This window comes from Streptomyces misionensis (assembly GCF_007896895.1).
Classification (GTDB): domain Bacteria; phylum Actinomycetota; class Actinomycetes; order Streptomycetales; family Streptomycetaceae; genus Streptomyces; species Streptomyces misionensis_A.
This window is the reverse complement of sequence record NZ_VOGW01000049.1, coordinates 7,252-63,718: the sequence shown is the minus strand read 5'-3', so window position 1 is coordinate 63,718 and position 56,467 is coordinate 7,252. Positions and strand designations below refer to the sequence as shown.

General features: G+C 73.4%; 43 protein-coding genes and 6 pseudogenes. 18 read left to right on the top strand and 31 right to left on the bottom strand.

Annotation, left to right across the window (positions count from 1 at the left end; all coding sequences use genetic code 11):
• The 3 genes from FRZ03_RS38925 to rpmB all read right to left on the bottom strand — a co-directional run.
• The coding region (locus tag FRZ03_RS38925; RefSeq protein ID WP_222443349.1) for a DUF6313 family protein at positions 1–385 on the bottom strand (385 nt) is incomplete at its 3' end.
• A gap of 626 nt (positions 386–1,011) precedes the next feature.
• Positions 1,012–1,317, bottom strand: coding sequence for a 30S ribosomal protein S14 (gene rpsN, locus FRZ03_RS08765; RefSeq protein ID WP_146464596.1), 306 nt, complete (start codon positions 1,315–1,317; stop codon positions 1,012–1,014).
• Positions 1,317–1,553, bottom strand: coding sequence for a 50S ribosomal protein L28 (rpmB, locus tag FRZ03_RS08760; RefSeq protein ID WP_146464595.1), 237 nt, complete (start codon positions 1,551–1,553; stop codon positions 1,317–1,319). The genes rpsN and rpmB overlap by 1 nt, the downstream gene beginning before the upstream one ends.
• Before the next feature lie 81 nt (positions 1,554–1,634).
• Here rpmB and rpmG point away from each other — a divergent pair, with 81 nt between their 5' ends.
• The 4 genes from rpmG to rpsR are packed head-to-tail and all read left to right on the top strand — an operon-like array spanning position 1,635 to position 3,493.
• The gene (gene rpmG / locus FRZ03_RS08755; RefSeq protein WP_017949758.1) at positions 1,635–1,799 is read left to right on the top strand and encodes a 50S ribosomal protein L33; all 165 of its coding nucleotides are present in this window, start codon (positions 1,635–1,637) and stop codon (positions 1,797–1,799) included.
• A gap of 6 nt (positions 1,800–1,805) precedes the next feature.
• Positions 1,806–2,063: a type B 50S ribosomal protein L31 gene (locus FRZ03_RS08750; RefSeq protein ID WP_146464594.1), complete on the top strand. Its 258-nt coding sequence runs from the start codon at positions 1,806–1,808 to the stop codon at positions 2,061–2,063.
• Positions 2,060–3,229, top strand: coding sequence for a CobW family GTP-binding protein (locus FRZ03_RS08745; RefSeq protein ID WP_146464593.1), 1,170 nt, complete (start codon positions 2,060–2,062; stop codon positions 3,227–3,229). Before FRZ03_RS08750 ends, FRZ03_RS08745 begins: the two co-directional genes overlap by 4 nt.
• A 21-nt stretch (positions 3,230–3,250) precedes the next feature.
• On the top strand, positions 3,251–3,493 hold the full coding sequence (gene rpsR, locus FRZ03_RS08740; protein WP_146464592.1) for a 30S ribosomal protein S18: 243 nt from the start codon (positions 3,251–3,253) through the stop codon (positions 3,491–3,493).
• 85 nt (positions 3,494–3,578) lie between these two features.
• Here rpsR and infA read toward each other — a convergent pair whose 3' ends face one another.
• The 7 genes and pseudogenes from infA to FRZ03_RS08705 all read right to left on the bottom strand — a co-directional run bounded on the left by infA (position 3,579) and on the right by FRZ03_RS08705 (position 9,287).
• Positions 3,579–3,803 carry a translation initiation factor IF-1 gene (gene infA / locus FRZ03_RS08735; RefSeq protein WP_103817901.1) on the bottom strand — a complete coding sequence of 75 codons (225 nt, stop codon included), beginning with the start codon at positions 3,801–3,803 and terminating at the stop codon, positions 3,579–3,581.
• A 65-nt stretch (positions 3,804–3,868) separates the two neighbouring features.
• Positions 3,869–4,668: pseudogene (locus FRZ03_RS08730) on the bottom strand (GNAT family N-acetyltransferase).
• A gap of 252 nt (positions 4,669–4,920) precedes the next feature.
• A pseudogene (locus FRZ03_RS08725) lies at positions 4,921–5,795 on the bottom strand (GTP-binding protein).
• A 6-nt stretch (positions 5,796–5,801) separates the two neighbouring features.
• Positions 5,802–5,972 carry a 50S ribosomal protein L32 gene (gene rpmF, locus FRZ03_RS08720; protein WP_146464591.1) on the bottom strand — a complete coding sequence of 57 codons (171 nt, stop codon included), beginning with the start codon at positions 5,970–5,972 and terminating at the stop codon, positions 5,802–5,804.
• A 321-nt stretch (positions 5,973–6,293) separates the two neighbouring features.
• Positions 6,294–7,154, bottom strand: a complete 861-nt coding sequence (locus tag FRZ03_RS08715) for an oxidoreductase (RefSeq protein WP_146464590.1) — start codon at positions 7,152–7,154, stop codon at positions 6,294–6,296.
• On the bottom strand, positions 7,141–7,998 hold the full coding sequence (locus tag FRZ03_RS08710; RefSeq protein WP_146464589.1) for a helix-turn-helix domain-containing protein: 858 nt from the start codon (positions 7,996–7,998) through the stop codon (positions 7,141–7,143). The genes FRZ03_RS08715 and FRZ03_RS08710 overlap by 14 nt, the downstream gene beginning before the upstream one ends.
• Positions 7,999–8,168: 170 nt before the next feature.
• Complete coding sequence (locus FRZ03_RS08705; RefSeq protein WP_146464588.1) at positions 8,169–9,287, bottom strand: FAD-dependent oxidoreductase; 1,119 nt, start codon at positions 9,285–9,287, stop codon at positions 8,169–8,171.
• A 240-nt stretch (positions 9,288–9,527) separates the two neighbouring features.
• Between FRZ03_RS08705 and FRZ03_RS08700 the strand changes: the two are divergent.
• The 3 genes and pseudogenes from FRZ03_RS08700 to FRZ03_RS08690 form a co-directional block, all read left to right on the top strand.
• A pseudogene (locus FRZ03_RS08700) lies at positions 9,528–9,638 on the top strand (DJ-1/PfpI family protein); the annotation flags it as partial.
• A 68-nt stretch (positions 9,639–9,706) separates the two neighbouring features.
• Positions 9,707–10,003 carry a DUF3817 domain-containing protein gene (locus tag FRZ03_RS08695; protein WP_146464587.1) on the top strand — a complete coding sequence of 99 codons (297 nt, stop codon included), beginning with the start codon at positions 9,707–9,709 and terminating at the stop codon, positions 10,001–10,003.
• Positions 10,000–10,452, top strand: a complete 453-nt coding sequence (locus FRZ03_RS08690) for a DUF6010 family protein (protein WP_146464586.1) — start codon at positions 10,000–10,002, stop codon at positions 10,450–10,452. The genes FRZ03_RS08695 and FRZ03_RS08690 overlap by 4 nt, the downstream gene beginning before the upstream one ends.
• Here the strand turns inward: FRZ03_RS08690 and FRZ03_RS08685 are convergent.
• Complete coding sequence (locus FRZ03_RS08685; protein ID WP_146464585.1) at positions 10,413–11,474, bottom strand: DMT family transporter; 1,062 nt, start codon at positions 11,472–11,474, stop codon at positions 10,413–10,415. The genes FRZ03_RS08690 and FRZ03_RS08685 overlap by 40 nt on opposite strands.
• A gap of 86 nt (positions 11,475–11,560) precedes the next feature.
• Here FRZ03_RS08685 and FRZ03_RS08680 point away from each other — a divergent pair, with 86 nt between their 5' ends.
• Positions 11,561–12,181 carry a TetR/AcrR family transcriptional regulator gene (locus FRZ03_RS08680; protein ID WP_261398734.1) on the top strand — a complete coding sequence of 207 codons (621 nt, stop codon included), beginning with the start codon at positions 11,561–11,563 and terminating at the stop codon, positions 12,179–12,181.
• Between the two features lie 141 nt (positions 12,182–12,322).
• Here FRZ03_RS08680 and FRZ03_RS08675 read toward each other — a convergent pair whose 3' ends face one another.
• Positions 12,323–13,018 (bottom strand): rhodanese-like domain-containing protein, encoded by a 696-nt coding sequence (locus FRZ03_RS08675; RefSeq protein ID WP_146464584.1) that lies wholly within the window; start codon positions 13,016–13,018, stop codon positions 12,323–12,325.
• 138 nt (positions 13,019–13,156) lie between these two features.
• Here FRZ03_RS08675 and FRZ03_RS38920 point away from each other — a divergent pair, with 138 nt between their 5' ends.
• Together FRZ03_RS38920 and FRZ03_RS08670 are read left to right on the top strand one after the other, a co-directional pair.
• Entirely contained in the window at positions 13,157–13,300 is a 144-nt protein-coding gene (locus tag FRZ03_RS38920) for a hypothetical protein (protein ID WP_186785307.1), read from the top strand.
• A 217-nt stretch (positions 13,301–13,517) separates the two neighbouring features.
• Entirely contained in the window at positions 13,518–14,369 is an 852-nt protein-coding gene (locus FRZ03_RS08670; protein WP_146464583.1) for an NmrA/HSCARG family protein, read from the top strand.
• A gap of 132 nt (positions 14,370–14,501) precedes the next feature.
• On the opposite strand, the gene FRZ03_RS08665 is transcribed toward FRZ03_RS08670, so the two are convergent.
• Positions 14,502–15,392: a S41 family peptidase gene (locus tag FRZ03_RS08665; protein ID WP_146464582.1), complete on the bottom strand. Its 891-nt coding sequence runs from the start codon at positions 15,390–15,392 to the stop codon at positions 14,502–14,504.
• Between the two features lie 357 nt (positions 15,393–15,749).
• Here FRZ03_RS08665 and FRZ03_RS08660 point away from each other — a divergent pair, with 357 nt between their 5' ends.
• A complete protein-coding gene (locus tag FRZ03_RS08660; protein WP_146464617.1) occupies positions 15,750–17,012 on the top strand; it encodes an MATE family efflux transporter in 1,263 nt (420 codons plus the stop codon).
• Positions 17,013–17,095: 83 nt separating this feature from the next.
• Here the strand turns inward: FRZ03_RS08660 and FRZ03_RS08655 are convergent, their stop codons facing one another.
• From FRZ03_RS08655 to FRZ03_RS08645, 3 genes are all read right to left on the bottom strand, one after another.
• Positions 17,096–17,419 carry a putative quinol monooxygenase gene (locus FRZ03_RS08655; RefSeq protein WP_146464581.1) on the bottom strand — a complete coding sequence of 108 codons (324 nt, stop codon included), beginning with the start codon at positions 17,417–17,419 and terminating at the stop codon, positions 17,096–17,098.
• A gap of 14 nt (positions 17,420–17,433) precedes the next feature.
• Positions 17,434–18,951, bottom strand: coding sequence for a hypothetical protein (locus tag FRZ03_RS08650; protein WP_146464580.1), 1,518 nt, complete (start codon positions 18,949–18,951; stop codon positions 17,434–17,436).
• Positions 18,952–19,072: 121 nt separating this feature from the next.
• Complete coding sequence (locus FRZ03_RS08645; protein WP_146464616.1) at positions 19,073–20,038, bottom strand: NADP-dependent oxidoreductase; 966 nt, start codon at positions 20,036–20,038, stop codon at positions 19,073–19,075.
• Between the two features lie 136 nt (positions 20,039–20,174).
• On the opposite strand from FRZ03_RS08645, the gene FRZ03_RS08640 reads away from it, so the two are divergent.
• A complete protein-coding gene (locus FRZ03_RS08640; RefSeq protein ID WP_146464579.1) occupies positions 20,175–21,203 on the top strand; it encodes a GlxA family transcriptional regulator in 1,029 nt (342 codons plus the stop codon).
• Between the two features lie 222 nt (positions 21,204–21,425).
• On the opposite strand, the gene FRZ03_RS08635 is transcribed toward FRZ03_RS08640, so the two are convergent.
• Positions 21,426–22,535, bottom strand: coding sequence for an SGNH/GDSL hydrolase family protein (locus FRZ03_RS08635; protein ID WP_146464578.1), 1,110 nt, complete (start codon positions 22,533–22,535; stop codon positions 21,426–21,428).
• A gap of 379 nt (positions 22,536–22,914) precedes the next feature.
• Between FRZ03_RS08635 and FRZ03_RS08630 the strand changes: the two genes are divergently transcribed.
• Both FRZ03_RS08630 and FRZ03_RS08625 read left to right on the top strand, forming a co-directional pair.
• Positions 22,915–24,009: a YncE family protein gene (locus FRZ03_RS08630; RefSeq protein ID WP_146464577.1), complete on the top strand. Its 1,095-nt coding sequence runs from the start codon at positions 22,915–22,917 to the stop codon at positions 24,007–24,009.
• A gap of 12 nt (positions 24,010–24,021) precedes the next feature.
• Positions 24,022–24,318, top strand: a pseudogene (locus FRZ03_RS08625) (TlpA family protein disulfide reductase); the annotation flags it as partial.
• Positions 24,319–24,546: 228 nt separating this feature from the next.
• Here FRZ03_RS08625 and FRZ03_RS08620 read toward each other — a convergent pair.
• Positions 24,547–25,767 carry a metallophosphoesterase gene (locus FRZ03_RS08620; protein WP_146464575.1) on the bottom strand — a complete coding sequence of 407 codons (1,221 nt, stop codon included), beginning with the start codon at positions 25,765–25,767 and terminating at the stop codon, positions 24,547–24,549.
• Positions 25,768–25,939: 172 nt separating this feature from the next.
• Positions 25,940–26,410: a hypothetical protein gene (locus FRZ03_RS08615; RefSeq protein WP_146464574.1), complete on the bottom strand. Its 471-nt coding sequence runs from the start codon at positions 26,408–26,410 to the stop codon at positions 25,940–25,942.
• A 230-nt stretch (positions 26,411–26,640) separates the two neighbouring features.
• Here FRZ03_RS08615 and FRZ03_RS08610 point away from each other — a divergent pair, with 230 nt between their 5' ends.
• A complete protein-coding gene (locus FRZ03_RS08610) occupies positions 26,641–27,129 on the top strand; it encodes a GNAT family N-acetyltransferase (protein ID WP_146464573.1) in 489 nt (162 codons plus the stop codon).
• A gap of 99 nt (positions 27,130–27,228) precedes the next feature.
• Positions 27,229–28,117: pseudogene (locus tag FRZ03_RS08605) on the top strand (NADP-dependent oxidoreductase).
• A 5-nt stretch (positions 28,118–28,122) separates the two neighbouring features.
• Here the strand turns inward: FRZ03_RS08605 and FRZ03_RS08600 are convergent.
• The 10 genes from FRZ03_RS08600 to FRZ03_RS08555 form a co-directional block, all read right to left on the bottom strand.
• On the bottom strand, positions 28,123–29,199 hold the full coding sequence (locus tag FRZ03_RS08600; protein WP_146464572.1) for a serine hydrolase domain-containing protein: 1,077 nt from the start codon (positions 29,197–29,199) through the stop codon (positions 28,123–28,125).
• Positions 29,192–39,973 carry a non-ribosomal peptide synthetase gene (locus FRZ03_RS08595; RefSeq protein ID WP_146464571.1) on the bottom strand — a complete coding sequence of 3,594 codons (10,782 nt, stop codon included), beginning with the start codon at positions 39,971–39,973 and terminating at the stop codon, positions 29,192–29,194. The genes FRZ03_RS08600 and FRZ03_RS08595 overlap by 8 nt, the downstream gene beginning before the upstream one ends.
• Before the next feature lie 77 nt (positions 39,974–40,050).
• Positions 40,051–40,992: a TauD/TfdA family dioxygenase gene (locus FRZ03_RS08590; protein WP_146464570.1), complete on the bottom strand. Its 942-nt coding sequence runs from the start codon at positions 40,990–40,992 to the stop codon at positions 40,051–40,053.
• 5 nt (positions 40,993–40,997) lie between these two features.
• Complete coding sequence (locus tag FRZ03_RS08585) at positions 40,998–42,260, bottom strand: MFS transporter (RefSeq protein ID WP_146464569.1); 1,263 nt, start codon at positions 42,258–42,260, stop codon at positions 40,998–41,000.
• Entirely contained in the window at positions 42,257–47,251 is a 4,995-nt protein-coding gene (locus FRZ03_RS08580) for a non-ribosomal peptide synthetase (protein ID WP_146464568.1), read from the bottom strand. Before FRZ03_RS08580 ends, FRZ03_RS08585 begins: the two co-directional genes overlap by 4 nt.
• Positions 47,252–47,336: 85 nt before the next feature.
• Positions 47,337–48,128, bottom strand: coding sequence for an FkbM family methyltransferase (locus FRZ03_RS08575; protein WP_261398733.1), 792 nt, complete (start codon positions 48,126–48,128; stop codon positions 47,337–47,339).
• Positions 48,125–49,483, bottom strand: a complete 1,359-nt coding sequence (locus FRZ03_RS08570; RefSeq protein WP_146464567.1) for a condensation domain-containing protein — start codon at positions 49,481–49,483, stop codon at positions 48,125–48,127. The genes FRZ03_RS08575 and FRZ03_RS08570 overlap by 4 nt, the downstream gene beginning before the upstream one ends.
• Positions 49,480–49,746: an acyl carrier protein gene (locus tag FRZ03_RS08565; RefSeq protein WP_146464614.1), complete on the bottom strand. Its 267-nt coding sequence runs from the start codon at positions 49,744–49,746 to the stop codon at positions 49,480–49,482. Before FRZ03_RS08565 ends, FRZ03_RS08570 begins: the two co-directional genes overlap by 4 nt.
• An 80-nt stretch (positions 49,747–49,826) precedes the next feature.
• Positions 49,827–51,551 carry a fatty acyl-AMP ligase gene (locus tag FRZ03_RS08560; protein ID WP_146464566.1) on the bottom strand — a complete coding sequence of 575 codons (1,725 nt, stop codon included), beginning with the start codon at positions 51,549–51,551 and terminating at the stop codon, positions 49,827–49,829.
• A gap of 185 nt (positions 51,552–51,736) precedes the next feature.
• Positions 51,737–52,336, bottom strand: coding sequence for a TetR/AcrR family transcriptional regulator (locus FRZ03_RS08555; protein ID WP_146464565.1), 600 nt, complete (start codon positions 52,334–52,336; stop codon positions 51,737–51,739).
• A gap of 69 nt (positions 52,337–52,405) precedes the next feature.
• On the opposite strand from FRZ03_RS08555, the gene FRZ03_RS08550 reads away from it, so the two are divergent.
• On the top strand, positions 52,406–53,299 hold the full coding sequence (locus tag FRZ03_RS08550) for an NADP-dependent oxidoreductase (protein ID WP_146464564.1): 894 nt from the start codon (positions 52,406–52,408) through the stop codon (positions 53,297–53,299).
• 160 nt (positions 53,300–53,459) lie between these two features.
• Here the strand turns inward: FRZ03_RS08550 and FRZ03_RS08545 are convergent, their stop codons facing one another.
• A complete protein-coding gene (locus FRZ03_RS08545; protein WP_261398732.1) occupies positions 53,460–55,433 on the bottom strand; it encodes a lamin tail domain-containing protein in 1,974 nt (657 codons plus the stop codon).
• Between the two features lie 107 nt (positions 55,434–55,540).
• Positions 55,541–55,873, bottom strand: a complete 333-nt coding sequence (locus FRZ03_RS08540; RefSeq protein ID WP_146464563.1) for a CU044_2847 family protein — start codon at positions 55,871–55,873, stop codon at positions 55,541–55,543.
• Positions 55,874–56,229: 356 nt separating this feature from the next.
• On the opposite strand from FRZ03_RS08540, the pseudogene FRZ03_RS39705 reads away from it, so the two are divergent.
• A pseudogene (locus tag FRZ03_RS39705) lies at positions 56,230–56,467 on the top strand (hypothetical protein); the annotation flags it as partial.

Below are 56,467 nucleotides of genomic sequence, written 5' to 3'. Positions count from 1 at the left end.
GGCGGCGTAGTTCCGCGAGTACATCGTCCATCTCTCGCGCGTGGTGAGCGTGGATCTGCTCGGTGATGACGTAGCCGGCAGCGGATCCGATGACTGCTGGGATGGCAGCCCAGCCGATCAGGGACAGAGGCCAGGAGCACCACTGGTGGCGTACGGCCGCAGGTGAGGTGATGCCGATCATCACGTCATAGGCGTTTGCCCAGCCGATCAGGAACCCGTCGAGCACATACAGTGCCCCGCACGCCCCCAGCACGATGACGCCGCGGCTGAGCAACCAAAGTCCGAACCTGGGAAGGGCATGCCGGTCGGCCCAGCGCGCCCGCAGCCGTTGGCGACGGCCTGGCTGGGGCGGTCCGGCGGGTGTCGGCGCGGATACGGAAGACACCCTACTGAGGGTAGGGGTCGGGCCGTGATACCGGGAGGTCAAAGGCAGTCGCAGCAGGCCGAGTTGTCCGAGGGCCGTAGCTTTGACCGGATGAGTTGTCGTACCACTCGATGGTGGTCCCGATGAGACTCGCGGCGACGATCCTGCCGAGCCCGGCGGAGGGCGGGAGAGCGGCGTTTCCGGATGCCATGTGCGCCACGTCCTCGTGGGCGATGGGGACGGGTACGTGTCGGCGCACGGTAGAAACACGCAGGTCAGGCGCACACATGGTGGGGCAACATGGTGGCCACCATGCCGACTCACGGAAGCGCGGTCTCCCAGGCGATGCCTGCCCTCGCCGAGGGGCGACGGTTCCGGCCGGCTGCAAGGCCACGCTCACCTCGCAGACCGGCTTCGTCGTGGACGACACCGCCCTGACGACCGGCTGACCGGTAGGAATTGAGCGCTCGACCCCGCACGCGGAAGCCGTCCGCGTGCGGGGTTGGGCCGCACCCGCCTGGTCGTGGCAGATCGTCACGAGCAGGTGCCGCCGCCTGCCGTTCAAGGTGGCGGAAGGCGCGTTCGAAACCGGGCACGGATTCGGGCCGTGTCGCCGACGCGCCGTTGTGAGCCCCTGGTGTGCCGGGTTACCAGCTGCTGTTGGTCACACCAGGGAGCTCGCCCGCGTGGGCCATCTCGCGTACGCGGATGCGGGACAGGCCGAAGGCGCGCAGATAACCGCGGGGGCGGCCGTCCACGGAGTCGCGATTGCGCAGGCGGGTGGCGCTGGCGTCACGGGGATGCCGGCGTAGTTCCCGCTGGGCGGCGGCGCGGTCCTCGCCGGAGCTTCCGGGGAACGCGATGATCGCCTTCAACGCGGCGCGGCGCGCGGCGTATCGGGCCACGACGAGGCGCCGCTGCTCATTCTTGGCGATCTTGCTCTTCTTCGCCATCAGACCTTCCCTCCCCGGGCGCGGACACGGGCCACCGCGGCCTCGATACCGATCGTGTCGACCGTCTTGATGCCCTTGGCCGAGAGCGTGAGTCGGACGTGGCGGCCTTCGCTCGGCAGCCAGTAGCGCTTGCGCTGGATGTTGGGGTCGAAGCGGCGCTTGGTGCGCCGGTGCGAGTGGGAGATGTGGTGGCCGAAGCCGGGCTGTCGGCCGGTGAGTTGGCAGTGGGCGGACATGGCTGTTCCTCCTCGGGGTGGATGAAGCAGCACACTAGCGCCAGATGAAAATGAAAACCAATCTCATGTATGGTGCTGGTCATGGCCCGTAACGAACTGCGCCCGATCATCAAGCTGAGGTCCACCGCCGGCACCGGCTACACCTACGTGACCCGCAAGAACCGCCGTAACGACCCCGACCGGCTCACCCTGCGCAAGTACGACCCGGTCGCCGGCCGCCACGTCGACTTCCGTGAGGAGCGCTGAGAGCCCGTGAAGCCCGGAATCCACCCCGAGTACCGGCCCGTCGTCTTCCGTGACCGCGCCGCCGACTACGCCTTCCTCACCCGGTCCACGGCCACGAGCGCCAAGACCGTCGAATGGGAGGACGGCAACACCTACCCGGTCATCGACGTCGAGATCTCCTCCGCGAGCCACCCCTTCTACACCGGCACCCAGCGGGTCCTGGACACCGCGGGGCGGGTCGAGCGCTTCGAGCGCCGGTACGGACGCGGACGGAGCAAGCCGTGAACCGGGACGAGGCACGGCTGCGGGTCGCGATCGTCGCCGGGTTGCACGCCGACGCCCGCCGGGCCGCCGTGGAGCAGCTCCTGCGTACGGTCCCCGGCTCGGTCGCGCTGCACCACGACCTGACGTCCGCGGTCGACAGCACGGTGCACCGGACGGTGCGTGACGCCCGCGGCCTGCTGGGCAGTGGCGACGCGCCCCTGGTGAACGACTGCGCGTGCTGCGCGCTGCGCGAGGATCTCGTCCCCGAACTGCTACGTCTCGCGCAGGAGGGCAGGCACCGGCTGGCCGTCGTGGAACTGTGGGACTCCGTCGAACCCCAGGCCATGGCCGCGGTCGTCGCCGCCGCGGGCGCGCCGCTGGCCCTGACCGGGGTCGCCACCGCGGTCGACCCCGCACTCGTCCTGCCGTACCTGTCCAACGGCGACGACCTGGCCGACATCGGCCTCGCCGCCGCGCCGACCGACCAGCGCACGGTCGCCGGCACCTTCGCCCGGCAGCTGGAGTACCCCACGGTCATCGCCCTCGCTGACGACGATTCGTGCGACGAGGTCGCCGACGACACCGACCACGCGCTGCTCGCCCAGCTCACACCAGGCGCACGAAGCGTACGGGTGGAGAGCGGCGGTGCCCTGGGGGCAGCGCTGTCGGCGGGCTTCGACGTGGCAGCGGCCGCCGCTCGTGTGCATCCTGCGTGCGCGCTGCTGCCGCAGTCGTGCGACGAGCACGGTGTGGGCACCTTCGTCTGGCGGCGCGAACGGCCCTTCCATCCGCAGCGCCTGTACGCGGCGCTCGAGGACCTCACCTGCGCCGCCGCGCGCAGCCGTGGGCGGTTCTGGCTGGCGGACCGCCCCGACACCCTCTTGTCCTGGGACGCCGCAGGCGGCGCGCTGTGCGTGGAGCCGGCCGGCCCCTGGCTGGCGGCTCTGCCCGACGCCGCCTGGGACATGGTGCCCGCCGAGCGCCGTCTCGCCGCCTCCGTGGACTGGCACCCGGAACACGGTGACCGCTGCCAGCACCTCACCTTCACCTCGCCCGGCCTGGACCGCGACGGCCTGCAGGCCCTGCTCGACTCATGCCTGCTCACCGACGACGAGTACGCGGCGGGCAGGGACTGCTGGCGGCAACTCCCGCACGCCTTCGACGACTTGCTCGACCCCGTGACCTGAGAAGAGAGGACCGACCCCACCATGTCCCGACGCACCGGCATCCGGCGTCAGACCGCCAAGCCCCAGCGCATCAACCCGCTGGACGCCGCCGGCATCACCTACATCGACTACAAGGACACCGACTTGCTGCGGAAGTTCATCTCCGACCGCGGCAAGATCCGCAGTCGTCGGGTGACCCACGTGACGCGGCAGCAGCAGCGGCAGATAGCGCAGGCCATCAAGAACGCACGCGAGATGGCGCTCCTGCCCTACCGCTCCCGATAGGACGATGACCCCGTGCGGAGGCAGCGGAACCACCGCGCCTTCCGACTGCCCTACCGGGTGATCTCGGAGGCGCCGGCTCCTTCCGCTACGCCCGGTACCGGTAGCGGATCCGGCCGCGGGTGAGGTCGTAGGGGCTGAGTTCCACGAGCACCCGGTCGTACGGGAGGATCTTGATGCGGTTCTTCCGGATCTTCCCGCTGATGTGGGCCAGCACCGTGTGCCCGTTCTGGAGCTCCACCTTGAAGGTGGCGTTGCGCAGGCACTCGACGACGGTGCCCTCGGCTTCCACGCCCCCTGCTGTCTTCGTCATGGTCTCTCACTTCTTTCGTAGTGCGACGGTGTCTTGGGGTTCGCCCGGTGTGATGTGGCGGTGCGTCAGCAGTAGACCAGCTCCAGGGTGCTGGCCGTGCGCCGGGCACCGATGCTCTCGAACAGGGCGGTGGCCGCCGCGTTGGACTCGTCCACCTCGGCCCATGCCGAGGCGGTCCCGGAGTGGTGCAGCGAACCCAGGGCGTGGGCCAGCAGCGTCCGGGCGATGCCGCGGCGGTGTCTGTCGGCCCGGACGGCGATCAGCCCGATCCGTGGCTCGCGGGTCAGCGGTGTCACCCGGATGAGTCCCACGTACTGATCCATGTGCCGGGCCACCGCGTACTTCGACGGGTCGAGCAGGGTGGCGCCTGCCGGGCGGGGCAGCACCTCGGCCGGCATCGTCTGCCATCCGACGGTGGCCTCGACCTCGTCGCGGATGAGGCGGTCCAGGGCGCGCAGCGGGCCCTCCCCTCCGCCTCACCGGCGGGCACGATCGTCACGCCGGACGGGGGACGCACCGAGCCGAGACCGGTGATGTGCGGGTCGGTGGGCACGAGATGGCCCCACTCGCGACGTGCGGTGGCGAAGCCGGCCCGCTCCCAGGCGGACCTCGAGTCGTGGTCGGTCTCGTCGACGAGGGTGTACAGCGGAGTCGGCAGGTCCGTCAGCATGGCGTCGGCGATGCGGTCGAAGACCGCGCCGTGCCACGCGTCGATGCTGACGAAGAGCCGTCCGTCGGGTCGACGCGAAGCGACGCCGCGGCCGACCGTCAGGTCGTCCTCCACGGCGTGCCACTGCGTGTCCGAGACCCGCGTGACCACGACCGGATGGCTGTCCGTGCCCGGAGTGGATTGCACAGAGTTCACAGGTGTTGCCTTTCAGAAGTGCCTTGTCCGAGGCGCTCCCGGCGACACCTACGTCAATCGCCCACCGTGACGACATGGGGGAGCACCCACATGGATACAGCCTTCATGGGTCTCACCTCCTCGCGTTCTCCCACGGCTGCCCAGACGCTATCAGCGGGGGCCGGGCCAGCCCAACGCATTTGTCCGGAGCTCTTGGTGTCCATACCGGGCCGGGCGGCGCCGTGGCTGTGTTCGCCGCCCGGCCCGGGGTCCTCAGGGGCCCGCCACGAGTCCGGGATGCTCGTGGTCGCAGGTGTCGTCGATGCCGTAGGTGTCCCAGACGGGGAACGGGTCCGTGGGCGGCAGGCTCTCGCCGGCGGCCATGAGGCAGCCGGTCAGTGCCGCGTGCAGTGCGTCCGCGCGCAGGTGCGTGCCGATGAAGACCAGTTCCTGGCACTCGTGGCTGTCCGTGGTACGTGCGGCGGAGGGCTCGAAGCGCGCGACGGAACCGGCCTGTGACCACATGCCCGTCACGTGCGGGCGGCCGGCGAGGATGAAGAAGCCCTTGGAGCGCAGGATCTGTCCGTATGCGCCGCTGTCGAGTCCCTCGGTCACGAACGTCCACAACCGGCCCGGATGGAACGGCACTCCGGAGCGGAAGACGGTGGAGGAGATGCCGTACTCCTCCGTCTCGGGGACGTGGTCGCCGTTGAGCTCCCGCACCCAGCCGGGGGCCTGTTGGGCGCGTTCCAGGTCGAACAGCCGGGTGCCCAGCACGTCGCTCACCTGCACGCGGCCGTGCACGGCCGGGACGAGACGCGCGGCCGGGTTGAGGCGGGTGAGCGTCGCCCGCAGCCGGTCGGCGGACTCCTCGTCGACAAGGTCGAGCTTGTTCAGGACGATGACGTCGGCGAACTCGACCTGGTCGTGGTCATCTCGACCAGGCGTTCCTCGGTACGCGACAGGGCCGCCTTGCCGCCCCGCACCAGGGCGGCGTCGATGTTGACCTCGCTCATGTCATTGACGATCACCGCGACACGCAGTCCCTCGCGGTTGCCGAGAATGTGGTTGAGGAGGGTGGTCTTGCCCGCACCGAGGAATCCGGACAGGACGGTGACGGGCAGGCGGCCGGCGGGGGCGGACGGCATCAACGCTCAGCCCTCGGGGCGCAGCAGCCCGCGCTCGTACGCCTTCACCAGCCGCTGCGGCACCAGGTATGACACTCCGTCGACAGTGACCGGCACGAGCGCCGGCGTGGTCGCCTTCCACCGGGCGCGGCGGTGACGGGTGTTGCTGCGGGACATCTTCCGCTTGGGAACAGCCATGGGAGTCCTCCTCGTCGGGGTGGCGAGTAGAGGCTACATGAAAATGAACACCATTACGAAGTTACTGACCGCCGCCGCCCGGCAGTTCTCCGGCCGCGAGCACGCGGTGCACGAGGCCGGGGAGGAGACCGCGTTGCGGATTAACGAGCTGTCGTTTTCGCGCTCGCCGCCTACCTCACCGTCGACGCGGGCCCTGGCCCGGTCGGACGAGTCGTCGTACCGCTCGACGGTGGCCCCGATGAGACGCGCGGCGACGATCCTGCCGAGCCCGGCGCGCGTCCACCGCGCGAGGGCGTCGCACGAGAGGGTGGGCGAGGCTTCTCAGCGTGTCGTCCGCTCCGCGGGGAAGTCGGCGCCGAGCGTCACCTCCCGCCAGTCGTCGAAGGTGGCTTTAAGAGAGTCGAGTTTGGCGGTGGCGATGTCGTACGCGGCTTTGCCCAGGAGCAGGCGGAGCGGCGGCTCTTCGGCTGTGACGGCGTCGATGACGGCCCGGGCGGCGCGTGCGGGGTCTCCGGGCTGGTGGCCGTAGGTGGCCAGGGTGTGGGCGCGTCGTGCGCCCGCGGTGGGGGCGTAGTCGTCGATGGCCGTGGCGGACTGCCGCATGGAGGGGCCGGACCAGTTGGTGCGGAACGCGGCGGGTTCGACGATCGTCACGTTGATGCCCAGCGGGGCGACCTCGGCGGCCAGGGATTCGGAGAGTCCCTCCACGGCGAATTTGGTGGCGTGGTAGTAACCGGTGGCGCCGAAGCCGACGAGTCCGCCGAGGGAGGACATGTTCACGATGTGGCCGCGGCGACGGGCTCGCATGCCGGGCAGGACGGCCTTGGTGGTGTCGACCAGGCCGAAGACGTTGGTGTCGAACAGGGCGCGGACCTCGTCGTCCTCACCCTCCTCGACGGCGGCGAGGTAGCCGTGGCCGGCGTTGTTGACCAGGACGTCGATGCGTCCGAAGGCCGTCTGTGCCCGGGCGACCGCGCTCGATATCTGCTCGGCTTCGGTGACGTCCAGCGACAGGGCGAGGGCGCGCTCCTCGTGCCCGGCGACCACGTCGGCGACCTGGTCGGCGTCCCGGGCGGTGACCACTGCGCGCCAGCCCTGTTCCAGCACGGTGCGGGCGAGTGCCCGGCCCAGGCCGGAGGAGCAGCCGGTGATGAACCACACGGGGGAGTCAGGGGAGTTCATGCAGGATGTGTCCTTCGTCTGAGATGTCGTGGATCTCGGTGAGAGCGAGGCTGCCCAGCAGGGTCAGTGACTGTGCCGCGGCGCTGCCGGGTTCGGCCCGGTAGACCACCAGGTGCTGGCCGGGGGCGCTGTTGACCGAGAAGGTCTCGAAGTCCAGGGTGAGGTCGCCGACCAGCGGGTGCCGGAACCGCTTGGCCGAGGCCGTCTTGGCCCCTACGTCGTGGCGCTCCCACATGCGGGCGAAATCGGGGCTGCGCACCGACAGTTCGCCGACGAGTTCCCGCAGTCGCCGGTCGTCGGCGGCGGGATTGGCGGCCCGCAGCGCGGCCACGCACCCCTGCGCCACGACGGCCCAGTCGCGGTAGAAGTCTCGGGCTGCCGGGTTGAGGAACATGGCCGTGATGAGGCTGGTCCGGCCGCCGAGCCAGGAGAACAAGGCATCGCCGAGGGGGTTGACGGCCAGCAGGTCGAGGTACCGGCCGTAGACCAGAGCCGGGGTGTCCGTCCAGGCGTCCAGCAGCGACAGCAGTTGGGGGCCGGCGTACTCCCGGGCGGGCCGGGGCCGCGGCAGCTGTGGCGGATCGACCGTGGCACGCAGGTAGGCGGCTTCCTCGTCCGTCAGCAGGAGCGCGGCCGCCAGGCCCCGCAAGACCTGGGGGGAGGGGTTGCGTTCCCGTCCCTGTTCCAGCCGCACGTAGTAGTCGGTACTCACCCCGGCGAGGACGGCGACCTCCTCCCGGCGCAGGCCGGGAGTACGGCGCGCCCCGCAGGGCATCCCGTGGTCCTCGGGGCGCACCCGTGCGCGGCGGGCCCGCAGGAACTCACTCAGCCGGTTGTTGTCCATGCCGTCCAACGTATCGGCCGGCAACGGGGAGATGGTGGCCCTGTCACACCCACCCGCGGGAGTTGCCGCAGGCCGGCCCGGACGGGTGCGGCGTCGGGGACCGGCCCGGGATCGGTCTCCCGTCGGCGGCACGCTGCCGTGACCCGGTCGCCCGGCTGAGCAGTGCCTGTTCAGGCACCCTGCGGCGGGAGGATGTCGTCCAAGACCTTTGCGCACTCCCGGGCGGCTTGAGCCGAGCGGGGAAGCATGACGCTTTCGTAGGCCCGGACCGCGTCCTCGACGGTGGACTCGGCGACGAGGGCGTGGGCCAGGTCGGCGCCGTCGAGCATGGCGAGGTTCGCGCCGAGCCCCACGGGCGGCATCAGGTGCGCGGCGTCGCCCAGCAGGGTGATGCCGGGGGCGTGTTCCCAGGTGTGCGGTACGGGCAGCACGAACACGGGCCGTGCGATGAATCCGCCCTCGTTGCGGCGTACGAGGTCGAGCAGGCTCTCGTCCCAGCCCTCGAACAGGTCCACCAGGTGCCCGCGTACGGCCTCGGCGTGATCGAGGGCCACGCCCGCCGCCACGTGCCAGTCCTGCGGGGCGCGGAAGGCGACGTAGACGCGGATGTGGCCGTGGCTGTCGCGCTGGGCCAGCAGAGCCTGGCCACCGGTGCTCGCCAGCATGGTGCCGTGGCCGACGAGGGCGGCCAGGGAGGGATGGCGGGTGTCGCAGTCGGCGAAGCCGGCTTCCATGAAGGTGACGCCGTTGTAGGTGGGCGTGGCCTCCGACACGGACGGACGGACCCGGGACCAGGCCCCGTCGGCACCGATCACCAGGTCGACCGTCTCCGTGCTCCCGTCATCGAACAGGAGCCGCCGGGTGCCGTCCTTGTCGTCGGGCGGGGTGACAGCGGTCACCGCACGGTTCCACCGGACCGTGTCCGCGGCGAGGGAGTCAAGGAGCAGGGCGCGCAGCTGGCCGCGGTCGATCTCGGGGCTGTCGTCATCGTGACTGGGCGGCCCCGGGACGGGCAGAACGGCGGCGGTGGCGGGGTCGAGCATGCGCCACTCCTGGCTCTCCGGTCGGGCCAGGGCACGGAACTCGTCGCTCAGCCCCGCCGCCCGCAGCGCCGCCTGTCCGGTACCGCCATGGATGTCGAGGCTGCCGCCCTGGGGGCGGGCGTCGGGGGTGGCCTCGCGTTCGTGGACGGTGACGGACCGGCCGTGGCGTTGCAGGACGCGGGCACAGGCGAGGCCGCCGAGGCCGGCGCCGACGACGGCGATGCGGGCGTTGGCTGTGGAGGGCATGGGATGGACCGCCTCTCAGCAGGTCGATGGGATGGTGCCGGGAGATCCGGCGCTCCGCCACGAAAGCACAGCCATGCCGGACGCAGCTAACGATTAATCAGTTCCGGGCACGAACACGGGGCGCCTGGAGAGTCGGTGGCATTATCCCGTTGAAACCTGTCATCAGTGCCACTGGGCGATCACGGTGGCAGCCGGTTGACTTCGGGACGTCCTTGGAAACCGATCCCCGAAGGAACAGCGATGCACACCCAGGTCGTCCTGTTCGACGGCTTCGACCCGCTCGATGCCGTCGCCCCCTACGAGACGCTGTACGCCGGCGGCTCGGCGTCGGACGGCGCGGTGACCGTCGAACGGGCCTGCTCGAGCACTGCGGGCAGCTCTGACGGTCGTCCGCCCCGGCTCCACCACGGGGTGTGACCATGCACCCGCGGCCTGCGCGCCACGTGCGCATCGCGGCTCACGCCGAGCTGATCTCCCTGATCGTCATGCTGGCCAACCTGTTCACCGTCCACCTCAAGCCCGTCTCGTCGCTGATGGGCCCCACCCACGGCTGCGCCTACCTGTTCGTCGTGATCGCGACCTGGCGCCTGGAGGAGGCGACGACCGCCGCCAAGTCGCTGGCCGTCGTCCCGGGAGTCGGTGGGCTGCTCGCACTGCGACGGCTCGACACCGCCGGTGCGCGCCGGGCCCGACTGAAAGAGGTCATTCCGTCATGATCTACGTGTCGCCGATCATCGTCGGTATCGCCTACTGCCTGCTGATGTCCCTGATCAAGGAGCCGCACCGGCGCCGCTTCAACGCGATCATGGTGGCGGGAGCGGGCGCCGCCTATCTGAGCGGGGGCGGCTTCGGCCCGTGGGAGCTGCCGTTCACCGCGCTCACGGCCTACGTCGCCTACCGAGGTCTGGAGTCCTGGACCTTCATCGGCATCGGCTGGCTGCTGCACACCGTCTGGGACGTGGCCCACTGGCTCAAAGGTCATCCGATCCTGCACTTCGCGCACGACTCATCCATGGGCTGCGCCATCTGCGACCCCGTCATCGCCCTGTGGTGCCTCCGCGGCGGACCTTCGCTGATCGCGCTCGTCCGCCGCTGGTTCGGCCCCACCCGAACCGCGGATCACGATCACGTCTCTGCGTCCTCTGCGTCCTCTGCGCCCTCCTGACCGACTGCTCCACGCCTGCCCGCAGCGCCGTGCACGGGACAGGCCTTCTCGGGTGGGGCGGGCAGGCCCGTACGCGGCGGACCTGCTTGCTCGTCGACGCCACGGCCCGACCGGTCGCCTCCGCCGGCGGCGGACCGGGTGGGCCGAGCGGGGCGCGCGCCGGTCCCGTGGCTGACGATGGCCACCGCCGCGAGACCGGCGGCCAGCCCGAGGGCGGTCTGCACGCCGAAGGGCTCACCGAACGCGAGGGTGCCCCACAGGGCTGTGACCGGGGCCATGAGGAACATGAGGGTGTTGACCTGGGTGATGCCCCTCCGGCGCAGGATCAGCCAGTACAGTCCGTACCCGCCGAAGGTGGGCAGCACGACGAGCCAGGCGGTCGCCGCCCAGAACGAGAAGGAGACCGGCGGGGCACCCTCACCCCTGCCGACCGCCAGCCCGGAGAAGAGGACGGCGCTGGTCGCGCAATGGATCGTCAGCGCCGCCCGGGGTGCGACCGGTACGTGCGAGCGGCCCTCCAGAAGGGTGGCCGCCACCAGTGACAGCATGCCGAGGAAGGGGACGAGGTACACCCACCAGGCGACTGCGGAGCCTGACGCCGCCGCGTCGGCGGAGGTGACCGTGGCGACCCCGGCCAGCCCCAGCCACAACCCGGCCCACTGCCGGCGTGAGACGTACTGTCGCAGCAGGGGTCCGGCCAACGCACCGGCGACGAGCGGCTGTACTCCGTCGATCAGTGCGGTGGTGCCGGTGGAGACGCCGAGCTGGATGGCGTGGTAGACGCTGAGCAGGTACCCGCTCTGCGACAGCGCGCCGACGGCGATCTGCCGGCCGAGATCCCGTGGTCCCAGCCCGCGCCACGCTGCCCGGGAGAAGGGCGCGACGGCGAGGAGGACCAGCGCGAGCGGCAGGAAGCGCCACATCAGGAGCGTGGCCACGCTCGATGTGCCCGCGCCGAGCTTCGCTCCGATGAAGCCGGAGCTCCAGCACAGGACGAAGGCGACCGACAGCAGGGCGTTCACTTGACCACATCCCGCGGACACTTGCGATTGCACGGACGGTAGACCTCCGGCGGGTGCCCACTATACAGATCGGTATACTCGGGGGTATGGAGTCCGAGGCAGTACCGCACCGCGTCCGCATGACGCCCGGCGCTCTACGCGTGGTGGAAGCCGCCGACCGGCTGTTCTACGAGCGAGGCATCCACGCCGTGGGCGTGGACCTGATCGCCGCCGAGGCGGGAGTGACCAAGAAGACGCTGTACGACCGGTTCGGTTCGAAGGAGCAGCTCGTCGTGGAGTACTTGGCCCGACGCGACGCGCGCTGGCGGGAACTGCTCGGCTCCCACCTGGACGCGGCCGCGGGGCAGGCGCCGGCGGACCTGGTCCTGGCCGTCTTCCGGGCCGCGCGCGTATGGGCGGGGGAGCACGGCTCCAGAGGGTGCAGCATGATCAATGCCCATGTGGAGATCGGGGACCCGGCGCATCCGGCGTACCCGGTGATCACGGGGCAGAAGCGGTGGATGCTCGACCTGTTCACCCGACTCGCGGGAGAGGTCGACCCGGCGGGAGCGGAACGGCTGGCTCAAGCGCTGATGCTGCTGCACGAGGGGGCGGTGGTCGCCCACGGGCTGGGCGTCTTCCCCGACCCGTTCGGCCAGGCCCTCGAGCGGGCCCGCGAGCTGCTGGACCAGGCGGCCGACGCTTGTCCGGGCCTGCCGCCGCGGTAAGCCCGCCTACCAGGATCGTCCGGCGTGCGACACCGGCCTGGTCTCGTCACACATCCTGGACAACCGCGGCCGATCCGGCAGAGCGCCCACGGGCGGTGGCCGGCGGGCGCGTGCGGCGGTCATGGACCGGTTCTGCTCTCGTCAGTCCTCGCGTACCGCAACTCCGGCCCGGTCGGTGGTGTCCGCCGAGTCCGGGATGTCGGCCGGAGTGATCGGCAGCCCGGCCGCCTCCCATGCCTCAAGGCCGCCCGCCACTGCGTGGACCGAAGTACGGCCTGCGCGGATCGCCCTCGCGCCGCCCCGCACACTGCGCGCGCCGGTGCGGCAGATGAAGGCCAGCGGGCCGTCCGGTAGTTCGGGCAGCGCGGCCGGCAACGCGCCGAGCGCGACGTGGATGGCACCGGCCGGGTGACCCGCTTCCCATTCCTCGTCCTCGCGGACGTCGACCAGCGTGAGGTCGCCGGCCAGGACGCGGCGACGTGCCTCGGCGGGAGACAGATCAGCGGGCGTCTGCCCCCCGCCGGAGCCGGTCTTCCGCTGTGTGGCGGGCAGGACCGTCCGGATCGCCCGGTAGTTGGAGGCATGGGTGACGGCCATCTGCTGTCCCAGCATCGGGCAGACGTTCATCGCCTCTTCCCAGTGAGCGGCGGACTCCCATTCCGCCACGTTGACGAGGGAGAACTCGCTCCCCGGAACGGTCGTGCGGAACATGCGCGCCCGGATGAAACCGGGCTGCTCCGCCATCAGGTCCGCGGCGTCCTGCCAAGCGTCCAGATAGGAGCTTTCCCTCTCCGCGTCGATCTCGATCGGAATGATCACGACATGACGATCTTCCATCTGCCGCCTCCCTTGTCTGCAAGGGGGCTGCGACTCCTGACACCCTGGGAGCCGCGACCCCGTCCGTCTTGCGCTCCGGGTGCCGGCTCCGCGTGGTGAGCCGGCACCTTCTGAACGCAGTCTGCGTGCACTTGCTCGATGCAGCAATCGACCTTGCGGAACCGGCAAACGGACCCGGCCAAGGGCCGGTCCTCCGGGTACGCCTACGGCAGTAAGCCCCGGCTGCACCTGGCGCGAGCCCTCGACACGGTGCACGTGGCGCCGCACCGGCACCACGGCTGACGGACGTGGCGCTCTGACAACAGTCCCTCTGCACCAGGAGGAAATTCGCCGGGCGACCAGGTGCCTACGATCGGCCGCACCGGACCGGCGACGCCCGGCCTGACGGACGTCAGCATGCGCGCCGCGCGGCTGGGACTTCCGTCGGAGCGGACGGTCGCGGTCGGGGCCGGTGCGTCGATCCGGTGCGGTACCTGCTTGCGGGAATGGGAGTTCTTCAATGGCCGATGGACCGATCCTGGTGCTCGCGGCGACCGGCGGGCAGGGCGGGGCGGTGACCGGTGCGCTGCTGGGCCGCGGGGCCCGGCTCCGGGCCATGGTGCGAGACCCCCGGCGGAAAGCCGCACGGGAGTTGGCCGACCAGGGCGTCGAGGTGGTGGCTGGATCGCTGAGCGACCACGGGTCGCTCGTCGCGGCGATGAGAGGGGCGGCGGGCGTCTTCGCGTTCACCACTCCCTTCGAGGCGGGCGTGGACGCGGAGGTGGCCCAGGGGCGGGCGATCCTGTCCGCCGCCAGGGAGACGGGCGTGCCCCACCTGGTGTTCAGCTCGGTCGCCGGTGCCGACCGGCGAAGCGGTGTGCCGCATTTCGACAGCAAGGCGCACATCGAGGCCGAGTTGGTCTCCGGGGACGTTCCTTACACCATCCTGGGGCCGTCGTATTTCTTCGACAACGCGCTGGGCGGCGCGCGGCGCATCCTGGGCGGCGTTCTCGATCTGCCGCTGCCCCCCGACCGGCCGTTGCAGCAGCTGGCCCGCCCCGACCTCGGTGCGTTCGCGGCGGAAGTCCTCGTCAACCCCGCCCCCTACGTGGGGCGGCGTATCGAACTGGCCGGCGACGCGCCCACTCCCGCCCAGATGGCGGCCGTGCTCAGCGAGGTGCTGGAACGGGAGGTCCGCCATGAGGAGGTGCCACTTGCGGCGATCGGCGACCCGGACATGCATGCGATGTGGACGTTTCTGAACGGACCCGGCTATAGCGTCGACATTCCCGCACTGCATCAGGCGCACCCGGAGATCCACTGGACCGGCTTCGCGGACTGGGCGTACCGCACGTTCGCCGCGGCCCGCTGACGGACTGGGCGGCGCCCGGCACCGCGCGCTGCCGCGCGAGCCGGAGGAAGGGGTCCTGAGCGGAACGTGCCGAAGCGATCCGGGGGCATCGCTTGGCCGAGGGCGGTCCGGAGGCGTGGTGGCGAACGCCGCTCAGCCGATCCGCGTGCGCAGGTGCTCCAGCGCCGTCTTCAGCGGGTCCCCGGCCGCGACGGCCAGGTCGGGCTCGACGCCGACGCCCTCCCAGTTGGTGCCGGTCACCGGGTTGATCGAGCGGGCGGCGGGAACGGTCACGGTGACGTGCGGGGCGACCGGAACACGGTCCGTGGGGTGGGCGCCGCCGCGGGTGGCCTGGCCGATCAGGGTGGCGCGCCCCAGCACCTTGAGGTTGTACGCCAGTTCCTCTCCGCCGGAGAAGGTGAGGTCGCTGGTCAGCACGGTGACCGGGCGGTCCAGGTAGCGCGGTGCGGCGAGGTGCCCGAGGGTCCAGTACTGGCGGGTCAGGCCGGTGGCCCGGTGGTGGATGTCGTTCAGGTGCACCCCGTCGTCGGCGAAGAAGTAGCTGCACCACAACTGCACGCCTTCCGGCGAGCCGCCCCGGCACTGCCTCAGGTCGATGACCAACCCATCGGTGGCGGCGAGCAGTTGCATGGCGGCGGCGGTCGCGGGTCCACCCAGGTCGGCGGGGGCGATCATGCGCAGGTCGAGGTAGCCGATGTTGCCGTCGAGCTGTTCCACCCGCCGGACGCCGTAGTTGTTCTCCCGCGCGTACCGCGCGAAACGGGCGCGAGCGACGTCCTCCGGCTCCTCGTCCATCGACTGTGGCTCCTCGGCCCACAACAACCGCAGATGCTTGTCGGGACAGGCCTCCTGGAGGTCGGCCGTGACCCGCTCGCACAACTCCCGCGGGTCCAGGTCCTGATACGCGCCCTCGTCCAGCCGGCGCCGGATCGCCGCGTCGATGCCGGCCGTCTTCTCCGGGAACACGTAACCGGCGGTGATGCGGGCCAGCGCGGCTTCGATTATCTCGTGATGAGTCGTCACGGGCGGATCGTAGGGCCGGGCCGAACGGGGCGCCCAGCGGATTTCACGGCCGTCCCTTCGCCGTATCCGCACGGGGACGACCTCACGGAGGCTGCCGGTCACCGCTCACCGGCGGACGAACCTGACGCCGCGCCGGCTCGCCCCTCGTCCGGGGTGCCACCGATCCATTCGGGGAAGCCGGGACCCTCGTCCGGGAAATACGATGTCCGAAAAAGAGATTCCGGGACAAGGGACTGGTGCATTTCGGTGAGTCGGGGGGAAATCGCCACGGAAAGCAGTCCGTCTTCCGGCGCCACTCGGCCGTCGCGAAGCATCGCATGGCGGATCGCCGCGGTCGCCCTGCCTCTCTACGTGACGATGGCGGCCGCCTCGGCCGGTGCCCTGGTGGACACCGCCGTACTCGGCCGGCACGCCACCGCCGCGCTCGCCGCCTTCGCCGTCACCATGGCGGTGTACAGCCCGGCGGCGGCGGCCGTGGCCGGCGCCATGCGCGGAGTCATGCCCTTCGTCGCCACCCACCGCGAGAACCCCGACGCGCTGCTGCCGATGATCCGGGACGCCAAGTGGCTGGGCCTGGGCGTGGGCCTCACCGGCGCGGGGGCGGTCGCGGCGGTACCGCTCGTCGGCCGGGTCGGCGGGGTCCCGGACCCGACCCTGGCGCAGCTCGGCGTCTTCCCGTTCCTGCTGGCCGCGAGCCTCGTCGTGACCTCGCTCGGCTCGGCGTCGACCTCCGCGCTCGTCGGCCTGGGCCGGGGCAAGGACGTCATGCGGGCCGGACTGGCCGGCACGGGCGCCGCCGTCGTCCTGTCGCTGCTGCTGGTGGGCGGCGTCGGCGACTTCGCGGGACTCGGTCTGCCCGGCGCGGCGCTGGCCATGCTGACGTCCGCGTTCGTCAGCGCTTCCTGGGCGCACCTCGCGCTGCGCGGATCGCCGCAGCTCGGCGGCGGCTCCCTCGCCTTCGGCCGGCCTCGCCCGCGCGAGGTGCTGAGGCTGGCCGCCGTCGGCATCCCGCTGGCCGCCACCGTACTGATCAAGTTCGCCGTGCTCGGGGTCCTCGCCTTCGCGGCGGCCCGAGGGGGCACCGAGAGCGCCGCGAGCCACAGCATCGCGATCTCCCTGGTCAACCTGATGTTCACCGCGGCCGTCGCGGTCGGGCAGGCGACGATACCGCTGCTGGCCGAACCCGTGCGGGCCGCGGCGACCGGGCGGATCCGTCGGGTACTGGTGTCCGGGGTGCTCGTGGCCCTGTGCGCGGTGGTCGTGCCGGCGGCGGTCCTGCTCGCCCTGCGCGACCCGGTGGTTTCCGTGTACACGCAGGACGCGGGGCTGCACCGCCGGGTCGTCGCGCTGCTGCCGCTGGTCCTGCTGGTCGTGGCCGCCGACGCGGCGCAGGCCGTCTTCGGGTTCGGCCTCATCAGCCTGCGCCGGACCACCTCCAGCCTGGGAGTCTTCGCCGTCGCCTACGGGGCGCTGATCGTCACCACCTTGGTCATCACCGCCCGGGGCGGCGGACTCGGGGCCCTGTGGACCGCGCTGACCTGCGCCAACCTGGTGCTGCTCGCGGGGCAGGCGTTCTTCTTCCACCGGCACAGCGCCCGGACGGCCGCGTACGAGGGGTGAGGGGGCACGTGGCCGGCGGTGCCGCACATCGCGGGCTGGAGATCCGGGGGCCGGCCGGACCGGGCGGCCCGTCGGTTCGTACGTCAGTCGATGCTGAGTTCGCCCATCGCGCTCCAGCCGTCCGCTCCCTCGATCGTGGTGCTCACGATGTCGGGGGTGCGGCGCAGCAGGGGGCGCATCGCTTCGAGGCCGGCGCGGAAGTGGTCGGAATTGACGTGCGCCTCGCCGGTGCCGTCGCGGAAGGCCTCGACGAGGACGTAGGTGTGGGGGTCCTCCAGGCTGCGGGACCACTCGAACCACAGGTTGCCGGGTTCGGCGCGGGTGGCCCGGGTGAAGGCCTCGACGTGCTTCGGCCACTCTTCGGCGTGCTCGGGCTTCACGGGGAACTTGACGACGATGAAGATCATCCGTCGATGATAGGTCATTCGGTCCGAATCGCCGCGAGACGGGCGAGCTCGCGGATGCCGGTCGCGGCGTTGTCCGAGAGCCGGCCGCGTATGGCGTCGGCGGCCGTGAGGAGGGCACGGGCCTCCTCGCGGCGGCCCGCGTCGGCCAGGGCGAGGGTGAGCCGGTAGTGCTCCTCGGCGATGAAGCGGCCGAGGCCGAGCCGCTGCCAGCCGCGCAGTGAGTCGTCGCCCGGGGTGGCCAGGGCATCGCGCACGGCGGCCAGGCTGTCCGCCGCCTGCGGCAGCCGGCCCGCCTCCCGTTCCAGGCGGGCCAGGGTGTGCAGGGCCGAGGCCCGGTCCCACGCCGTCTCCTGGAGGGCGGCGTACAGGCGCTGGGCGCGCAGCGCCTGCCGGAGGTCGCCGAGTTCCTCGAAGTCCCGGGCGAGCCCGCTCAGCGGAGCCGTGGCCAGGGCGCGGGGAGCCCCGGGGCGGCGGAGTCCGCTCCGGTCCATGAAGAGGTCGTCGAGTTCGCGGATCAGCGTCACCCGCGCCAGGTTCGTCATCCCCTGGTCCCGCGCCAGGTCGGTCCATGTGGAGACCGGCTCGTCCGACGGGTCCGCCCCGAACATCGACTCGTCGAGCGCCCGCGCCCACTGCCGCAACTCGTCCGCGCTCGCACCCGGTTCCGGCATGCCGCCCAGGCCGCACGCCGTGTCGAAGTCCGTCTCCCGCACCTCGAGCAGCAGGGGCAGATCCCCGGTGTCGCCGTGCAGCCCCACCAGTACGGCCGCGAGCCGCAGTTCGTCCGTCATCGACGACCGTGTCTCGTGCCGCAGCAGATGCCGCAGCAGCTCCAGATCGCCCTCGGCACGGTCGAACTGCGCGGCCCGCAGGGTGACCCGGCGCCGCACCGGGTCCTCGGCGACTTCACGCCATGCCGTGCGATCGCCCTCCCGCAACCGGGCGAGGTCGGCGCGGCCCGCCGCGAGCACCGGCTCCCACAGCGGGGGACCGGCCGGGCCCAACCGGTCGTACGCGCACCCCTCGTCCGCGTTGAGGAGCACGAAGTCCGGTTCCGTGCGCAGCAGCGCGGCATGCAGCCTGCCCACCAGCTCGACCGGGGAGCGTTCCGGGAAGCCCAGCGCCGCCCGGAGTTCGGCCCGTTCCTCGTCGATTCCGTAGTGCTCACGGATCTCGTCCTCGGTCTTCGCGACGCAGGCCAGGATCTTCTCCGCGCCGTCGTCCGGCGACAGATGTGTGTAGTCCCGCCAGCCGGGCAGGCCGATCACGAGTTCCAGGGCCTCGTCGACACCGGAGCCGATGATCCTCGCGGCGCCCTCCGAGTCGGCGTAGAGCACCGAGCCGTCCGCGCACACGAAGTACGTACCGCCGGTGTCGTCACCGGCCACTGTCTCCAGCGGACCACCCGAGGCGAGGCGGACCTCCTCGACATGGCCGCGGGCGGCGCGGTCCAGATCGAAGTCGAAGGGGAAAGCGGCCAGTTCGGCCAGGCGGCGGTCCTGCCGCAGCAGCCGAAGCGCGTGATCGGTCATGTCACAGAAAGTAACACCGCCCACTGACAACGGACCCGCGGCCTTCGCGGGACCCGATGCGGCAGCGCGGCCCGAAACCGGCGGCGTTGTGACCGGCGGTGCTCCCGCTGCCGTCCGGTGGTCAGTCGGCGACGGTGAGGACGATCTTGCCGCGGGTGCGGCCGGCCTCGACGCGGGCGTGGGCCGTGCCGGCCTGCTCCAGCGGGAAGGTCTCCTCCACCTCGACCCTGACCTCGCCGGCGTCGATCAGGCCCGCGATCGTGGCCAGCGCCGTGCCGTCCGGCTCGACCAGGTACGGAGTGACCCGCACGCCGGCCGCCTCGCCGGCCCGGGCCAGGTCCGGGGAGACACCGGAGGGAACGGCGACCAGCAGGCCGCCCGGGCGCAGGACCTCGAGCGAGCGGGTGCTGGTCCGGTCGTGGGCGTCGCCCACCAGGTCGATGACGACGTCGACGTCCCGGACGACGTCCTCGAAGCGGGTGGTGGTGTAGTCGATGGTCTCCTCGGCGCCCAGCTCCTTGAGCCACGAGTGGCGTGCGGCACTGGCGGTGGCGATCACATGGGCGCCCAGGTGCCGGGCGAACTGGACCGCGAAGTGGCCGACTCCGCCGGCGGCGGCCGTGATCAGGACGCGCCGGCCGGCCCGCACGTGGGCGGTGTCGACCAAGGTCTGCCAGGCGGTCAGCGCCGCCAGCGGCACGGCGGCCGCGTGCACGTGGTCCAGGGTGGCCGGCTTGCGGGCCCACTGGCGGGCGGGTGCGGTCACGTACTCGGCGTAGCCGCCGGCGGCGCGCGGGAACCACGGCATGGCGTACACCTCGTCGCCGGGCGCGAGCGTGGTGACACCGAAGCCGACCTCCTCGACGACCCCGGAGACGTCCCAGCCCAGGATCAGCGGGAACGTCTGGAGCCCGGCCATGCCCTGGCCTTCGCGGGTCTTCCAGTCCACCGGGTTGACGCCGGCCGCGTGCACACGCACCAGCACCTCCGTCGGCAACGGCTCGGGGCGCGAGACCTCCTCGACGCTCAGCACCTCCGGCCCGCCGAACCCGGTGACGGTGACGGCCCGCATGGTGTGCTCGCTCATGTTGTCGTTGTCCTCACTCATGTCTGTCCCACTCTGTTTCCTCTGCCGGGGCCGCGACCCCGGCAGAGGAAACAGTGGCGTGCGCGCGCCGGGACGGGTGAGTGGCCGGAGGGTCACCTGTCGTACCATTCCGGCCATGCCGCATCGTGTCGCCGTACTCGCCCTCGACGGAGTCCTGCCCCTGGACCTGGGCATCCCGGCCCGGGTGTTCAACGAGGCCTGTGAACCGGACGGGACCCGTCTGTACTCCGTCGTCACCTGCTCCCTCGGCGGCCGGCCGGTACGCACCCACGAGGACTACCGGATCGTGGTCGACCACGACGAGTCGGCGCTGGAGACCGCGGACACCGTCGTGCTCGCCACGCAGGAGCCCACCGAGCATCTGCTCGCGACCGGCACGCTCCCCGGGGAACTCGCCGCGGCGCTGGCCCGGATACGGCCGCGGACCCGCATCGTCAGCCTGTGCACCTCGGCCTTCCTGCTCGCGGCGGCCGGTCTGCTGGACGGCCGGCGGGCCACCACGCACTGGGCGCTGTGCGACGCGCTGGCGCGGCTGTTCCCCGACGTCGAGGTCGATCCGGACGTGCTCTTCGTCGACAACGGACGCATCCTCACGTCCGCCGGCGGAGCGGCCGGCATCGACCTGTGCCTGCACCTGGTCCGTCTGGACCACGGGGCGGCGGTGGCCTCCGCCGCCGCGCGGCGCTGTGTGGTGGCGCCGTGGCGCGAGGGCGGGCAGGCGCAGTTCATCGAGCACCCGGTGCCGCAGGACACCGACCGTTCGACTTCGGCGACCCGGCAGTGGGCGCTGGAGCGGCTGGCCGAGCCGATCGCCCTGGAGGACATGGCCCGGCACGCGCACATGAGCGTGCGCACCTTCACCCGGCGGTTCCGCGGCGAGGTGGGCACCAGCCCGCTGAAGTGGCTGGCGCAGCGGCGACTGGAGCACGCGCGCCTGCTGCTGGAGTCCACCGACCTGCCCGTCGCGCGGATCGCCACCGCCTGCGGCTTCGGCGACCCCGTGGCCCTGCGCAAGCACTTCTACACGTACCTGGGCCTGTCACCCCTGGCCTACCGCCGCACCCACCACGCACCGGAGCCGGAGCTCGCCCCCGCCGGCGCGCCGGGACGGCATCGGTCACGACGTCCGGGTGACGCGATGTGAGGGGCCGCGATCCGGTCCGGTGCTCGGCTCGCCGACGGCGGTCGTCGCCCTCGTACCGATCGGGGCAGAGCATGGCGGCGGCCGACGCGGTTCCGGCTTCGGCGGGCGCCGCCGGAGGGGAGCGCGCTGAGCGGCCCCCGAAGGGTGCGGCGGGGCGGCCTCTCGGCCACCCGAGTGGCCGCCCCGCGCGGACGCCGGCGTGCGGGACGCGTGACCGGCTCGTCAGGGGGAGGCCGCGGGCCGCAGGCGCATGTCGGCGGGGCCGGTCCCCGGGGTGTTGGTGCAGGAGTAGCTGCCGGGGGACCGGTCGAGCTGGAGGCCGAGGCAGGTACCCAGGGCTTGCTGGCCGTAGTAGTCGGGGTGCAGGGACTCCTGCCGCTGGCCCTGTCCGGCGCCGGTGGTCACGAAGCGGACCCATTCACTGGTGCGGCCGGAGGGCGGCCGGCCGGGGCCGGCCTGGGCGGTGGTGGTGGAGCAGACCTCCCGGCCGTCGAAGGCGCGGGACAGGTCGAGGAATTCCGCTCCGGCCGTGCGGGCGGCCGAGGCCAGGGTGGTGCTGATCTCCGGGACGAGTTCGTCGTGGGCCCAGGTGAGGTCCTTGTCGAAGAAGGGACAGCCGCCTTGCGTCAGGCGGTCGTAACCGTCTCCCGGGTAGCGCATCCGCTCGCCGTCGGGCAGGGGGGAGGGGTACGACTGGAGGATCAGGCGGTAGCTGCCCTTCGGGTGGCCCGCCCGGGCCATGGCGGTGGTGATGTCGGCCAGTGCCTTTTCGGCCGCCGTGCGCATCGCGGGCAGCCGGTCCCGCACCAGCGGCCCCTCGGTCGGAGCACAGGGGGTGGCGCCGATCGGCTTGAGGAAGCTCTTCGCGCAGGAGGTGATGACGCTCTCGAAGCCGAGGTCGTTGCCCCCGACGGACACGACGACCGCGCGCACGGCGTGACCGGTGACGGCGTCCTGGAGCTGCTTCGCCTGGGACGGTTCCGTCTTGAAGGGGCTTCCGCCGTGCTCGGGCAGCAGAATCGCGGTGGAGGTGGCGCCCGAGCAGGCGAGGTTGAGACGACGGTTCTGGACGGGCGCGGAGTTGACCTCGGCGCTGTCGGAACGGTTGCAGCCGTCGTCGTAGGAGGTGCCGTACACCCGATGCGCATCGGTCGTGGCCGTCGCGGCGTCGAAGGCCCGATCGGTGTGCGCGTGGCCGTCGGCGCGGTCGTTGCTGTTGCCGGCCCATCGGCCCGCCTCGCCCGAGATGAAGCTGTCGCCCAGCGACACCACCCACGGCGTCTCGGCCCTGCTCTGCGCCTGTACCGCACCGGCCGGCGCGAACCCCGCCATACACAGGGCGGCCCCTGCCGCGGCGGCCGCGACCGCGATCCCCGTTTTACGCCTGTAAGGACTCATGCCTGTTGGATCGGCGGCGAGAGCAGCGGCCATGTCTCCACGGCGGCAAGATCACTCCAACGAGCGCAGCAGGCGTTGACGCCGCATCGCCATGGCCCGGGTGCGGCGGGCCCGGTGGAGGACCGGCCGTCGCCTCGGCCGCGCGGCGGTCCGGCAGCGGGCGCGGGGCCGGCCGGTCGCCGGAAGTCCGCTCTCGCGGTCGCGGACCGGCGTGCGCCGCAGTGAAAGGCGGACGGGTCGCACCCGCCCCGGATGGCTCCAATGGGCGGACCCAGGCGTTTCGTTCCGCGGTCTTCCGTCAAGAACAGGGGCCATGACTGGCAATCTGCCTCCTCGGCCGAGCGGTCCGGCCTGCCGGGCCGAGCGGGCGCACACGGTGGTGGCGGAGCCACGGCTCGGCGCCGGTCCGGAAGCCGTGGCCGTGGACACCGCGGCGCGCCGCGCCTATGTGGCCTGCTCCCGCGACGACGCGGTCGTCGCCGTGGACCTGGACCGCTGCGTTCCGGTGTGGCGGGCCGGCGTGGGAAGAGAACCGATCCCCGTCGTGCTGGATCTGCCGAGCAGACGGCTGTTCACGGCCGACGCCCGCTCCGACACCGTCACCGTCCTCGATGCCGACACCGCCGTTCGGGTCGCACAGATCCCCGTCGGGAAGGACGCCTATCCGGCAGGGCTGGGGCACGACCCGGCGCGACGGCGAATCTTCTGCGGCAACACCGCGGCCGGCACGATCACGGCCATCGACGCCGACCGCCTGGAGGTGATCGGGACCATCCCCGCCGAGCTCGGCGCGGGAAGCATCGCCGTGGACGGTGAACGGGGACGCGGTTACTGCGCGAACTTCATGTCCGCCTCACTGACCGTGTTCGACACGGAGACCCTGCGCCCGCTGGGGCGGATCGCCGTCGGCGAAGGACCGTGCAAGACCGTCGTCAACCCGGTGACCGACCAGCTCTACGTGGCCGGTTCCCTGCACAGCACGGTGCTGCGGCTGTCCCTGGCGACGGGCCGCCCACTGGACGAAGTCCGGGTGGAGCGGGCGCCCGTGGGCATGTGCGTGGCACCGGACGGAAGCCGGCTCTACGTCTGCAACCGGGGCGCGGGGACCGTCAGCGTCGTCGATGCCGTCGGCGGGACGGAGACGCACCGCGTCACCGTCGGCAACGGCCCCGGCGACTGCCAGATCGACGCCGCCTCGGGGCGGCTGCTGGTCTCGAACGCCGGGAGCGGCACGCTCACCGTGGTGGACAGGCCGTGGCTGCCCGGCGCCGAACGGCCGCCCGTGCACGCGGCGGTCGGCAAGAGGGTCCCCGAGTTCGCCCTGGTGGACGCCCGCACCGGCGAGGTGCGCACGACGAGGGAATGGGCGGAGAAGAGATACCTGATCAACTTCTTCGCGAGCTGGTGAGGCCCCTGCAACGCGGAGGCGCCGGTCATCGAGGAACTGCGCCTGCGTACCGCCCGGTCCGGGCTGGACTTCATCCATGTCAACGTGTGGGAGACGCGCGACGCGCGCGCCGAGGCGCTCGCCTTCGCCGACGTGTGGAACGTCGCGGGGCCGATCCTGCTGGACGAGACCGGCGACTACGCCGCCGCGCTCGGCATCACCGGAGTTCCCACGAACGTCCTGGTCGACGCGCGGGGGATCGTGCGGGCGGTCGGTGCGGTGACCCCCGCCGAACTGGAACAGGCCGTGCGCGAGCTGCTGTCGGAGTGACACCGTGCCCCGGGCGCCGCCGCGGCCGGGGCACGGTGGGCAGCGGTTGCCGTGGCGTTCCCGGTGCATCCGGGGCTGGTCGTCCTGGAGGCGTCGTACGGGAACCGCGCCGGCCGCTCGGGGAGGGCGGACAGCCCGGACATCGTCACGTGCGGCTGCCGTACGCCCCCGGCACACGGCGGGCGCGCATCCGGCCTCCCAGCGGGGCGTCCCCGACAGCCGGTCAGGCTACCGCGAGGTGGGAGCGTGGGGGGAGCGGAGTACGAGCAGGGTGATCTCGCTCGGGGCGAAGACGCGGAAGGGCGGGCCCCAGAAGCCGGTGCCGCGGCTGGTGTAGAGGAGGGTGCGGGTGCCGTGCCGGCTGAGGCCGGCGAGGGCGGGCTGGTCGATGCGGACCAGGTGGTGGAAGGGCCAGATCTGGCCGCCGTGGGTGTGGCCGGAGAGCTGGAGGTCGATGCCGGCGGCCGCCGCCCGGTCGACGAACGCGGGCTGGTGGGCCAGGAGCAGCACGGGCAGGTCGGGGTCGGCGCCGTCCAGGGCGCCGGCGAGGTGGGCGCGGTGGCCCGCCAGGCCGGAGGACTCGGCGGTGACGTCGTCGACGCCCGCGACCACGAGGGTGTCGCCACCGCGTTCCAGCAGCAGATGGCGGTTGCGCAGCGGCTCCCAGCCCAGCTCGTCCATCAGATCGACCCAGCCCTGGGCCTCGCTGTAGTACTCGTGGTTGCCGGTGACGTACACGCGGGCCCGGGTGGCCCGCACGGTCGCGAGCGGGGCGGCCTGCGCGCGGCGGCGCTCGGCCGTGCCGTCCGCGATGTCGCCGGTGTGGCAGACCAGGTCGGCCTCCAGCGTGTTCACCGTCTCGCATACCCGTGCCGACCAGCGGGCGCGATCGAGCGGGCCGTAGTGGGTGTCGGTGACGAGGACCACGCGGAGGCCGTCCAACCCGGCGCCCAGCCGGGGAAGTCGCACGTCGAGCCGGCGCACGCGCGGCACGCGGCGGGCCTCGGTGTACCCCCAGGCGAGCAGTACGGCGGTCGTGCCGAGGACGGCCCAGGTGACGATCCGGGCCCGGTCCTGGCTCTCGCCGACGCCGGCCACGGTCAGGGCGAGCCGCAACAGGACGCCGAGCAGCACGGACCAGGTGAACAGGATCCAGCTGGTGCCCAGCAGGGTGTCACCGATGATCGCCGCCCGGTCCTGCCGGCGCCGGCCGTGGCCGCGCACCATCGCGAGCGGCATGACGATGAGGCCGAGGGCGAACAGGGCGGTGCCGGCGAGGGTGACGGGCAGCGGCCAGTGCTGCCCGGTGTACAGGAGCACCCCACAGGGCACGGCCCACAGCAGGACGGGGGCGATCAGGGGGATGAAGCGCACCAGGCGGTGCAGTCGGCTCCGCCGCGTCGCTTGCGCTTCTCCCTCGGCGGGCCGGGTGTCACTGGTGTCGGTCACGCTTCCCCTCCCTGACCGGGCTGCCGTCTCGCGCACTGTATCCGGTCGCGCTGAGACCGGCCGGACCGGTGTTAAGGGGCACGGCACGTCGGGGGGAGGGGTACTTCGCGGGACGGCACGGTCGCGCCGCAAGCCGGCGGGGGTGCCAGGACCGAGGTCGGCCGTCCGCCGGTCAGGCGGCCCTTCCGTGGGAGCAGTCGATGTCGTGCAGCCCGGTCGACCTCTTCTTCCAGTACCTTCGCTGCTCGTAGTCGTAAGCCCAGTACACCACCGTGAAACGCCCCCTGGTGTACGGGGTGTAGTCCTCCCTCCTCTTCTCCCAGGACCATGCCCAACTCCTCCAGCCCAGAGGGTTGGTGTAGTTGACCATGCCGGTGTAGAAGCTGTCCGGGAAAGCGCTCGGTTCTTCCCAGTAAAGCCCGTACCAGTCCCAGTCGGTTTCCGGGTCGCCGTTGTAGCCGAATGCCACGGTGCCGTCCTCATTGCACCGCATATAGGGCTCGACCCAGTATTCGTTGTCGGACTTGACGGCGGTGGATCGCACCGGAACGCGTTCCGGTGCACGGGACGCTGCCGCCGACGGAATCTGGAATGCGCCCAGAACGGCGAAAGCCGCGATCACGACGGCGAATTGCTTGCGCATGGTCCTCCCTTTCATCGGCCTCTCATAAGAAAAGTAGGCGTCAGCCGGCAGTCGTGTACATGCCTCGAAAGGATGGTCCACCGTGCGTGAAATCAGTTGTTCGAGAAAGCCTCTCATCGGAAGAACCGAGGGCGGTCGAACCGCCTCCGCTGGGGGGATCGAGCGGCGGGCGGGGCACCCTCGGGCGACCCGCCGGGTGAAGGCGCTGCCCGGTGCGACATACTCGCCCGATGGGTTCACGCAATTCTCCGGTCAGCCGGCAGATCACGATACGGAGGACCGTCGCGCGGGACGCCAAACGGCTCACGCGGCTCGTGCGCGGGTCGGGTGCCTACAAGGGGCAGTACGCGGCCGCGGTCGCGGGCTACCGGGTCGGTCCCGACTACCTGGAGGCCCACCGCGCCTTCGTCGCCGTCGGCGCCGGGGAGCACGGGGACCAGGTCCTCGGGTTCTACTCGCTCGTCCTCGCGCCACCGGAGCTCGACCTGCTGTTCGTCGCCGACGAGGCGCAAGGACGGGGAATCGGGCGCATGCTCGTCGCGCACATGCGGTCCGAGGCCCGAGCCGCCGGGATCGACCGTGTCAAGGTCGTGTCGCATGTTCCCGCCGAGGACTTCTACCACCGCGTCGGCGCGGTGCGGACGGGGACCGCGCGCGCGAACCCGCCCGCCGTGCCGTGGGACCGTCCCGAATTCGAGTTCCGCATCCCTGCCGAATGAGGCACGACGGCGAAAGAAGACGCCCGGGCAGGTGAGATCGATCGAGCGGCACGGCATACATCCACCGTGTAGCCGCCGAGCACCTGCGTAAGGACCCCTGTGCAAGCCGTCACTGTGCGAGACCGCCACGCCGGTCCGTCCGGGATGTCCCTGACCGACATGCCCTACCCCCACGCGGCCGAGAACGACGTCGTCGTGCGGGTGCACGCCGCCGGGTTCACCCGGGGCGAGCTGGACTGGCCCGCCACGTGGACCGATCGGGCCGGCCGCGACCGGACGCCGAGCGTGCCCGGGCACGAACTGTCCGGTGTCGTCGCGGAGCTGGGGTACGGCACCACCGGACTGAGCGTCGGACAGCGGGTGTTCGGGCTGGCCGACTGGGCCCGAAACGGCACGCTCGCCGAGTACACCAGCGGACGTCGACCACACCGTGGCCGCCGTGCTGCCGGTCTCCGGGCTGACCGCCTGGCAGGGCCTGTTCGACCACGGCCGCCTCACCACGGGCCAGACCGTCCTGATCCATGGTGCCGCCGGCGGCGTCGGCTCGATCGCGGTACAGCTCGCCCGCGAGGCCGGCGCCCGCGTCATCGGCACCGGCCGGGCCTCCGGCCGGGACCGGGCACTCGCACTCGGCGTCGACACCTTCATCGACCTGGAGACCGACGAGCTGGAGGACGCCGGTGACGTCGACGTCGTGTTCGACGTGATCGGCGGCGACGTCCTCGACCGCTCGGCCGCCCTGGTCAGGCCCGGTGGCACGCTGGTCACCATCGTCATGCCGCCCAGGGTCCGGCCCAGGGACGGACGGGCGGTCTTCTTCGTCGTCGAACCCGATCGCGCCCGGCTCGCCGACCTCGCCACGCGGCTGCGGGACGGCCGGCTCAAGCCGTTCATCGGCGCTGTGCGTCCGCTCGCCGAAGCCCCCTGCGCCTTCGCCCCCGGCGAGCACACCTCGGGCAGGACGATCATCCGCGTCGCCGAGGACTGAACGCCTCAGCCCTCCGCGTCCGCCGCGACCGCGCCCGGGATCATCCGGGCGGTCGGCCAGAACCGTTCGCTGAAGGCGGCCGCGAGGAGCCGCTGGCCCACCGGGGGCAGCCGTTCGGTGCCCCGCTCGGTCGGGCTGACCGCATAGGTGAGTCGGCGCCGCAGGTCACGGGTGGTGACCATGCCGGCGAGGGCACCGTGCACCACCCCGGCCATGCCCCAGACCTCGACCCCGTCGGGCAGCACCAGCCGGTCGAGGCCCGCCGCCGCGTACCCGGCGTGCCCCCGCACGTGCGGGACACCGGGCAGCCGGAACAGCTCCTCGGTCTGCGCGGCGGGCAGCAGCTCACCGCCCACCAGGGCGACCAGGAAGCGGTCCAGGTCGGGCAGGTTCGAGATCATCTCACCGGTCGGCCCGTGGATGCTGGGGTTGTGCTCGGTGACGTCGACACCCAGGTCGTACCCCCGCAGGTGCGGGCGCGGCAGCGTGGGATCGGTGCCCGGCAGCGAGGTCGCCGACAGCCCCAGCGGGCGCAGCACGCGGTCCTCGATCTCCTGCGCGTGGCCGCGGCCGGTGATCCGCTCGATGACCAGCGCGACGACCTCGTGGTTGGCCCGCGTCAGCTGCTGCCGGGTGCCCGGTGCGAAGGAGAGCGGCAGTGCCCGCGGCAGGGCCAGGCGTTCGTGCGCGGTGAAGGTGTCGTACCGGTGCTTCAGGAACCACGCGGTGTCGTTGTAGCGGACGTCGCTCTCGTCGGCGAGGCCGCTGGTGTGGTCCAGCAGCTGGCGGACGGTGATGTCCGGGTGGAGCAGGCCCGGCAGCAGCCGCTCGACCGGGTCGGACAGGTCGAGCGCGCCCTCGCCCACCAGGCCGAGCAGCACCGTGGTGACGAAGACCTTGGTGACTCCGCCGATCCGGAACCGGTGCAGGGGCCCGGCCGGCTCCCCGGTGCCGGGATCGGCCACGCCTTCGGCGGCCGTCCAGACGCCACCCGGCACGTCCGGGCCGGTGAGCCGCACGAGGACCGCGTACGCGTCGGCGTCGGGGCGCCGGCCCACCGCCCGCAGCAGGTGCTCATTCATCCGCGGCACCCCGGTCGGAGCCACGCACCGGGAGGTCCGCCGGGACGCCTTCGGGGGCCTCCACGGGGACGTCGGGCGCGGACAGCCACTGGCCGCTCATCCGGCCGGCGAGGACCCGGCCGTCGGCCCGGCGCACGGCATCGGCGACGAAGGCCTGGATGCGCCGGCCCGACTCTCCGTTGGCGAGCACGATCAGGCCCTCGCCGCTGCCCAGCTGGGTGAAGGTGGCGACGCGGAAACCGACGGTGCGGCCGCCGTGCCCGAACTCCACGTCGCCGCCCGTGTCGTCCAGCACCGTGCCCAGGCCGTAGAAGCTGCCCGGATGCCAGACGGTGAGCATCTGCTGCGCCAGCGGCCGGGTGATCAGTGTGCCCGGCTCTCCGCGGTGGGCCCGCCGGATCTCCCGCGCCACCTTGGCCAGGTCGACGGCGCTGGCCCACAGCCCGCCCGCCGCCACCTCGTTGCGGACGCGCCAGCGCCCGGCGATCGGGGCGCCCTGCGGGTCGTGCCCGATGGCGACCGGAACAGCGCAACGGTGCGGGTAGGACTGGTCGAAGCTGCTGTCCGTCATCTTCAGCGGGTCGAGTACGAGGCGCCGCATCAGCGCCTCGAACGGCTCGCCCGTCACATCCTCCAGCAGGGTCTGGAGCACCGAGTAGTTGATGTTGGTCTTGCGGAACCGGGCACCGGCCGGGTGTTCCGCGCGCACCGGCTCGTTGCCGGCCGGCGGCCGCCCGGTCAGCACGTCGAGCACGCTCGGCATCGTCTCGGTGGGCAGGAAGTTGGTCGGGCGGACATGGCTGAGGCCCGCCTGGTGGCTCAGCAGCTCGCGCAGTGTGATGCCCGAACTGTCCGGAACCTGCCAGGAGGTGAGCATGCGGTTGATGTCGGTGTCCAGGTTGAGCAGGCCCTCGGAGACCAGTTGCAGGACCGCCAGCACGGTGACGTGCTTGCTGACCGAGGCCACCTGGAAGGGCGTGCGGGCGGTGACCGGCTCGGGCCGGTCGGCGGCGGTCACCCCGTAGCCCTCGGCGGAGACGATCTCCCCGTCCTCCAGGAGGGCGAGGGCGACGCCGGGCACCCGGGCCCGCCGCATCGCCTCCAGCATCTCCTCCGCCGCCACCCGGACCTCCCGCACGCCCCGCATGCGCCGTGTCTCCTCGACTGGCATGTCCCGTCCTTCCGTCCGGTCCGTCCGGACCGTCGTGTCTGTCGCGTCCGCCGCCGGTCCGAGTGCCGCCGCGAGGGCCGCGAGGGTGTCGTACTCGTAGAGCATGCGCAGGGTCAGCGGGAGCGCCCGCCGTCGTGCCGCGGCGATCACCTTGATGATCAGCAGTGAGTCCGCGCCGTAGTCGAAGAAGTGGTCGTGGGCGCCGACCCGGTCCAGCCCGAGGACGCTCCCGTAGATCTCCGCGAGCGCCCGTTCGGTCGGGGTGCCCGGCGCCACGAACTCCCGGCTCGCGCCGGGCTCGGGGTCGGGCAGGGCACGCCGGTCGAGCTTGCCGCTCGCGGTCAGCGGCAGCCGGTCCAGCACGACGACGGCGGCCGGGACCATGGCGGCGGGCAGTTCGGCCGCGAGCCGGCGGCGCACCTCCCCCGCATCGAGCGGGTCGGGGCCGGCCGGTACGACGTAACCGACCAGCCGCTTCCCGCCGTCGTCGGTCCGCCGGGGCACGACGGCGGCGGCCCGGACGTCCGGCCGGGCGAGGAGGCAGGCGGTGACCTCGGCGGGTTCGACGCGGACGCCGTTCACCTTCACCTGGTCGTCGGCGCGGCCCCGGAACTCGACGGTCCCGTCGGGACGGACGCGGGCCAGGTCACCCGTGCGGTACAGCCGCGCACCGGCGGGGCCCGCCGGGTCCGGCAGGAACCGTTCGGCCGTCAGGCCCGGGCGGCCGAGGTAGCCGCGGGCCACCCCGCTGCCGCCGGCGTACAGCTCGCCGGTGACCCCGACCGGCACCGGCCGCATCCGCGCGTCCAGCACCCGCAGCACGGTGCCGGGCAGCGGGCGGCCGATCGGCACCGGGCCGGCCGCGTCCGGCGGCACGGGGTGGGCGGTGACGTCGATGGTGCACTCGGTGGGCCCGTAGGTGTTCCACAGCTCGGGGCCCGGCCGGGACAGCAGACGTCGGGCGAGGTCGCCGTCCAGCGGTTCGCCCGCCGAGAACAGCAGCCGGAGGGAGGTGCACCGCTCCCAGCCCGGGGTGTCCACGAGCAGCCGCCACACGGACGGCACCGCCTGCAACACCGTCACCCGGTGCTCGGCGACCGCCCGCAGCACGGCGCCCGGATCGCGCTCGGCGCCGGGCGGGGCGCAGACCACCGTGCCGCCGCAGACCAGCGGGGCGAACAGCTCCCAGCCCGCCGCGTCGAAGCCGATCGAGGTCTTCTGCAACACCCGGTCGCCCGCCCCCAGGCGGTGCTGCCGCACGGTCCAGGCGACCCGGGCGGCGAGGCCGCCGTGGGTGATCTGCACCCCCTTGGGCCGGCCCGTCGATCCCGACGTGTGGATGACGCAGGCCGGGCCGGCGGGTTCCGCGACCACGGGCAGGGGAGTGGCCGGGGCGTCGTCGAAGGGGTGCTCGTCGGTCCGCAGGGTGCCGGGGCGGTCCAGGCCCGGGGCGGTGTCCCGGCGGGTGAGCGTGATCGGGACGCCCGCGTCGTCCAGCAGCCGGCGGACGCGCTCGACGGGCTGGTCCGGGTCGACGGGCAGATAGGCCGCGCCCGCCTTCCAGACGCCGAGCAGACAGGCCACCAGTTCGGCACCCCGCTCCAGCACCACGCCGACCACCGACTCGGGGCCCGCCCCCAGCTCGCGCAGCCGGTGCGCCACCTGATCGGAGCGGGCGTCCAGCTCGGCGTAGCTCATGCGGTCGGCGCCGTCGAGGACGGCGACCGCCTGCGGCGTGCGGCGCGCCTGCCGGGCGAACAGCGCCGGCAGCAGGTCCGGCCGGTCGGCCTCCCGCACCGCGGCCGTGCGGTCCAGCCCGGTCAGCACCTCGTGGTCGCCGTCCGGCAGCAGCCGCGCGTCGGCGTCCCCCTCCGGGTCCGCCACCATGGCCTCCAGCACGGCCCGGTACAGCCCGCCCAGCCGCTCCGCGTGCGCCCGGCCGAGCACCGAGGTGCGGCTGCTCAGCCCGATGTGGCCGGCGAGGGTGGTCACGGCGAGCGCGAACTCGGTGTTGCCGTCGGCCAACGCCGAGGCGACGTCCACGCGTTCGGTGTCGACCTGGTGGAAGTCCAGGTAGTTGAAGGAGACGTCGACGAGCCGTCCGCCGCCCGCGATGCGCTGGATCTCGGGCATCGGGAAGTGCCGGTGCGGCCACAGCTCCACCTCGCGGTCGTGGACCGTGCGCACCAGCTCCCGCCAGGTGCGCCGCCCCTGCTCGAAGACGAAGGGCAGGGTGTTGAGGTACATGCCGTGCACCCGGTCGGCGCCGGCCGCCTCCGGACGCGCGTCGCACACCAGCCCGGTGAACAGGGAGTTCTCCGCGCTCAGGCCGCTCATCACCGTCAGGTGGGCGGACAGCAGCACGTTCTTGAGGGAGACCTCGGCGCGGGCCGCGAAGGCCCGCAGCCCGTCCTCCAGGTCGTGCACCGGCACCCGCAGCACGTACCGCTCGCCCGGCGCCGCTGGATCGCCCCAGTCCTCGGGCAGGGTGAACCGGGGGTGCCGTTCGACGACGTCCGTCCAGTAGGCGCGGTCCTCGTCGGAGGCCAGGGCGCGCAGTTCCCCGGCGACGAAGTCGGCGTAGCGGACCTGCGGAGGATCGGCCCGCTCCGGCTCGGTGCCGTCGCGTGCGGCGCGGTAGCCGTCGAGCAGTTCCATCAGCAGGTTGTAGTTGCTCCAGCCCTCGGTGATGGCGTGGCATCGGACCATCGTCAGCCACCAGCCGTCGTCGGCGAGGTGCGCCCTGATCCGCAGCATCGGGGCCCTCGACACGTCGAGGACGTCGGCCCGTTCGCGGGCCTGGAACTCCCGCAGCGCCTCGCGGAGCCGTTCGGGCGGGAGCCCGCGCAGATCGCCGACCTCGACGGGGACGGTCGCCTCGGCGTGCACCAACTGCATCGGCGCGGAGTAGCCGCCGAGGTCGAAGGAGGTACGCAGCACCTCGTGCCGTTCGACGGCGGCGCGGACCGCCGCGGTCAGCGCGTCCGCACAAAACGGCTGCTCGTCGCGGATGCGGAACGAGGCCACCCCGTGGTAGCGGTGCAACTCCCGGTCGGCCAGCATCTCGGCGACCATGCCGAGCTGCGTCTGCGCCATCGGGTAGGCGTCGGTCACGTCCGCCGGCAGCTTCGCCCGGTCCGCTTCGTCGATCAGCTCGAACGGCGCGACGGCCCGGGTCGTCGCCGCGGGCCGGGACGCGGCCAGTTCGGCCAGGGCCGCAACGGTGCGCACGGCGAACACGTCCCGTACCGTCACGTCGAACCCGGCCGCCCGTGCCGCGCCGACCAGGGCGACCGCCCGGATCGAGTCCCCGCCCAGCTCGAAGAAGCCGTCCCGCACGCCCACCCGGGACAGCCCCAGGGTCTTCGCCCACACCTCGGCGAGCCGCCGTTCGACGGCCGTACGGGGGGCCACGTACCGCTCGCGGGCGAGGGACTGCGGGTTTGGCGCGGGCAGGGCGGCCCGGTCCACCTTGCCGTTCGCCGTCAGGGGCAGCGACGCCAGCTCCACGAAGAACGACGGGACCATGTACGCGGGCAGGGACCGCCCGAGCGCCTCGCGCAGCTCCGCGGCCGGCGGCAGCACCCCCTCGGGGTCCGGCACCACGTAACCGACCAGCTGTCCCCCGGCGGCCACCACCACCGCCTCCCGCACACCGGGCCGGGCGCTCAGGGCCGCCGCCACCTCTCCCGGCTCGACGCGGTGCCCGCGCACCTTCACCTGGTCGTCGACGCGGCCCACGAAGGCGACGTTGCCGTCGGGCCGTATCCGGGCCAGGTCACCGGAGCGGTACATCCGGGCCCCGGGCGGGCCGCAGGGGTCGGGCAGGAACCGTTCGGCGGTCAGCGCGGGGCGGCCCAGATACCCGCGGGCCACGCCGGCGCCGCCGATGTGGAGTTCGCCGACGACACCGACCGGTACCGGGCACCGGTCCGCGTCCAGGACCTGCATGCTCATCCCGGGCAGCGGCCGGCCGATCGGCACGGTCTCCTCGCCCTGCGCGCCGTCGACGCCGTACACACAGGTGCCGACGGTGGCCTCGGTGGGGCCGTACTCGTTGATCAGCCGGCCCGGTCCGAGCAGGGCGCGCCAGTGGTCGGCCAGCGGTCCCGGGAACGCCTCGCCGGCGACCAGCACCGTCCGGGCCAGGGCGGCGGCCCGCTCCGCGTCCAGCTGCCGGCTCAGCACCTCCAGGTGGCCGGGGGTCAGCTTGAGGAAGCTGAAGGGGCCGGCCGCCGACAGCCGGGCGCCCAGCTCGGACAGATCGGCGTCCGGCTCCAGCAGCCAGAGCCGCTGCCCGACCGTCAGCGGCGCCCAGACGCTGGGGACGACGAGGTCGAAGGCGTACGAGGAGAACAGCGCGGAGCCGCCTCCGCCCCCGGCGCCGCCCGCCGGCCGGTCGGCCGCCCAGGCGATGTGCCCGGCCAGGGCCCCGTGGGTGACCTGCACGCCCTTGGGACGGCCGGTGGAGCCCGAGGTGTAGACGACGTACGCGAGCCGGTCCGGGTCGGCGGGCGGCTCCGGGAACCCGGCGGGTGCGGCGGGGGCGTCGGCGAACAGGTCCGTGTCGACCGCGAGTACACCCGGGTGGTCCAGCTCGGCGGCGGACTTCTCCTGGGTGAGGACCAGCCGGGCACCGGCGTCGGCGAGTGTCCCGAGGGCCCGTGCGGCGGGCTGGTCCGGGTCGAGCGGCAGATAGGCCGCGCCGGTCCGCCAGATGCCGAGCAGGCAGCAGATCAGGTCCGTGCCGCGGTCCAGCCGTACCCCGACCACGGTCTCGGGTCCGGCGCCGCGGGCGCGCAGCCGGTGGGCCACCTGGTCGGCGCGGGCGTCGAGTTCGGCGTAGGTCAGGGTGCGTTCCCCGGCGGACACGGCGGGCGCGTGCGGGGTGCGGGCCGCCTGTTCGGCGATCAGCCGGGGGAGCAGGGGACCGGTGTACGCGCCGGCGGGCCGCCGCAGTTCCTCGATCACCCGCAGGTCGCCGGCGGGCAGCCGGATGCCGCGCGCGTCGCCGTCGGGGTCGGCCGCCATCGCCTCCAGCACGGACCGGTACATCCCCGCCACCCGGGCCGCGTTCACCCGGCTCAGCACCCGGGTGCTGGTCTTCAGCCCGATGTTCTTGTTGAGGGTGGTCACCGCCAGCTGGAACTCCGTGGTGCCGGGCGCGATGATGCTGTCCCGGTCGAAGGCCGCGTTGTCGAGCCGGTCGAAGTCGACGTGGTTGATCAGCACGTCGACGACCCGTCCGCCGCCCGCGAGCCGCTGGATCTCCGGCATGGGGAAGCGCCGGTGCGGCCACATCTCCACCTCGCGGTCGAAGACCGACCGCACCAGTTCCCGCCAGGTGCGGGCGCGGCGGTCGAAGGCGAGGGGCACGGTGTTGAGGTGCATGCCGTAGACACGGTCGGCCCCGGCCGTCTCGGGCCGGATGTGGGTGACCACGCCGCTGGTGAACTCCGGCTGGTCGGTGAGCGCGCTCAGCACCTTGCCGTGCGCGGCGACCAGCACGCTCTTGAACGAGACGCCGGCGGCGGAGGCCAGCGCGCGCAGCCCGTCCTCCAGGTCGGCGAAGGGCACCGACTCCCAGAAGTCCTCGTACGGGCCCTCGCCGTCGCCCCATCCGGCGGGCAGCGAGAACGGGGGACGGTCCGTGACCACGCCCGTCCAGTAGGCGCGGTCCTCGTCCGAGGCCAGGGCGCGCAGCTCGCCGGCGATCGCGTCGGCGTAGCGGACCGGGGCCTGCGGCCGGGACGCGGGGCCCTGGCCGTCGCGGAACGCGAAGTACAGCTCGGTCAGTTCGCGCAGCAGCGAGTGGTAGCTCCAGCCCTCCACGATCCCGTGGAACTCGGTGACGGACAGCCACCAGCCCCCGTCCGTGCGGTGCGCGGCGATCCGCAGCAGCGGGGCGCGGGAGAGGTCGAGGAGGTCGGTCCGCTCCCGCTCGTGGAACTCCGCGAGCCGCGCCCGTACCTCGTCCGGGCCGAGACCGGGCAGCGCGTGCACCTCGACGGGTATGTCGGCGTCCTCGTGCACCAGTTGCAGGGGCACGGAGTAGCTGTCCAGGTCGAAGGAGGTGCGCAGCACGTCGTGCCGGTCCGCGAGGTACCGGGCCGCCTCGCGCAGCGCGGCCGCGTCGAAGGGCCGTGCGTCGCGGATGCGCCCGGAGGCGACGTTCTGGTAGTTGCTGCGGCCCTCGCCCGTGAGGAGGTCGACGGCCATGCCGGTCTGTGTCTGCGACATCGGGTAGGCGTCGCTCAGCCCGGCCGGGAGCCGCGGCCTGTCCTCGGCGGGGACCAGCTCGAACGGCCGGACCGCGGGTTCCGTCCCGGCGGCCGTCCGGCCGGCGGCCAGTGCGGCCAGACCGGCCACGGTGCGTTCCGCGAACACATCGCGGACGGCGACGTCGACCCCGGCGGCGCGCAGCTCCCCGACGAGTTCCACGGCTCGGATCGAGTCGCCGCCCAGGTCGAAGAAGTTGTCCCGCACGCCGATCCGGGGCAGGCCGAGGACGTCCCGCCACACCGCGGCGATCCGCTCCTCGGCGGGGGTGCGCGGCGCGACGCCGCCTTCCCCCGCGTGGTCCGCGCCGGGGGCGGGCAGGGCGGCCCGGTCCACCTTGCCGTTCGTCGTCAGCGGTATGGAGTCGATCGCCACGACGTGGGCGGGCACCATGTACGCGGGCAGGGTCCGGCCGAGCAGGCCGCGCAGTTCACCGCCGCCGGGCGGGGCCGCGCCCTCCGGGACGACGTAGGCGACGAGCCGCCCGTCCCGTACCAGCACCACCGCCTCCCGGACGCCGTCCACCGCGGTCAGGGCGGCGCTCACCTCGCCGGGTTCGATCCGGTAGCCGCGGACCTTGACCTGGTCGTCGGCGCGGCCCAGGAACTCCAGGGTGCCGTCGGCCCGGCGGCGGGCCAGGTCGCCCGAGCGGTACAGGCGGGCGCCGGGCGGGCCGAAGGGATCGGGCACGAACCGTTCGGCGGTCAGCGCGGGCCGGCCGAGGTAGCCGCGGGCCACCCCGGGCCCGCCGACATGGATCTCTCCCCGGGCCCCGGCCGGCACGGGACGGCCGTGGGCGTCGAGCAGGTGCAGCGCGAGGTCGGCCAGCGGCCGGCCGACGGGGTTGCCCGCGCGGGGGTCGAGATCGGCCCCGGTGACCCGGTGCGCGGTGGCGTGCACGGTCGTCTCGGTGATGCCGTACATGTTCACCAGGCGGGGCGCGTCGAGGCCCATCCTGCTCACCCACGGGGCGAGTTCCGGGACGTCCAGGCGCTCCCCGGCGAAGACGACGGTGCGCAGCGCGAGCCCGGTCAGCCGCGGGTCGTCCGCCGCGGCGGCGGCGACCAGGCCCCGGAAGGCGGACGGTGTCTGGCTGAGCACGGTCACCCGCTCGGCGGCCAGCAGCGCGATGAGGTCGTCCGGTGAACGGGTGACCTCGGCGGGGACCACGACCAGGGTGCCGCCGTGCAGCAGCGCGCCCCACATCTCGAAGACGGAGACGTCGAAGGCGTGGCTGTGGCACATCGACCACACGTCACCGGCCCCGAAGCCCAGCCGCGGGCGGGCCGTGGCGAGCAGCCGTACGACATTGCGGTGGGTGACCGCGACGCCCTTGGGGCGGCCGGTGGAACCCGAGGTGTAGATGACGTAGACGAGCCCGTCGGGTCCGGCGTCCGCGGCGGGGGCCGTGCGCGGCCGGGCCGCGATCGAGCGCCGTTCGTCCGGGGCGTCCAGGACGACGAGCCGGGCCGGACGCGGACCGGCCAGCCGGCCGGTGTGCGCCCGGTCGGTGACCACCGTGGTGACGCCGGCGTCGCGCAGCATGAACGCGATCCGGTCGTCCGGCAGGGCCGGGTCGAGCGCGACGTACGCCCCGCCCGCCTTCAGCACGCCGAGCAGGGTGGGCAGCAGCTCGGCGCCCCGCTCCAGGCAGATGCCGACCCTGCTCTCCGGTCCCACGCCGAGCGCGGCGAGGTGGTGGGCCAACCGATTGGCCCGGGCGTCGAGTTCGCCGTACGTCAGCCGTTGTCCGCCCGCGACGACGGCGACGGCGCCGGGGGTGCGGGCCGCCTGCGCGGCGAAGAGTTCCGGCACGGTGCGGAGGTCGCCGGCCGGCGGACGGGGCACCGCGGTGAGTTCGGCCCGCTCCGCCGCGTCCAGCAGCTCCAGCGCCGAGACCGGGGTGTCCGGGGCGGCCACGGCACCGGTCACCAGGCGGACGAAGTGGTCCAGGAAACGCTGGGCGGTGGTCCGGTCGTACAGCTCGGTGGCGTATTCGAGGCGCAGGGCGTAACCGTCGAGGTCCGCCTCCGCGACGAGGGCCAGGTCGAACCGGGCGCGCGGCCGGGCCGGGGCCAGGTGTTCCACGCGCAGGCCCGGCAGCCGGTCGTCGGTGACGGTCGGCTCCCGCAGGGTGAAGAGCGTCTGGAAGAGCGGGGTGCGGGAGCGGTCGCGTTCCGGCTCCAGTTCGGCGACGAGCAGCGGGAACGGGACCGACTGGTGGTCGAAGGCGTCGAGCACGGTCGCCCGGACGCTGTCGAGCAGGGTGGCGAAGGCCGGGTCGCCGTCCCAACGGGTACGCAGCACCAGGCTGTTGATGCCGTAGCCGATCATCCGCTGCAATTCGGGCCGGCCGCGCCCGGAGACCACCGTGCCGACCGGGATGTCGGTGGCGCCGGTGTACCGGGACAGCAGGGCCTGGTACGCGGTGAGCAGCACGGCGAACGGGGTGGTGGAGTGGTCGTCGGCGAGGGCGCGCACCGCCCGGGCCGGGCCGGCCGGCAGCCGGGCGGTGACCGCGTCGCCGTCGTGGCCGCGTACCGCGGGACGGCGCCGGTCGGACGGCAGGTCCAGCGGGGCGAGCCCGGACAGCCGCTCGCGCCAGTGGTCCAGTCGGCGGCGCAGTGCCGGGCTCGCGGACCGGGCGTGCTCCCAGGCGGCGTAGTCCGCGTACTGGAGCGCCGTCCGGTCCGCCTCGGCCGCCGCCTCCCCGTCGCCGCCCGCGGCGAACCCCCGGTAGCCCGTCGCGAGTTCGTCCGCGAGCAGCTGCGTCGACCAGGCGTCGCAGGCGATGTGGTGCACGACGACGAGGAGCACGTGGTCGTCGTCCGCGCACCGCAACAGCAGCCCCCGGACCGGCCATTCGTGCTCCAGGTCGATCGGCCGCCCGCTCTCGCGCGCCAAGCGCCGCCGCACCTCCGCCTCGCGCTCCGTCACGGGAAGCGCCGACAGGTCGTGCACGGCCGGGACGGCGTCGTCGGGCGCGGCGTCGACGAGCTGTACCGGCTCGCCCCCGTCCATCGCGTAGCGGGTGCGCAGGATCTCGTGCCGGGCGATCAGCCGGTTCCAGGCCCGGTCCAGGGCGCCGCGGTCCAGGGCGCCGCGCAGCCGCAGGGCCAGCGGCACCAGGTATTCGGGGCTCTGGGGCTCCAGCCGGTTCAGGAACCACATCTGCCGCTGGCCGGAGGAGAGCGGCAGCGGCCGGCCGCGGTCCGCGCGCGCGATGACCGTCCGCCGCCCGCTCGCCTCCCCCGCGAGCCGGCGGCGCAGGAACTCGGCGCGCAGCGCGTCCCGGCCGGCTGCTCCGGCCTCGGTACCAGTCATCCTGCGACATCTCCTCGGAGGTTCTCGGTGCGGTGGTCGGTGTGCGTGCGGTGACGGGGCGCGTGGATCGGCCGCCGTCAGCCGCCGTCGTACGACTCGGCCATGGCGACGGCGATCCTGCGGGGCCCGGTGAACGGCTCCCGGCCGTGCGCGGCGAGCATGTTGTCCACGATCAGCACGTCGTCCCGCCGCCAGTCGAAGCGGGTGGACTCGGCGCGGTACACGGCCCGCAGTTCCGCGACGACCTCGTCGGGGATGCGTCCGCCGTCGCCGTAGTACGTGTGCGTCGGCAGGTCCTCCTCCGGGAACATCTCCCGCAGCCCCTGCCGGATCTCGTCGGCGAGCGTGGTGACGTGGAAGAACGTCACGTGGTTGAACCACACTTCCTCGCCGGTTTCCGGGTGCACCCGGATCGCGGACCGCACGGCGGTGGTGCGCAGCCCTCCGCCGGGCCGCCATTCCGCGGCGATGCCGCGCCGCCGGCAGTACGCCTCCACGGCGGCCCGGTCCTCGGTCCGGAAGGCGTCCTGCCAGCGGCTGCCCAGGTCCGGGTGGAAGTTGCGCACGACGCGCCAGCCGCGCTCGCGGAACTCCTCGCGCACCTCGGGCGGGATCGCCGCGTGGATGCGCCGGGTGTCGGCGAGCGGCGTCGCGCCCCGGGTGTGCGCGGGGCGCGCGCAGTGGAAGAACAGGGTGCGGGGCCAGGAGGCCTGGTAGGAGTTCTCGTTGTGCAGGAAGATCTCCTCGCCCGGCGGATAGTCGGTCGAGGTGTAGACCCGGCCCTTGATGGTGCTGCGCGGCGAGGAACGCTCGGCGTATTCGAGGGGCGCGGAGCCCGTGAAGGCGTGCACCGCCTGCTCGAACCCGTCGATCCCGCCGGTGTCGAAGCCGCGCAGCAGCAGCGCTCCGTGCTCCAGGAGGCGGCCGCGCAAGGCGGCGCGGTGCCGGGTGAGGTGCTCCACGAGATCGTCGGGGCCCGCGGCCTCCACGATCGCGCTGAGGGTCGTGCCGGGCGTCATGCTGATCACTCCCTGCTGCGGGGCGTACCGGGAACGGGGTCGTCGTCGTGGTGCAGGGCGCGGCTGAGCGCGGCGGCGACGGCGAGCACGGCCAGGAGGCCGCCGATCACCACCAGGGTCGGTGTGCCGCCCCAGGCCTGGAGGGTCAGCCCGCCGAGCAGCGGGCCGAGGACGTTGGCGCCCGAACCGAGGAGGTAGACGGTGCCGACCACCCGGCCCTGCAAGGCGTCGGGGGTGATGCGCACCTGGTGGACGGCGCCGACCACGTTGAAGACGGAGCCGACGAAGCCCGTGCCCGCGAACAGCGCGCCGAGCGCCACGGGCGCATGGGTCCGGGCCATGGCGAGCACGAGCACGGCCCAGGTCGTCAGGCCGCCGACGAAGACGGTCCGCAGCCGGAAGCGGCGCTCCCACCAGCCGCCGCTCAGCGCGCCGAGCACACCGCCGAGCCCGCCGAGGCCCACGACCACGGCGAGCAGCGCCTTGTCGTGGCCGTCGTCCTTGATCAGCACGACCAGGGCCAGCGGCACCACCTGGAGCAGCAGGTTGCCGACGGACAGATAGCCCAGCGCGGCCCGCAGGAAGCGCTGCGCGAGCAGCCACCCGAGGCCGTGCGCGACCTCGTGGCGCAGGTCCGGGCGCGCCGGGGTCCGCCGCTCCTGGAAGTCCTTCCTGATCAGCAGCAGCGCGATCAGGGAGGCCAGATAGCCGAGGGCGGTGAAGGCGAACGGCGCCCAGCGGGCCAGTGCCTGCAGCAGCACCCCGCCCGGCTGCCCGAACAGCCCTGCGGCCCTGCCCCTGGCCTCGTTGCGCGAGAGCGCGGTCCGCAGCTGCGCGGGGTGCACCACATTGCGTACGGCCCCGCGTTCGGCGAGCCGGTAGAAGACGGCGAGCGTCGACTCGGTGCAGGCCACCAGGACCAGGTGGGCCAGGGAGAAGCCGCCCGCGACGAGCACCACGGCCACGCTGCCGAGGGCGAGGAAGCGGCCCGCCTCGCACAGCACCATCACCCTGCGCCGGTCCCAGCGGTCCACCAGCGCCCCGGCCGGCAACTGCACCAGGAGCTGGGGCAGCAGGGCGGCGATGGACACCGTGGACATGGCGAGGGGCGAGTCCGTGTGCCAGAGCACCAGCAGCGGGTACGACAGCGCGTTGACGCGGCTGCCGAGGAAGGACACGGCGGCCCCGGACCACAGCAGCAGGAAGTCCCGGTTCCGGCGCAGGGGCAGGACGTCCTCGGCACGCACCGCCGCCCCGCTGCCGCTCACAGCCGGTCGGCTATCTCGTCGTCGGACAGCGCGCCGGCCTCCGCCACGATGATGTCCTCGACGGCGGAGGCGAGTCCGGCGACCGTGGGGGTCTCGAAGAGGGCGCGCACCGGCAGGTCGATCTCGAAGGCTTCCTGGATCCGGGCGACGAGGCGGATGCCGGTGATCGAGTTGCCGCCTTCCGCGAAGAAGCTGTCGTGGGCGCCGGGTTCGCTGCCCAGCAGCTCGGCCCAGATGGCGGCGAGGCGCTCCTGCACGGGACCGCTGGGCGCGATCCGGCCGGCGCCGGCGGCCCGGCCGGGCGCGGGCAGGGCCCGCCGGTCGACCTTGCCGTTGGCGTTGAGCGGAATGGCGGGCACCGGGACGAAGGCGGACGGGACCCATGCCGCCGGCAGCGACCGGGCGCAGTGCTCGGCCAGCCCGGCCGCCCGCGGCGCCGGTCCGGCGGGCACGTAGTGGGCGACCAGGCGCGGCTCGCCGCCCTCGGACCGGTGGAGGCCGACGACCGCGTCGCGCACGTCCGGATGCCCGCTCAGGACGGCGCGGATCTCGCCGGGTTCGATCCGGTGGCCGCGGAGCTTGATCTGGTCGTCGGCCCGGCCGATGAACACCACGGTCCCGTCGTCGCGTTGGCGCACCAGGTCACCGGAGCGGTACAGCCGGGCGCCGGGCCGGGCGGCGAACGGGTCGGGCACGAAACGGTCGGCGGTCCACCGGGGCCGCCCGGTGTAGCCGCGGGCGACGCCGCTGCCCCCGATGCACAGCTCGCCGGTCACCCCGGTGGGCACCGGCCGCAGCTCGGCGTCCAGGACGTACTGGGTGACATTGGGCAGGGGCCGGCCGATCGGCAGGACGTCGGTGCCGATCGGGTCGGGGACGGGGTGGACGCTCGTGCCGACGGTGGCTTCGGTGGGCCCGTACTCGTTGATCAGCTCGGTGCCGGGTGCGAGGGCACGCCAGCGTTCGGCACCGGCCCGGGTGAACGGTTCCCCGGCCACCACCAGGACCGGCGCGAGCGCGGCGGCCTCGGCGGGGGTGAGCTGGTCGGCCAGCACGTCGAGGTGGCCCGGTGTCAGCTTCACGAAGGCGTAGGGTGCCGACGCGCCGAGCGCCCGGCCCAGCCCGGACAGGTCGGTGCCGGGCGGGACGACCGTGACGGCGCCACCGGTGACCAGCGGCGCCCACAGGGTGGGAACGACCAGGTCGTAGGCGACCGAGGAGAACAGCGGGGCGCCGCCCGGCCCGCGGGAGGCCAGTTCTCGGGCGGCCCAGTCCACATGGTTGGCCAGGCCCCGGTGGGTGACCTCGACCCCTTTGGCCCGGCCGGTCGAACCCGAGGTGAAGACCACGTACGCCAGCCGGTCGGGGCCCGGGTCCGCCCGCGGTGCCGCCGGGGCGGTGGCGGGCTGCCGGGCAGGCGCGCACGCCCCCTCGTCCTCGTCGAGCAGGACGGGCACCACCCCCGGGGGCGTCTCCACCAGCAGGTCCCGCACGGTGATCAGGGCCGTCACCCGTGCCTCGTCGAGCAGCGCGGTGATCCGCCCGGCCGGGTGCTCGGGATCGAGCGGCACATAGGCGGCGCCCGCCTTCCAGACCGCCGACAAAGCGGTGATCAGCTCCGGGCCGCGGTCGAGCAGCACGCCCACCCGGGACTCCGCCGCCACGCCGAGGGCGCGCAGCTGCCGGGCGAGGCGGTCGGCGCGGGCGTTCAGTTCGCCGTAGCGGAGGGTCTGTCCGCCGAGGACCACGGCGGGTGCCCGCGGGGTGCGGGCGGCCTGGTCCTCGAACCAGTCGAGGACCGTGCCGGGCCGGGTGTCGGCGGCCGTGGCGTTCCAGTCCAGCAGTTGCCGCCGCCGCTGTGCCGCCGGGATCAGCCCGATTTGTGCGAGCGGCTGATCCGGGCGGTCGGCCACCGCGCGCAGCAGCAGGGTGAAGCGGTCCGCCAGCCGTGCCACGGTGGCCTCGTCGAAGAGCCCGGTCGCGTACTCCAGCGCGGCGCCGAAGGAGCCGTCGGGCAGCAGGCGCACGAACAGCGACAGATCGGTCTTGGCGACCCGCCAGGCCCGTGCGAGGGCGGCGGCGTCCTCGGGGCGGGCGGCGACGCTGGTCGCGCCCTCGCTGTGCAGGTCGAAGGCGACCTGGTACAGGGGGGTGCGGGACAGGTCGCGCTCGGGGCTCAGTTCCTCCACCAGCCGCTCGAAGGGCAGGTCCTGGTGCGCGAAGGCGTCCCGTGCGGTGTCCCGCACCCGTTCCAGGGCCTGCCGGAAGCCGGCCGTGGCGTCCAGTCGGCAGCGCACCACCAGCGAGTTCAGGAAGAAGCCGACCGTGGACGCCGTCTCCGGCCGGTCGCGTCCCGGTACCGGGGTGCCGACCGGCACGTCCCACCGGCCGGTGTGCCGGGCCAGCAGCGCCGCGAAGGCCGTCAGCAGCGTCATGAAGGGGGTGGCGCCCTGAGCCCTGCCGAGGTCGGTCAGGCGCCGGGACACCTCGGGGTCGATCGCGAAGGACACGACCGCGCCCCGCGCGTCCCGCTCGGGCGGCCGCGGCCGGTCGGCGGGCAGTTCCAGCGGTTCGAGCCTGTCCAACTCCCGCCGCCAATGGTCGAGTTCGGCCCGGGTGTACTCCTCGGTCAGCCGCCGCCGCTGCCATGCCGCGTAGTCGGCGTACTGCACCTCGGGCACGGCGAGTACGGGCGCGCGGCCCGCCTCGTGGGCGGCGCACAGCTCGTGCAGCTCGCGCTCGATGACCGTGGTGGACCAGCCGTCGCAGCCGATGTGATGCACCGTCAACAACAGCACGTGGTCCTCACCGGTGATCCTGGCGAGCAGGGCGCGCCACAGCGGGCCGCGCTCCAGGTCGAAACCGCGCCGGAACTCCTCGCCGAACAGCGCGGCCAGCGCGCCCCGTTCGGTGTCCACGGTCCGCAACCGGGGTTCGGCGGCACTGTCGTGGGGCGCCGCGATCCGCTGCCGTGGCTCGCCGTCGACGGCCGGGTAGCGGGTGCGCAACGCCTCGTGCCGGGCGGTCAGTTCGCGCAGTGCGGCCCGGACCGCGGCCTCGCCCGTGGTGGCCGGCAACCGCAGCAGGACGGGAGCGACCCACTCGGTGCTCTTGGGGGTGAGCCGGTCCAGGAACCAGAGCCTGCGCTGCCCCGGGGAAAGCGGCAGGTCCCCGTCCCGCGGCACCGGGCGGATCGGTTCGTCGCCCGCGGACTCGGGTGCGGGCGCCGGGCCGAGCAGCCGGGCCTGGGCCTCGACCGTGGCGGCCGTGAACAGCCCGCGCAGCGGCACCCGTCCGCCCGACGCGGCGCGCAGCCGGGCGGCGAGCCGGGCGAGATGGAGCGAGGTGCCGCCGAGGGCGAAGAAGTCGTCGTGCGCGCCGATCCGCTCCCGGCCGAGCAGCTCGGTCCAGACCCCGGCGACCAGTTCCTCGGCCGCGCCGCGCGGGGCGACGTACGGCGCGCCGCCGTCACCGCGCCGTTCCTCGGCCGCGAGCAGCGCGGCCCGGTCCGCCTTGCCGCCGACCGTGAGCGGGAAGCCGTCCACCGTGCGGAAGACCGCCGGCACATGGCTCTCGGGCAGCCGGTCGGCGAGGAAGGCGCGCAGGGCCTCGTCGGCGACCGGCTCGCGGGTGGTCAGATGGGCGGCCAGCCGGTGGGCGGCGTCGCCCTCGCGGGCGCACGGCGTGACGACGGCGCCGCTGACGGCGGGGTGCTTGATCAGCACCGACTCGATCTCGCCCGGCTCGATCCGGACGCCGTTCACCTTGATCTGGTGGTCCCTCCGGCCGAGGTACTCCAGGGTCAGGTCGTCCCGCCACTGGACCAGGTCGCCGGTGCGGTACAGACGCGCGCCGGGCGGGCCGTAGGGGTCGGGCACGAAGCGCTCGGCGGTCAGGGCGGGGCGGCCCAGGTAGCCGCGGGCGACACCGGGGCCGCCCGCGTACAGCTCGCCGGGCACGCCCACCGGCACCGGTTCGCCGGACGGGCCGAGGACCAGGACCCGCATGCCGGTGATGGCGCGGCCGATGGGGACGGCCCCGGTGGTCTGCTCGGGGTCGACCCGCTGGGCGGTGACGTCGATGCTGCACTCGGTGGGCCCGTAGGTGTTCCACAGCTCGACCCGCCCCTCCGTCAACTCCTCTAGCCGGACGGCGAGTTCCGCGTACAGAGGCTCCCCGGCGGAGCACAGCAGCCGCAGCGCGCCGCAGCCGTCCCAGCCCCGGCCGTCCTCGGCCAGCAGCCGCAGCACGGACGGCACGGCCTGGAGCACGGTCACCCGGTGCCGGGCGACGGCGCCGAGCAGGGCCGCCGGGTCCCGCTCCGCGCCGGGCGGGGCGAGGACGACGGCACCGCCGCTGGTCAGGGGAGCGAAGACTTCCCAGCCGGCGGCGTCGAAGGCCATGGAGGTCTTCAGCAGCACCCGGTCCCCTGGGCCGATGCGGTGGGCGGCGACGCCCCAGCCGACCCGGCCCGCGATCCCGGCGTGGGTGACGGCGACCGCCTTGGGCCGGCCGGTCGAGCCCGAGGTGAAGACCGCGTAGGCGAGCTCGTCCGGGTCCGCCGGGCCCGCGGGCGCCGTGGCGGGCAGCCGGGCGGCCTCGGCGCGGACCCGGGCCGGCGACAGCGCCGTGGCGCCCGCGTCGCGCACCGGTCCGGCCAGCGGCTCCTCGGCGAGCACCAGGGCCGCGCCGGAGTCCCGGATCATGCCGGCCAGCCGGGCCGGCGGCTGGCCGGGGTCGAACGGGACGTAGGCCGCCGACGCCTTCCAGACCGCGAGCAGGGCGACGATCAGGTCCGGCCCGCGCTCCAGGGCCACGCCGACGAGGGTGCCGGGCCCGGCCCCGCGTCCGCGCAGCAGGTGGGCCATGCGGTTGGCCGCGCGGTCCAGGTCCCGGTAGTCGAGGGTGTGCGCGCCGTCGACGACGGCGACCGCGTGCGGCGTGCGCCGCGCTTGCTCGGCGAATCGTTCCGGCAGCAATACGGCGTTCACTACGGCTCCATGATCGCGAGAGGGGGCGGCACGAACGGACGTGAGCGGGGGCGGGTGCGGGGTGCCTCGGATGCGGCTCGTCGGTTCATCCCGGGCGACCTGCCTCGACCTCGTACAGGACCGTCCCCGTCAGCAGCGGGTCCTGTGACACGGTCACCTCGAAGCCCTTCGACCGCAGCAGCCGCGCGCACTCCGCGAGCCGCCCGCCCTCGTCGTGGGCCTCCGCGACCACCCGGTCGACGCGTGGCCAGTCCTCGTCGGCCACTCCGCGCAGCACATCGAGTTCGGCCCGCTCCACGTCCACCTTGAGCAGGTCCACCCGCGCCACCCGGTGCCGGCGGATCAGCTCGGAGACGGTGACGGCCGGGACCCGGTAGGCGACGCCCTCGTGCAGACCCTCGGTCAGCTCGGCGGCGTCCTCGGGGTCGAGTCCGGTGTTGGTGAGATAGCGCCGGGTGATCTCCCGGTCGGCCACCGGGTCGGCGAACAGCCCGGAGTTGCCCGGTGCCTGCGGGTAGTAGGTGAAGGGCAGTTCACCCGGCCGGTCGGCGACCGCCACGCACTCCGCCTCCCAAGTGGCGCAGTGCAGTTCGAGGTTGAGGCGCAGACAGGCGAACAGCTCGGGCGCCGGTTCGGCGGCGATCACCCGTACCGCCGGTGCCCCGCGGGCGCACAGCACCGACAGCAAGCCGATGTTGGCCCCGATGTCGAGGACGGTGGCGCCCGCCGGGAGCGACGCGGCCACCCGGTCGTACATTCCGGGCGGCGTCATCTCGCGCCACATCGTGGTGGCCGCGGGCACGCTGGTGCACCAGACCTCCGGCCCGTCGGGCAGGGCGACCCTGCGGGGCCGCGGTGCGCCGGGGCCGCCGGTCACGAACCGGCTCCCAGGGAGAGCAGGAAGGCCAGTTCACCGGGGTCGGTCAGGGGAACCCCGGCGATCCGGGCGCCGGGGTCGTCGAGCGAGGCCTCGACCAGCCGGAGCAGCGTGTCGCCGAGCCGCTCGATCGTGCTCGCCTCCGACACCGCGGTGTCGTGGCGGAGCATGACGGCGAAACCGCCGCCGCTCTGCACGATCTCCACGGCGAGGTCCGTCTGCCCCTCCTGCTGCGGGACGTCGAGGAGCGAGAGCCGCAGCCCCGCGTACTCGGTGTCGCCGTCCAGAAGCCCGGGGACGGGCAGCCGGTCGGCCCGGATCAACGTGATGATCGTCCGGAACAGCCGGGCCTCGTCCGGCAGTTCGACCGGGCAGCCCAGGTACCGCATGCCCGTCCCCAGCCCGCTGTGCGCGGCCCGGGCCGCCGCCCGGAAGGAGGTGCCCGCGTCGAACCGGGACACCACCGGGAAGGTGTCGATGAGGTAGCCGACGGCCTCCCGGGTCCCGGGCAGCCACCGCGTGGTGGCGGGCACGCCGACCAGCGCGTGCGCCGCGCCGCCCGAGCGGTACAGGGCGGCCTGGAAGGCGGCGAGCAGCCAGGCGAAGGGCGTCACCCCCGCGGACGCGCTCACGGCGGCCAGCCGCCCGGCGGTGTCCGGCGGCAGCAGCCGGCGCGCGGTCGCCCCGGCCGCGGGACCGCGTGCCGCCCCGCGCCGGGCGGAGGGCAGCCCGGCCGCCGGGACCCCGGCGCAGACCTGCGGCCAGTGCGCGCGGGCCAGCCGCCCGCGCGCCGATCCGGCCCGCTCCTGCTCGGCCCGTACGTACGCGTCCCACGGGACGGGCCGGGGCCGCGGCGGGGCCGGCCGCCCGTCGCGGGCCGCGGCGTAGCCGTCGAGCAGGTCCCGCAGCAGCAGGACCTGGGAGGTGGCGTCGCTGACGAGGTGGTGCGCCACCAGGACGAGGACGGTGTCGTCGTGCCGGTGGCGCAGCACGACCAGCCGGAAGACCTCCCGCGCGGGGTCCAGGCGCTCCTGTCCGACCCGGCGGGCGAGGCCGAACAGGTCGTCCTCGCCGTCCTCGACGCGCCGTTCGTCCGGTTCCGGCGCGTACCCGGTGCGCGGCTCGCGCACCGGGAGGCCGTCGGCTCCGGTGACGAAACGGGAGCGCAGCAGTTCGTGCCGCGCCACCAGGGCGGTCAGCGCACGGGCCAGCGGGGCCGCCGCCAGCTCACCGCGCACCCGCACGGCCAGGACGACGTTGAGGGCCGCGCTGTCGGGGGCGAGTTGGTGGGCGAGCCACAGCTGCCGCTGGCCCGCGGTCATCAGTGCGGGCACGGCCCCGCGAGCGCCGGTCACCCGCGCTCCAGCGCGGCCAGGAGGTGGGCGGTGAGGGCGTCGAGCGTCGGATGGTCCCAGGCGGCGGACGGTTCGAGGACCAGCCCGTATCTGTCCTCGACATCACCGCACAGGGTGAGCGCGTAGACGGAGTCCAGCCCCAGCTCGGCCAGCGGCGCGCCCGGGTCCAGCTCCTCGACCGGGCGCTCCAGGTAGTAGGCGGCCCGCTCGGACAGCCACCGCCGGATCTCGTCCGGCTCGACACGCGCGGTCGGTTCGGGCACGGGGTCTCCTGTTCGGTTCGGCGAGGGACCGTTCGGGTGTGCCCGGACGGGGGCCGGGCGCGGGCATCCGGCCTGCACGATCACCGCGGCTGCCGCACCGGGGCGAGCACGGTGCGCAGCTCGGGGTCCAGCACGGCGTGGAAGGCCTGCGGGGTCCCCGCCCGGAACAGCGTGCGCATCAGGGTCCGCTGCACCTTGCCGCTGGTGGTGCGGCGCACCTGGCCGAGGCGTACGAGGACCACCCCGCCGACCCGCACCCCCAGGCGGGCGGACAGCGCGGCCCGGGCGCGGCGCGCCAGCGCCTCGGGCCCCTCGTCCCCGAGGTCGCGGGCCCGCACCTCCTGGACGACGACGATCTCCTCGCGCGCGCCCACCGGCACCCCGAAGGCCGCGCTCGGCAGTCCGTGGAACGCGGGCTCCAGGGACCGCAGTTCCCTCTCGATGTCCTGGGGGTACAGGTTCCGCCCCCGGACGCTGATCATTTCCTTGAGCCGTCCGGTGACGAACAGCTCCCCGCCCACCCGTGCGCCCAGATCGCCGGTGCGCAGGAACCCGCCCTCGCCGGCCGCGGTGACCGCCTCGAAGACACGGGCCGTCTCCTCGGGCCGCCGCCAGTAGCCGAGCGCGACGCTGCCGCCGCGCACCCACACCTCACCGATCGTGCCCTCGGGACGCTCCCGGCCCGAGTCGGGGCCGACGATCCTGACGTCGAGCCCCCGGGCCGCCCCGCAGCCGACGAGCGGCACCGTCGCCGCGTCCGGCCCGGGTGGCCGCAGCACCCCGCCGGCCAGTCCGGCCGCGTCGAAGAGCCGTACGTCGGGCGGTTCGTCCACGGCGGCCGACGACACACAGAGCGTGGCCTCCGCCAGTCCGTACCCGGGGGTCAGCGCCTCGCGCCGGAACCCGGCGGACTCGAACCGTTCGGCGAAGCGGGCCAGGGTGGCCGGGTCGATCGGCTCGGCACCGTTGAGCGCCTGCCGCCAGCGCGACAGGTCGAGGTCCGCCGTCTGCTCCTCGCCGAGCTTGCGCGCGCACAGGTCGTACGCGAAGTCGGGCGCACAGCTGACCTCGGCGCCGTACCGGTCGATCAGCCGCAGCCAGCTCACCGGACGCTTCAGGAAGTCGGTCGGCGACATCAGCACCACCGTGCCGCCGAGGTGCAGCGGTGCCAGCAGCATGGCGATGAGGCCCATGTCGTGGTGGGCCGGCAGCCAGCTGCACCAGGTCATCCCGGAGTGCCAGCCCTGGTTGCGGGCCAGCAGCCGGATGTTGTGCACCAGCGCGCCGTGCGAGACCATCACGCCCTTCGGGTCGTCGGTGGACCCGGAGGTGTACTGGAGAAAGGCGACGGTCCGCGGTGCCACGGCCGCGGGGGTGCCGCCCCCGCCGTCGGCCGGCAGCTGCGCGCTCTCGACCAGGTCGTCGTCGAGCACGAGTGCGGCACCGCAGTCGGCCGCGATCGCGGCGATCCGCGCCTCCTGCCGCGCGTAAGTGCCCCGCGCGGGCACCGGAACCGGCAGGACACCGGCGTACAGGCAGCCGAGGAACGCCTTGGCGAACCCGGTGCCGGGGGAGAGGGAGAGCAGCACGCGCTCCCCGGGAGCGCAGCGTCCGCCGATCCACCGGCCGACCGCACGGGCGGTGGCCTCCAACGCGCCGTAGGTGACGGCCTCTTCGCGCTCTGCGGTGCAGAACCGGACGGCGACGCGCTCCGGTTGCTCCTCGGCCGTTGCCCGGAAACCGTCGGCGAAGGACCGGAACCCCGCCCCGGCCGGACCGCCCTGGACTTCCTCCGTCGCACCCACGATCCACGCCTCCTCGTCCCACCTCGCGGACGCACCCCCGGCTCCACCGGCCGGGGCCCCGCCTGCCGCAACACGACTCGGGCCGGGCGGGCGACAGCATGGTTCGGCCCGCTATACGGGCCCTATACACGTACGAGGGCCGGCGGCGGGGCGTGGCAGGGGAGCTGGACGGGTCCCGGCCGGGTTCAGGCCGGGTCGGCGGGGGAGCCGGTGGGGCGGGTGACGGCCCAGGCCGCCTCGATCATCGGGAAGATCTCGTCGAGCGCGGCCTGGGGGTCGGCCGCCTCACGGGCCACCGTGTAGGCGTCGATCACGAACCGCGCCAGCGTCCGGCAGGCGGTCGTGGTCCGGGACAGGCCGGGATCGGCGGCGAGGGCGTCCGCCAGCAGCTCCGCGTGGCGCAGCCGCATCGAGTCCTCGTAACTCCGCAGGGCGGGCGACGCGTCGATCATGCGCCAGACCGGGGCGGCCTCGTCCGCGGTGCAGTGGCGCACCAGGGCCTCGATCTCGCGCCGCAGCGCGGGGACGAGCGGCTCGTGCGGGGCCCGTTCGGTGACCGCCCGGACCAGGCTCCGCGCGAAGTGCTGGTCCTGCTCGAAGACCAGGGCCTCTTTCGAGGCGAAGTGGGAGAAGAGCGTGGTGACCGCCACGTCGGCCTCGGCGGCCACCTCGCGGATGCCCACCGCGTCATAGCCGCGTTCCAGGAACAGCCGCAGGGCGGTGTCGGCGATCTTCTGGCGGGTCGCGGCCTTCTTGCGTTCCCGGCGTCCGGTCGGCACGGTCATGCCCGCACGCTATCAAATGCGAAACTGAAACGGTTCCAAAAAGCTAACCGTTAGTGTTACTGTCGCGGCATGAAGAAAGTGAGCTTCGCCGAGTTCGGCGGTCCAGAGGTCCTGCGACTCATCGATGCCGAGGAGCCCCACGCGGGCCCCGGCCGGATACGCATCGCCGTGCGGGCGGCGGGGGTGAACCCCGTCGACTGGCGGATCCGCGAAGGCCAGGTCCTGGGGGCCCATCCGACCACGCTGCCCTCCGGGGTCGGGCTGGACGCCTCCGGGGTGGTGGACGAGGTCGGCGAGGGCGTCGAAGGAGTCGAGGTCGGCGATCACGTGTTCGGCGAAGGCTCCTGCACCTACGCCGAGTTCGCCGTGCTGTCGGCCTGGGCCCGGATGCCCGAGGGCCTGACGTTCGAGGAGGCGGCCGGCTACCCCTCCGTGGTGGAGACCGCGCTGCGCATCCTCCGGGAGGTCGGTGTGCGCTCCGGTCAGACGCTGCTGGTCAGCGGCGCGTCCGGAGGGGTCGGATCGGCGGTGCTGCAGATCGCCCGCGAGCGCGGCGTCACGGTGATCGGCACGGCCGGCGCCGCGAACCAGGACTATCTGCGTGGACTGGGAGCCCAGCCCACGACCTACGGCGAGGGCTGGGTCGAGCGGGTCCGGCGGCTCGGCCGGATCGACGCGGCCCTCGACCTGGCCGGTTCGGGCGTGATCCCCGAACTCGTCGAGCTGACCGGCGATCCGCGCAAGGTGGTCTCCATCGCCGATCTGCGCGCGCCGGAGCACGGCGTCCGGTTCTCCGGCGTGGCCGGGAGCGTCCCGGAAGCGCTCGCCGAGGCCGTCGACCTCATCTCGCGCGGCAGGCTCCACATCCCGGTCGAGAAGGCGTACCCGCTCGCCGAGGCCGCGGCGGCGCACGTCGACAGCCAGGCCGGCCACACGCGCGGGCGGCGGGTCCTGATCGTCTGAGCGGCGGCCCGCGCCGAAGCTCCCGGTGACCGGGGGGCGTTGCTCGTCACCCCGTCCGCCAGGAGCTTCATCGCCGCGTACCGCCGGGGAAGCCTCGACAGCGCCCGCGCGGGCTCACCTCGCAGAGAGCCGCCCGCACCGGCTGTTCGCGGCCGGGCCTTCAGCAGGGGAAGGTGCCGCTGTAGAGGGCGTGTCCGTACGAGGAGCTTCCGGAGCCGAAGCCGTAGACGCCGTCGTCGGTCCAGACCGCTTCGCGCGAGCCGTCGGCGCAGGCCGAGGGCGGCGCGATGGCGAAGCCCTCCAGGTTGTCGACCGGCATGACGGCCGGGTTCGTGTACGTCACGTCCGGAACGATCGCTCCGGCGGCGTCGATCTTCATCAAGGTGTGCGTCTCCCCACAGGTGTTGTCGCAGGTCGCGATGATGCGCCGGGTTCCGGCGTCGAACGTCACGTCCATCACCGAGGCCTTGCCGGTCGGGATCGTGCCGAACGTGGTGAACGTGCCGTCGGAGTTCAGGCCGTAGACGTGCAGCGTGCCGTCCCACTCCAGGCCGGCGAAGAACAGGCCCGACCCGTGCAGCGGGTAGTTCGCCGGGTCGTAGGCGGCACCGGTGAGCGGGTCGATCCAGCCGCCCGCGGTCAGCCAGCTGTCCGGCACGTAGGAGACACCCTCGAAGCCCAGGTTGGCGTCGTCCTTGCTGCCGGTGTCGAGCTGCGGGAACTGAGAGGTCATGTCCCACTGGTGGATCGGCGCGAGCGTCGATCCGGGGGCGGACGGATCGAACTCCATGATCGTGTCCTTGGGGACCGTGTTCTTGGTGTTGTCGCGCTCCGAGGTGACGTAGACGTGGCCGTTGCCGCCGACCGTCAGCCCCTCGGAGTCCGGCTCGCCGGAGCCACCGAGGAAGCGGATCTGCTTGCCGGTCGCGCTCCACGACGGGTCCGCAACCCATTTGCCGCCGCTCTTGACCAGCTTGAACAGCCAGTTCTTGTTCTTGGCCGCCCACAGCACCGACGGGTTCGACGGGTCGAACGCCAGGCCGCTCAGATCACGGCCCTCGGGGCCGGTGGAGGTGGTGAAGGCGCAGACGTCGTCGGCGATCGTGACGTCCTTTCCGCCCGGCCACACCAGGGTGCCCGCCGGGGCGGGACCGGTTCCGGTGGGTGCCTCGGGGGCGCAGCCACCGGTGAGCGAGCCGCCGCCGCCCAGCAGCCGGCCGCCGTCACCGCCGCTGCCCGCGCTGCCGCCCGAGCAGGAGTTCGCGGCCCCGAACGTCGCGGTGGCGGAGGTCCGGAACCGGCCGGTGCCGTTGGCGCAGCGCTCGCTGGACGGCTTGGCGCCGCCGGTCGCCCAGGTCACCGAGTCGATCGTGGTGCCGTTGCCGTCGGTGAGGAAGAGCGAGTCGTTGTCGCCCAGGCCGAGGGCGGAGTCGAACGTGACATAGCCGCCCGCGGGGATGCTGGTCGCGCTCGGCGAGGAGGACGAGAGGGAGACGGGGGAGTGGGTGGTGTCGTCGTCGACGTACTTCCACGCCCCGATACCGACCGCGCTGGTACCGCCGTTGTACAGCTCCACGGTGTCCGCGTCGGCCGAGGTGACCTCGTTGATCCGCACCCGGCTCGCCGCCGGGACCGACGCGGGGCAGCCAGGGGCGTTCGCGGCGCCGAACGTGGTCGCCGTGGTCGTGGTGACCCACGCGCCGGTGCCGTCGCCGCCGCAGCGCGCCATCGCCGGCTTCGCCTTGCCGGTGGCCCACCCGACGCGGTCGACCACCGTGCCGCCGGACGTGTAGAGCACCAGTTCGTCCGAGTCGCCCAGTCCCTTGGGCGAGTCGAAGGTGACGAAGCCCCCGGCCGGGATCGTGCCGGAGGACGGGCTGAACGACTGCGGCGAGAAGCTGTCGTCGGACACCTTCCAGCCGCTGACGCTCACCGCGGTCGAACCGGCGTTGAACAGCTCCACCGTGTCGTTGTTCGACGAGGTGACTTCGTTGATCCGGACGTTCTGGTAGTCGGCCGAGTCCGCGGCGGCCGCGGGCCCGGCGGCGAGCACCCCGGTGACGAGCAGTCCCGAAAACGTCAGAGCCGCGGCGCACACGGAGGCGACGCCGGCACGCGAGTGTGAGGTAGGCACGAGGCGGGACTCTCGCGACACGCCCTTGAAACAGCGTGAACTCCGGCCGAACTCCAGCTGCTGGCCGACGGAACGTCAGGCGCCCGTCGCCGTGCCGGACAGCCGGCTCACGACGTCCCGTTCTTCCACAGCACCCGGACCTTGAGATGGACCGCCCCCTCGCCCTTGGTGATGACCGCCGCCCCCACCTGCGCGGACAGGTTCACCCCGAACTCAACCTCGACCTCTTCCGGCCCCGCCTGACGCAACTGCTCCAGCACCGCACGCGCGGTCTCCCGCACCGGGACCAGCGCCTCCTGCATCGTGTGCGGCAGCTCCCGCACCGCGTCCGACACGCGCCCCGCCTTCACCGGTCCGCCCGGCTCCGGCGCGCCGGACTCCGGCACCGCCTCGAACAAGATCGTCCCGCCACCCTCGAGCGGCACCTGTGCGAATCGCATCGGCGACTCCCCCTTCGAAGAACCTCATCTTGCCCTGCCCACCACGGGGACCGGCAAGGTTCGGGGCACCTTCTCGGATCGCGGTTCCCCGGCCGCGACGGGGGACGCCGGGCCGCCACGCGCCCGCGAACGACACCGCCGTCCCCGCCGGCGGTCTCGGCCGCACCGGGTCCCCGAGCAGCCGGACGTCCGGAGCGCGACGGTGGCGGCGGCGCCGGTGGCGAGTGTCCGCGGACGGTTCCGGTCGGGCTTGATCATGTTCCCGGGGCTGGGCAGGGGGCGAGCGGCGGGGTGGCGCGATTCCGACGGGCCGTACGGCGTCACGGGGCCCGCGCGGCTGCGGATACACTAGTGGCATGTACACGCTGGGGCGGAGCCTCAAGGTCACAGCGGTGTCGGCGACGGTGGTGCTGGCCCTCACAGGGTTCTCATCAAGCCATGGTCACCGGAGCGGCAGCGGCGACGGTGGCGGCTGCAGCAACACTCGCCAGGACCACGACGGTTCATCGGCGTCGAACGACAGTGGCTCGTCCGGCAGCGACTCGTCCGGCACCGACTCGTCCGGCTCCGCGGCGAGTGGCGGTGGCGGCGGCG

Coding starts and splice junctions, on each gene's coding strand:
- rpsN (WP_146464596.1), bottom strand. CDS start 1,317: ATGGCGAAGAAGAGCAAGATCGCCAAGAATGAGCAGCGGCGCCTCGTC.
- rpmB (WP_146464595.1), bottom strand. CDS start 1,553: ATGTCCGCCCACTGCCAACTCACCGGCCGACAGCCCGGCTTCGGCCAC.
- rpmG (WP_017949758.1), top strand. CDS start 1,635: ATGGCCCGTAACGAACTGCGCCCGATCATCAAGCTGAGGTCCACCGCC.
- rpsR (WP_146464592.1), top strand. CDS start 3,251: ATGTCCCGACGCACCGGCATCCGGCGTCAGACCGCCAAGCCCCAGCGC.
- infA (WP_103817901.1), bottom strand. CDS start 3,803: ATGACGAAGACAGCAGGGGGCGTGGAAGCCGAGGGCACCGTCGTCGAG.
- rpmF (WP_146464591.1), bottom strand. CDS start 5,972: ATGGCTGTTCCCAAGCGGAAGATGTCCCGCAGCAACACCCGTCACCGC.
- FRZ03_RS08715 (WP_146464590.1), bottom strand. CDS start 7,154: ATGAACTCCCCTGACTCCCCCGTGTGGTTCATCACCGGCTGCTCCTCC.
- FRZ03_RS08710 (WP_146464589.1), bottom strand. CDS start 7,998: ATGGACAACAACCGGCTGAGTGAGTTCCTGCGGGCCCGCCGCGCACGG.
- FRZ03_RS08705 (WP_146464588.1), bottom strand. CDS start 9,287: ATGCCCTCCACAGCCAACGCCCGCATCGCCGTCGTCGGCGCCGGCCTC.
- FRZ03_RS08695 (WP_146464587.1), top strand. CDS start 9,707: ATGCACCCGCGGCCTGCGCGCCACGTGCGCATCGCGGCTCACGCCGAG.
- FRZ03_RS08690 (WP_146464586.1), top strand. CDS start 10,000: ATGATCTACGTGTCGCCGATCATCGTCGGTATCGCCTACTGCCTGCTG.
- FRZ03_RS08680 (WP_261398734.1), top strand. CDS start 11,561: ATGGAGTCCGAGGCAGTACCGCACCGCGTCCGCATGACGCCCGGCGCT.
- FRZ03_RS08675 (WP_146464584.1), bottom strand. CDS start 13,018: ATGGAAGATCGTCATGTCGTGATCATTCCGATCGAGATCGACGCGGAG.
- FRZ03_RS38920 (WP_186785307.1), top strand. CDS start 13,157: ATGCAGCAATCGACCTTGCGGAACCGGCAAACGGACCCGGCCAAGGGC.
- FRZ03_RS08670 (WP_146464583.1), top strand. CDS start 13,518: ATGGCCGATGGACCGATCCTGGTGCTCGCGGCGACCGGCGGGCAGGGC.
- FRZ03_RS08660 (WP_146464617.1), top strand. CDS start 15,750: ATGGCGGCCGCCTCGGCCGGTGCCCTGGTGGACACCGCCGTACTCGGC.
- FRZ03_RS08655 (WP_146464581.1), bottom strand. CDS start 17,419: ATGATCTTCATCGTCGTCAAGTTCCCCGTGAAGCCCGAGCACGCCGAA.
- FRZ03_RS08650 (WP_146464580.1), bottom strand. CDS start 18,951: ATGACCGATCACGCGCTTCGGCTGCTGCGGCAGGACCGCCGCCTGGCC.
- FRZ03_RS08645 (WP_146464616.1), bottom strand. CDS start 20,038: ATGAGCGAGCACACCATGCGGGCCGTCACCGTCACCGGGTTCGGCGGG.
- FRZ03_RS08640 (WP_146464579.1), top strand. CDS start 20,175: ATGCCGCATCGTGTCGCCGTACTCGCCCTCGACGGAGTCCTGCCCCTG.
- FRZ03_RS08635 (WP_146464578.1), bottom strand. CDS start 22,535: ATGGCGGGGTTCGCGCCGGCCGGTGCGGTACAGGCGCAGAGCAGGGCC.
- FRZ03_RS08630 (WP_146464577.1), top strand. CDS start 22,915: ATGACTGGCAATCTGCCTCCTCGGCCGAGCGGTCCGGCCTGCCGGGCC.
- FRZ03_RS08615 (WP_146464574.1), bottom strand. CDS start 26,410: ATGCGCAAGCAATTCGCCGTCGTGATCGCGGCTTTCGCCGTTCTGGGC.
- FRZ03_RS08610 (WP_146464573.1), top strand. CDS start 26,641: ATGGGTTCACGCAATTCTCCGGTCAGCCGGCAGATCACGATACGGAGG.
- FRZ03_RS08600 (WP_146464572.1), bottom strand. CDS start 29,199: ATGAATGAGCACCTGCTGCGGGCGGTGGGCCGGCGCCCCGACGCCGAC.
- FRZ03_RS08595 (WP_146464571.1), bottom strand. CDS start 39,973: ATGACTGGTACCGAGGCCGGAGCAGCCGGCCGGGACGCGCTGCGCGCC.
- FRZ03_RS08590 (WP_146464570.1), bottom strand. CDS start 40,992: ATGACGCCCGGCACGACCCTCAGCGCGATCGTGGAGGCCGCGGGCCCC.
- FRZ03_RS08555 (WP_146464565.1), bottom strand. CDS start 52,336: ATGACCGTGCCGACCGGACGCCGGGAACGCAAGAAGGCCGCGACCCGC.
- FRZ03_RS08550 (WP_146464564.1), top strand. CDS start 52,406: ATGAAGAAAGTGAGCTTCGCCGAGTTCGGCGGTCCAGAGGTCCTGCGA.
- FRZ03_RS08540 (WP_146464563.1), bottom strand. CDS start 55,873: ATGCGATTCGCACAGGTGCCGCTCGAGGGTGGCGGGACGATCTTGTTC.